At 39.2% G+C, this 57,671-nt stretch carries 36 protein-coding genes and 1 pseudogene (1 of these 37 running past the window's edge); 30 read left to right on the plus strand and 7 right to left on the minus strand.

Features of this window, described 5'->3' with window-relative positions; all coding sequences use genetic code 11:
- The first annotated feature begins 61 nt into the window (after nucleotides 1-61).
- The 20 genes from LC115_06645 (at nucleotide 62) to LC115_06740 (ending at nucleotide 31,778) form a co-directional block, all read left to right on the plus strand.
- Nucleotides 62-601: an Appr-1-p processing protein gene (locus tag LC115_06645; protein MCZ2356353.1), complete on the plus strand. Its 540-nt coding sequence runs from the start codon at nucleotides 62-64 to the stop codon at nucleotides 599-601.
- A 711-nt stretch (nucleotides 602-1,312) separates the two neighbouring features.
- Nucleotides 1,313-1,639 carry a helix-turn-helix domain-containing protein gene (locus LC115_06650; GenBank protein MCZ2356354.1) on the plus strand — a complete coding sequence of 109 codons (327 nt, stop codon included), beginning with the start codon at nucleotides 1,313-1,315 and terminating at the stop codon, nucleotides 1,637-1,639.
- A gap of 2 nt (nucleotides 1,640-1,641) precedes the next feature.
- On the plus strand, nucleotides 1,642-4,149 hold the full coding sequence (locus tag LC115_06655) for a DNA cytosine methyltransferase (GenBank protein MCZ2356355.1): 2,508 nt from the start codon (nucleotides 1,642-1,644) through the stop codon (nucleotides 4,147-4,149).
- Nucleotides 4,150-5,349, plus strand: a complete 1,200-nt coding sequence (locus LC115_06660) for a hypothetical protein (GenBank protein ID MCZ2356356.1) — start codon at nucleotides 4,150-4,152, stop codon at nucleotides 5,347-5,349.
- Between the two features lie 401 nt (nucleotides 5,350-5,750).
- Nucleotides 5,751-6,413 (plus strand): hypothetical protein, encoded by a 663-nt coding sequence (locus LC115_06665; GenBank protein MCZ2356357.1) that lies wholly within the window; start codon nucleotides 5,751-5,753, stop codon nucleotides 6,411-6,413.
- A gap of 81 nt (nucleotides 6,414-6,494) precedes the next feature.
- On the plus strand, nucleotides 6,495-8,165 hold the full coding sequence (locus LC115_06670) for a patatin-like phospholipase family protein (GenBank protein MCZ2356358.1): 1,671 nt from the start codon (nucleotides 6,495-6,497) through the stop codon (nucleotides 8,163-8,165).
- A gap of 176 nt (nucleotides 8,166-8,341) precedes the next feature.
- A complete protein-coding gene (locus LC115_06675; GenBank protein ID MCZ2356359.1) occupies nucleotides 8,342-8,959 on the plus strand; it encodes an OmpH family outer membrane protein in 618 nt (205 codons plus the stop codon).
- An 18-nt stretch (nucleotides 8,960-8,977) separates the two neighbouring features.
- Nucleotides 8,978-9,559, plus strand: coding sequence for an OmpH family outer membrane protein (locus LC115_06680; protein ID MCZ2356360.1), 582 nt, complete (start codon nucleotides 8,978-8,980; stop codon nucleotides 9,557-9,559).
- Complete coding sequence (gene murI, locus LC115_06685) at nucleotides 9,560-10,396, plus strand: glutamate racemase (GenBank protein MCZ2356361.1); 837 nt, start codon at nucleotides 9,560-9,562, stop codon at nucleotides 10,394-10,396.
- A gap of 178 nt (nucleotides 10,397-10,574) precedes the next feature.
- Nucleotides 10,575-12,722, plus strand: a complete 2,148-nt coding sequence (locus LC115_06690) for a S9 family peptidase (GenBank protein ID MCZ2356362.1) — start codon at nucleotides 10,575-10,577, stop codon at nucleotides 12,720-12,722.
- Nucleotides 12,723-13,014: 292 nt separating this feature from the next.
- The gene (locus tag LC115_06695) at nucleotides 13,015-16,713 is read left to right on the plus strand and encodes a carboxypeptidase-like regulatory domain-containing protein (protein MCZ2356363.1); all 3,699 of its coding nucleotides are present in this window, start codon (nucleotides 13,015-13,017) and stop codon (nucleotides 16,711-16,713) included.
- A gap of 12 nt (nucleotides 16,714-16,725) precedes the next feature.
- Nucleotides 16,726-20,775 (plus strand): hypothetical protein, encoded by a 4,050-nt coding sequence (locus tag LC115_06700; protein ID MCZ2356364.1) that lies wholly within the window; start codon nucleotides 16,726-16,728, stop codon nucleotides 20,773-20,775.
- 19 nt (nucleotides 20,776-20,794) lie between these two features.
- The gene (locus tag LC115_06705; GenBank protein MCZ2356365.1) at nucleotides 20,795-21,862 is read left to right on the plus strand and encodes a PorV/PorQ family protein; all 1,068 of its coding nucleotides are present in this window, start codon (nucleotides 20,795-20,797) and stop codon (nucleotides 21,860-21,862) included.
- A gap of 84 nt (nucleotides 21,863-21,946) precedes the next feature.
- Nucleotides 21,947-22,924, plus strand: a complete 978-nt coding sequence (locus LC115_06710; GenBank protein MCZ2356366.1) for a Gfo/Idh/MocA family oxidoreductase — start codon at nucleotides 21,947-21,949, stop codon at nucleotides 22,922-22,924.
- A complete protein-coding gene (locus LC115_06715) occupies nucleotides 22,924-23,778 on the plus strand; it encodes a hypothetical protein (protein MCZ2356367.1) in 855 nt (284 codons plus the stop codon). The genes LC115_06710 and LC115_06715 overlap by 1 nt, the downstream gene beginning before the upstream one ends.
- 2 nt (nucleotides 23,779-23,780) lie before the next feature.
- A complete protein-coding gene (locus tag LC115_06720; protein MCZ2356368.1) occupies nucleotides 23,781-25,187 on the plus strand; it encodes a sugar transferase in 1,407 nt (468 codons plus the stop codon).
- Nucleotides 25,188-25,195: 8 nt separating this feature from the next.
- Entirely contained in the window at nucleotides 25,196-27,151 is a 1,956-nt protein-coding gene (locus LC115_06725) for an OmpA family protein (protein ID MCZ2356369.1), read from the plus strand.
- Nucleotides 27,152-27,235: 84 nt separating this feature from the next.
- Nucleotides 27,236-28,093 (plus strand): Omp28 family outer membrane lipoprotein, encoded by an 858-nt coding sequence (locus LC115_06730; GenBank protein MCZ2356370.1) that lies wholly within the window; start codon nucleotides 27,236-27,238, stop codon nucleotides 28,091-28,093.
- A 23-nt stretch (nucleotides 28,094-28,116) separates the two neighbouring features.
- The gene (locus LC115_06735) at nucleotides 28,117-30,024 is read left to right on the plus strand and encodes a hypothetical protein (GenBank protein ID MCZ2356371.1); all 1,908 of its coding nucleotides are present in this window, start codon (nucleotides 28,117-28,119) and stop codon (nucleotides 30,022-30,024) included.
- Nucleotides 30,025-30,077: 53 nt separating this feature from the next.
- Nucleotides 30,078-31,778 carry a (2Fe-2S)-binding protein gene (locus LC115_06740; protein ID MCZ2356372.1) on the plus strand — a complete coding sequence of 567 codons (1,701 nt, stop codon included), beginning with the start codon at nucleotides 30,078-30,080 and terminating at the stop codon, nucleotides 31,776-31,778.
- A gap of 30 nt (nucleotides 31,779-31,808) precedes the next feature.
- Here LC115_06740 and LC115_06745 read toward each other — a convergent pair whose 3' ends face one another.
- The 4 genes from LC115_06745 to fumC form a co-directional block, all read right to left on the minus strand.
- Nucleotides 31,809-32,630: a DUF2490 domain-containing protein gene (locus LC115_06745; GenBank protein MCZ2356373.1), complete on the minus strand. Its 822-nt coding sequence runs from the start codon at nucleotides 32,628-32,630 to the stop codon at nucleotides 31,809-31,811.
- A 25-nt stretch (nucleotides 32,631-32,655) separates the two neighbouring features.
- A complete protein-coding gene (locus LC115_06750; GenBank protein MCZ2356374.1) occupies nucleotides 32,656-34,002 on the minus strand; it encodes a DUF5723 family protein in 1,347 nt (448 codons plus the stop codon).
- Between the two features lie 23 nt (nucleotides 34,003-34,025).
- On the minus strand, nucleotides 34,026-35,066 hold the full coding sequence (locus LC115_06755) for a hypothetical protein (GenBank protein MCZ2356375.1): 1,041 nt from the start codon (nucleotides 35,064-35,066) through the stop codon (nucleotides 34,026-34,028).
- 77 nt (nucleotides 35,067-35,143) lie between these two features.
- Entirely contained in the window at nucleotides 35,144-36,544 is a 1,401-nt protein-coding gene (gene fumC, locus LC115_06760) for a class II fumarate hydratase (GenBank protein ID MCZ2356376.1), read from the minus strand.
- A 247-nt stretch (nucleotides 36,545-36,791) separates the two neighbouring features.
- On the opposite strand from fumC, the gene LC115_06765 reads away from it, so the two are divergent.
- The 4 genes from LC115_06765 to LC115_06780 all read left to right on the plus strand — a co-directional run bounded on the left by LC115_06765 (nucleotide 36,792) and on the right by LC115_06780 (nucleotide 41,601).
- Entirely contained in the window at nucleotides 36,792-37,292 is a 501-nt protein-coding gene (locus LC115_06765; protein ID MCZ2356377.1) for a hypothetical protein, read from the plus strand.
- 94 nt (nucleotides 37,293-37,386) lie between these two features.
- Complete coding sequence (locus LC115_06770) at nucleotides 37,387-39,624, plus strand: TonB-dependent receptor (protein ID MCZ2356378.1); 2,238 nt, start codon at nucleotides 37,387-37,389, stop codon at nucleotides 39,622-39,624.
- 98 nt (nucleotides 39,625-39,722) lie between these two features.
- Entirely contained in the window at nucleotides 39,723-41,120 is a 1,398-nt protein-coding gene (locus LC115_06775) for a phosphoglucomutase/phosphomannomutase family protein (protein ID MCZ2356379.1), read from the plus strand.
- Between the two features lie 19 nt (nucleotides 41,121-41,139).
- Complete coding sequence (locus LC115_06780) at nucleotides 41,140-41,601, plus strand: hypothetical protein (GenBank protein MCZ2356380.1); 462 nt, start codon at nucleotides 41,140-41,142, stop codon at nucleotides 41,599-41,601.
- A gap of 30 nt (nucleotides 41,602-41,631) precedes the next feature.
- Here LC115_06780 and LC115_06785 read toward each other — a convergent pair whose 3' ends face one another.
- Complete coding sequence (locus LC115_06785) at nucleotides 41,632-42,018, minus strand: hypothetical protein (GenBank protein ID MCZ2356381.1); 387 nt, start codon at nucleotides 42,016-42,018, stop codon at nucleotides 41,632-41,634.
- 240 nt (nucleotides 42,019-42,258) lie between these two features.
- Between LC115_06785 and hutU the strand changes: the two genes are divergently transcribed.
- From hutU to LC115_06800, 3 genes are all read left to right on the plus strand, one after another.
- Nucleotides 42,259-43,932 carry a urocanate hydratase gene (gene hutU / locus LC115_06790; protein ID MCZ2356382.1) on the plus strand — a complete coding sequence of 558 codons (1,674 nt, stop codon included), beginning with the start codon at nucleotides 42,259-42,261 and terminating at the stop codon, nucleotides 43,930-43,932.
- Nucleotides 43,933-44,005: 73 nt separating this feature from the next.
- Nucleotides 44,006-44,800: a T9SS type A sorting domain-containing protein gene (locus LC115_06795; GenBank protein ID MCZ2356383.1), complete on the plus strand. Its 795-nt coding sequence runs from the start codon at nucleotides 44,006-44,008 to the stop codon at nucleotides 44,798-44,800.
- A 297-nt stretch (nucleotides 44,801-45,097) separates the two neighbouring features.
- Nucleotides 45,098-46,012 carry a sulfotransferase domain-containing protein gene (locus tag LC115_06800; GenBank protein MCZ2356384.1) on the plus strand — a complete coding sequence of 305 codons (915 nt, stop codon included), beginning with the start codon at nucleotides 45,098-45,100 and terminating at the stop codon, nucleotides 46,010-46,012.
- A 33-nt stretch (nucleotides 46,013-46,045) separates the two neighbouring features.
- Here LC115_06800 and LC115_06805 read toward each other — a convergent pair whose 3' ends face one another.
- Nucleotides 46,046-49,270, minus strand: a complete 3,225-nt coding sequence (locus LC115_06805) for a S8 family serine peptidase (protein ID MCZ2356385.1) — start codon at nucleotides 49,268-49,270, stop codon at nucleotides 46,046-46,048.
- 273 nt (nucleotides 49,271-49,543) lie between these two features.
- On the opposite strand from LC115_06805, the pseudogene LC115_06810 reads away from it, so the two are divergent.
- A pseudogene (locus tag LC115_06810) lies at nucleotides 49,544-52,918 on the plus strand (PKD domain-containing protein).
- A gap of 193 nt (nucleotides 52,919-53,111) precedes the next feature.
- On the opposite strand, the gene LC115_06815 reads toward LC115_06810, so the two are convergent.
- Nucleotides 53,112-53,558, minus strand: a complete 447-nt coding sequence (locus LC115_06815) for a carboxymuconolactone decarboxylase family protein (GenBank protein MCZ2356386.1) — start codon at nucleotides 53,556-53,558, stop codon at nucleotides 53,112-53,114.
- 125 nt (nucleotides 53,559-53,683) lie between these two features.
- Here LC115_06815 and LC115_06820 point away from each other — a divergent pair, with 125 nt between their 5' ends.
- Complete coding sequence (locus tag LC115_06820; protein MCZ2356387.1) at nucleotides 53,684-55,315, plus strand: acyl-CoA carboxylase subunit beta; 1,632 nt, start codon at nucleotides 53,684-53,686, stop codon at nucleotides 55,313-55,315.
- Nucleotides 55,316-55,319: 4 nt separating this feature from the next.
- Nucleotides 55,320-57,671, plus strand: partial view of a DNA polymerase I gene (polA, locus tag LC115_06825; protein ID MCZ2356388.1) — the 5' portion only. 471 nt of this gene lie beyond the right edge of the window; 2,352 of the gene's 2,823 nt are visible here — the first part of the coding sequence; the start codon lies at nucleotides 55,320-55,322; its stop codon lies off the right edge, out of view.

Here is a 57,671-nt window from a genome sequence, read left to right on the forward strand (position 1 = left end):
AACGGGAGAAAATTTGGGCTTTTTTAAAAATTTAGAGGTTATGCAACGCGCTCAAATAGAATTGACACCAATAAAATTCATAAAAGGAGACGCAACAAATCCAACAGACAACGGAACAAAAATCATTGTTCATATTTGCAATGACGTTGGCGGTTGGGGAAAAGGTTTTGTAATGGCAATTTCTAAAAGGTGGAAACAGCCAGAGACAAAATACAGAAGTTGGTATAAAAGCAAAGAATTAGAGAATACTGACATAGTTCAATTTGAACGGCTTGAAAGTAGAGATAAATACTCAAACGAAAAGAAATTTGAATTAGGAAACGTTCAGTTTGTTAAAGCAACTGACGACATTTGGGTTGCAAATATGCTTGCTCAAAGAGACATTCGCCCAGACAAAGACGGACTTCCTCCTATTCGTTACACTTTTGTTTCTGAGTGTTTAGAAAGAGTTAGACAATTTGCCAAACGACAAAATGCAAGTGTTCATATGCCAAGAATTGGTTGCGGACTTGCAGGTGGACAATGGACAGAAATTGAAGAAATCGTAAACGACAATTTAATTGCTCACGAAATTGAAACGACTGTTTATGACTTTGAATAACAACAGACAAGCAAGAAGCACTGTGCATAACAAGGGTTTGCCAAAAGCGGGGCTGAAGTTCTTCGATTGAGCATTTGTGCAAGGTTCAACATTAGTAATTCTATTGAACTTTTGTGCTAAAAATCCCCGCCTTCGGCAAGCCCCAAAACGTTGAGCGACATTACGCCTGCGGCGTAGTTTTGTTCTTCGTGTTTTGCTGCGCAAACACTCCCATCCAAAACAAATGTCGCTCAACGCAGCGCTTGACCTAATTTTGTCTAAGATACGCCTGGGCTTTGCGCCGGCTGCGGCTCGCACCGCTCGCCGTTCCGGCTAACGTCGCCCAACAAAATACTTGACAAAATTAGATCCCGAGAAAAAAAACACCGGAATCCCAAAATAAATTTTGGTATCCTCTTTTTTTTCTCGGAACTTCGTCAAGCGCTGCGTTGCCTGCAACCGTAGGGGGACAGTGCTAACATCAAAGTTTCGGGCTGACAAACGAGCGACAGACAAATTTTCGGCAAAGCCGTTTTGCTATTCTTCGCAAAATTAAAAGAGGTGTTTGCCACCGCACAAGCCGACACAAAACACCACATTTAATTTTGCCCGACCGTACCCAAGCCCACCCGACAATTTCCGACTTCACAAAAAAAATCTGAGAAAAAACTTGTCAGACTAAATTTCTTAGCTAACTTTGTCATTTATTGACAAGTTTAAATTTACAAGCAAATGAAAGCAATGTTTGGCGAATACATCAGAGAATTACGGACAGACAAGGGTTTGACCTTGACACAACTTGCATCGCAACTTGACCTTGACTCTGCGAATTTGAGCAAAATTGAAAACGGGAAACGTGAATTTGACGAAAAACGCTTAGACAAATTGGCGACCGCTTTTAACCTTGACATTGACAAGTTGAAAACCGAATACTTTGGCGACCAATTCGCAAAGAAAATGTATGAATACAACTGTTCAACAGAAACGCTAATTGTAGCCGAAGAAAAAGTAAACTACTTGAAAAGTGTAAACGTGAAACAAGCCGAAATAAAATTCTAACTATGAACAAACCTTTGACATACATAAGTTTATTCAGCAGTGCGGGAGTTGGCTGTTACGGCTTTAAACAAAACGGTTTTGAGTGTATTGCGACAAATGAGATTTTGACGAAACGCCTGAAAATTCAAGCGTTCAACAACAAGTGTAAATACGACACAGGTTATTTGGACGGAGATATTTCAACGAAAGAAATCAAAAACAAACTTTTTACTGAAATCAAAAAGTGGCAAACGGAACACAAAATTTCCGAGCCTGACATAATCGTGGCTACACCACCTTGTCAAGGAATGTCTGTTGCAAACCACAAGAAAAATCAAGAATTGACAAGAAATTCTTTGGTTGTAGAATCAATCAAAATCACAAAAGAAGTCAATCCTAAATTTTTCATTTTTGAAAATGTAAGAGCATTTTTAAATACAATTTGCACCGACATTGACGGAACAGAAAAAACGATTGAAGAAGCCATAAAAATAAATTTAGGCGGACACTACAACATACTTTTCAAAGTCGTAAATTTTAAAGATTATGGTTCACAATCAAGCAGAACAAGAACGCTTGTAATTGGTGTTCGCAAAGACTTGCAGAACATTAGTCCATTTGACATTTTTCCCGAAAAACAAAAACCAAAAACGCTACGCAAACTTTTTGCAGGTTTAGAAAACATAAATGAAATGGGAAAAATATCGAAAACCGATATTTTCCATTCATTTAGAGAATATGATGCAAAAATGTTGCGTTGGATTGAGAATTTGAAAGAAGGACAATCGGCTTTTCAAAACACAGAAAAAGATAGAATACCGCACCAAATAAAAGACGGAAAAATCGTTATCAACGAAAGTAAAAATGGCGACAAATATGCACGTTGGTATTGGGATAAAGAAGGTCCTTGTGTGCATACGAGAAACGATATTTTGTCAAGCCAAAATACTGTTCACCCAGCAGAAAACAGAGTTTTCAGTATTAGAGAACTAATGCTGATGATGAGTATTCCTACAACTTTTCAATGGACACATCAATCAACAGACAAGTTGAATAAAATGAGTTTGCTTGAAAAGAAAGTGTTTTTGAAAAAAGAAGAATTAAACATTAGACATTGCATTGGCGAAGCAGTTCCGACAGGCGTTTTCAGCAACATTGCAAAAAGAATAAACGAAGTTTTAAATCAAAAATTTCTTTCAACAACTGAAATAAACAACGTAATCAAAAAAGAAGAATTGAGCGAAACTGAAAATTTGCTTTCGTTTATCAATTCTGATTTTTCCAAGTTAGGACTTGAAAACATTTATCAAATTGCAGAATACGCAAATTCAAGTCGTCAAGAAAATTCTGCATTTTTCACACGAAAAGACATTGCATTTTCAGTTGTAAAAGATTTGCCCGAACTGAAAGGAAAAAAGAAAATCAGAATTTTAGAACCGTCTGTCGGCATTGGTAATTTCATTCCGTTGTTGGTTGAAAAATACGAAGATAAAGACGAAATAATTTTTGACCTTGTTGATATTGACAATAATTCTTTCGTTGTGCTGAAAAACATTTTAGCCAAATTGAAATTGCCTAAAAAGTTCAAGTTTAATTTCATCAACGCTGATTTTCTTACACACGCTTTCAAAGAAAAATACGATATTGTTGTAGGAAATCCGCCTTACAAAAAACTAACGAACAACCAAGAATTATTATCGCTTTACAAATTCAACGTAAAAAACAATGAAACAAATAATTTGTTTTCGTTCTTCATTGAAAAAGCAATTACGTTAGGAAACTTCGTTTCTTTAATTGTTCCGAAAAGCCTAATCAATTCGCCCGAATTTAATATCACAAGAGAAATTTTGAAAGAGCAAAACCTTTTGAAAATTTGCGATTATGGCGAGAAAGGTTTCAAAGGCGTAAAAATTGAAACAATTAGTTTGTTGCTTGAAACTTCAACTAAAAAACAAAGCGAAACTATTTTAATAGAAAGTTACATCACTGAAACAGTTGAAGAAAAACGGAAAAATTATTTGTTGTCTGACAAGTTCCCATATTGGTTAATTTACCGAAATAAAGAATTTGACGAAATTTCAGAGAAGATGAAATTTGATATTTTCAATAGTTTTAGAGATAGGCAAATTACAAAGCAAATTACGAAAGACAACGGAAAATACAGAGTTTTAAAATCACGCAATGTGGGTAATAACGAAGTCAAAGAATTGGAAAATTACGACTGTTATATTGACGATACAGAAAATTTGGCTGTCGCCAAATTTCTTAATCGTGATGATGTCGTAATGATTCCGAACCTTACTTATTATCCAAGAGCGAGTTTTTTGCCCAAAAACACCATTACGGACGGTTCGGTTGCTTTATTGACTTTGAAAAATGGTAGCCGACTTCCGACAGAAAAAGATTTGGAATATTACGGTTCAAAAGAATTTGAGAAGTTTTATCGTGTTGCCCGAAATTTCGGAACACGTTCACTAAACATTGATAATAATTCCGTTTTCTTCTTCGGGCTTTTAAAAAAATTAGAGTAAATGACAGAAATTGAAAAGTTGCTAAAAAGCAAAAATTACGACATCAGAGTTACAAATGATGCAAGGTTTATGGACCAAAAATGTACGCCAGACGTGGTTTGTATCATTGCGGATTGTGTTTTGAATTTGCGAGAAAGTGAACCGCAAAAAGAATTTATTGTGCAAGACATTTGGGATTCTCAATACTTCATCAAAAACGTAAAAGCAATTTTCAATAAGCCGTCAGCAACTAATCCAACAACAAGAAGCGAATACGATAAATTCATTCAGCAACCGCTACGACTTTTGGCCTATGCAGGAATTTTGGATATTGAAAAAAGAGGAACAACGAATTATTACAAAGTTGCAAATCTTACAGTTTTGGAATATGTTTCATTGAAAGATAGAAATGCTTACAATTTCTTGTATCAATACTTTGTAAAAGTAATGTCGGACAGCGGACAAATAAAGTTCTTTGAAGAATACAAAAGCAAGTATGAAAAAGGCAAATTGACAAAAACGGATTTTGAAGATTTGCAAAGACGTTTTATTAAATTCATCATCGGAAATACTGCAATCAATGGCGAAGTTGAAGTAAGACGTATTTTCCCGAAATTGCTAAATGTTTACGCTTGTGAAAACAATTTGCCGGGTTCAATCAAAGGACGAATGTCCGAAAATGAATTTTACTATACGGACTTAATGTATAATCGTAAAAATTGGCGTGATTTATCAAAAGATAAAACCGTTTCACGACAAGAAGCAAATGCAGACAGCGAACAAAATGTTGTTGTTGATACAGCGTTCAACGCTTATTTGGTGCAAAAAGCAATGAACCAAATTAGAAAAATGTATTCTGAAAGTGAAGTGAAAGACCAATGGGCAAATGGCGATGCTACGCAAGTTCATCACATTTTCCCGAAAAGCAAATTTCCGCAACTTGCTCACTATTTGGAAAATTTAATCAAATTGACAGCAACGCAACATTACACAAAAGCACACCCAAACAACAAGACAGATGCGATAAACTTAGATTATCAACTTGTTTGCTTACTTGCAAAATCGGACAGCATTGAAAAATCATTGAAGAAAAACGAATTATATTACCGAAAAGAATCTTTTGTTTATTGCATAAACACAGGACTTGAACAAGACTTGAAAGCGGATTTAACTTTCAGACAAATCAAAACAGAATTGGCGACAATTTATAACGACTTATAAAATCAAAAACTATGGCACAACTAATTTTTGGAACAAAACAACAAATTCAATTTGCATCAGACAATGAATTTTTTGAAGCACTTGGTTTTCTTTGTAAAAACAACGGCACAACTTCAATTCATTGAGAACACAACGAAAATCAAGGTGCTTGGGGAAGTGAAGGCAGAATACATTGTTATCAGAATATACCAAGTTTTCCTGCATATTTTAGCAACGCTTTTTCGGCAGGTGTAAACAACATCGTTCACAGAATTAACTGCAATGAATATATTGAATACATTGCGACAAATTACGGTTTCCAGTTTGGACAAAATCAAGATATAGATGTTATCAGAATTATAATTCCTGTCCAATATTTAGCTGATTTTGAAAGAGGTTTATCACTTTAAACTAAAAAAACGATGAGTTTTAGTCAAAATTCCAATGCAAAAAATAATGGTTTGGTTTTAAATGTTTTAGAAATTATTCCATCAAAAGGAAGTATTCAAATTTTCAAATCAGAAAACAAAACCCAATCAATCAAAGATTATCTAAATGAATATCCCGAATACTATTTTTATTCAGAGGGGGTGACCGTTTATGCTTGGAATATTGTTGATAATCCGCAATTGGCATTACCAAATGACTTTAACCCAGCAGCTATTACACACAAAGAAAACACCTTAGTATTCAACAAAATAATTGAAATTGGGATATACCAATGGTTTAAAGTTAACAAGAGTAATATTTACCAATTAAAGTATTCCTCTGTTTATGAAGTTCAGTTTAAGAAAAATATACTTTCATTTAATGGATTAAATATTATTCCCGTATTGAATTTCGGAGTACATCCATTTTATAGCAAACAAACAGATAAGCAAGTTATCGGTTTGTCTTTGAGATATGCAACCAAATTTGCATTTGATACCAATGAAACTGTATTTCAAAATCTAAAATTTGATACCAGAGGCTTAAAACGTAATCACAAAAATCATATCATAGCTTCAACAAATGCAATTGCAAAATTTCTTGGAGCAACTAATCAAACAGCTAACTTCAATGCACAACGCAACAAGTTACTTTAATATACAGAACATCAACTCCCGATCAAAATTTATCCTGCCAACCTCCAAAAATTATACTTTTTGTCGTGTACTGAATAAATTATGCCAGAAATAAATAACACATTCAAAATTGGTTTATGTATGGCAGGTGCAATTTCTGCGGGTGCTTATACTGCTGGAGCTATTGATTATTTGATTGAAGCACTTGAAGAATGGCAAAAACGAAAAGATAATAACGAATCTAATACGCCAAGGCATAACGTTGAAATTCCTATCATTGGCGGTGCATCTGCAGGTGGAATGACAGGGATAATAGCAGCCTCTGCGTTACAGGATGAGATTGAACCCGTAAAGGAGTTGTTAGGCGACATAATGAAACAACAACCAAGCAATAAATTTTATCACACTTGGGTAGATTTAACAGATGATAAAATGCTAAGTATCCTTTTAAATACTGATGATATTACCAAAAACGGATTACAATCAGTTTTAAATGCAGACTTTATTGATAAGGTTGCAGAAAGAGCGGTAAAGGTATCAAACGCATCTACTGTTGATAGAAAGTATATTGCCAACAATTTAAAAGTATTTGTAACGCTTTCCAATCTTGAGGGAATGGATTTTTCTATAGCATTCAGATCTAATTCATATAAGGATAAATATGTTGTGAGTAGCTATAATGATTATGCTTATTTCAAACTTTGCGCATCAGAAAATGACTACACTAATGACGGATGGATTCCACTGAACTTTAAGACTAATTTGAATGTTGATGTTGTAAAAAATGCAGCGATGGCTACAGGTGCATTTCCTGTAGGATTGAAAGCAAGAATACTAAGTCGCGGCATGAAATATATGAATGACCTTGAATGGTTTAAACACATTACAAGAGATGCAAACAATCCATTCAAGAAAGACCCATACAATACAGTGAATGTTGATGGAGGTATGATAAATAATGAGCCGTTTGATAAAATCAGAGAACTTCTTCTTGGTTCAATCACTCCCCAAAAATTGCAAGATGTTCAAGATTATGATAAGTTTGATAGCACAGTATTAATGATTGACCCATTCCCAAGTGAAACAGAGAAGTTTGACGATAGCACCAAGCTGACTACAATAATAGGAAACACACTTGGAGTATTGGTGGGGCAAGCACGTTTAAAGTCTTCTCTTTTGATAGATGCAATGGATTCAAAGAAAGCAGGGCAATTCTTAATTGCTCCTGTCAGATATGAAAAGAAAGCGGGGGGAGAGGAAATATCCATTGAAGGAAAGAAAGCTATAGCTTGCGGCTCCTTAGACGGCTTTGGCGGCTTTATCAGTAAGGAATTTAGAATTCATGATTACTTTTTAGGTAGAGCCAATTGCGAAAAATTTCTCCGTGACCATTTCACAGTTCCTCAAAGTACGGCAAATAAAATCTTTATGAACGGATATTCAGGAATTACAGACAAAACACAATTTACATCAAAAACTGATGGAGGGTTGCAGATAATACCAATTTTTACAGAAAGGCGACTTTCGCTTTATATGCCTAAATTTTCCAATGGAAAAGAATATCCTGCTGTTACTTTTAACGAAATTAGTTCTTACAGAAAAATGCTAAAAGCAAGGGTTGAAAAAGTTATACTTAATATTTCCAAGTACAGCAGAACGCAACGTATGCTGTTGTGGATTGGGGCTAAAGTAGTGCTAAACGCTAAAATCGCAGATGCGGTAATTGACTCGGTAATAGAATCACTGGAAGAACATAAACTCATCAGAAAATAAAATACCAGCTACCTAACAAAAAAAAATAGCAATAGGCGGCCTGAACCATAGCTTTCTGAACCACAACTTAAAATTATTATTTTCTCTTCGATAACAGAATTTCCTATAACTTTGCCGAAATTTCTGGAAAATTGGAACGGGATTTGTAATGTCAATTTCGTTTAACATAAGAAACCATGAAACTGTTTGTAAAAATATTATTCTGCCTATTCTGGCTTGTTCTCGGCCAAAATATCGCATCAGCACAAAAATTTGCCTACGTTGATACAAAGTATATCTTTGACAAAATGCCTGAATACAACGCAGTAGAAAAAGAAATAGAGCAACTATCTCTGCAATGGCAAAAGGACTTGGAAGATATGCAGAAAAAAATAGACAAAATGTACCGCGATTATCAAGCTGAAAAAGTTCTACTAACCCAAGATGTTCAGCGTCAGCGTGAAGATGCTATCATGAAAGAAGAACAAAAGGTGGTAGATTTCAAAAAGAAAAAATTTGGCTATGACGGAGAATTGTTTAAACAAAGAGAAGAAAAAATGAAGCCAATTCAAGATAAAATATTTTCTGCCATTGAGTTAGTAGCCAAAGAGAAGAAGTATAATTTTATTTTTGATAAATCCGGTGCCGTAGTAATGCTGTTTGTAGATCCAACTTTTGACGTAAGCGATGCCGTTGTTCAAAAACTCGGTTCTATAGCCGGCACAGGAGTGCCTTCTGCGCCATCTAAGCCAAACCAGCCTACCCCCACACCACAAAATAGATCGGGTAGCGGAATGCCAAACACCCCCAAATAATCAATATCTAATTAAATCATGTTATTTCGTTTTTTGACAGTATTTTTAGCTGTTTATTGCTATGCATTAAGTTCATTATTTGCGCAATCCCCCAAAATTGCTTACACAAATATTGAATACATCCTGACGTTTATGCCGGAGGCTAAACAAATGCAGCAACAATTAGACGTTTTTGAAAAAAAACTATCAGAACAGTTAAGTGTAAAGCAAAGCTATGCGCAAGGTAAATTAGAAGAATACTATAAATTAGTAGAAGAGAAAAAACTCACACATGAACAAGACGAAGCCAGAAAGAAAGAACTGCTAAAGTTAGAAGATGAAATCAAAAAGTTTACCAGCGATTCTGAAGCACAACTTTTAACCAAAAAAGAGGAACTCTTAAAACCAATTATTGACAAGCTACAAACTGCTATCAATACTGTGGCCAAAGAGGACGGCTATACAATCGTTTTAAACAGTTCCAACTCAACGGGAGTTTCCAATATTTTGTATGCTCCCGAAAGTGATAATATCACCGAAAAAATCATTAAGAAGTTGGGTTTGAATTTAGCTCCTCCGCCGTCGAATACTCCGAAGCCAAATACCCCGGGAGGTAAGTAATTGAGTTTTGATAATTCACACATACGCCCGATAGGCGTTTTTGACTCCGGCATTGGGGGGCTAACCGTAGTAAAAGCCCTACAGGAAAGGCTTCCCAATGAGCATTTTTTGTACTTTGGAGATACAGCACACCTGCCATACGGAGATAAATCCCCGGAACTAATTCGACAATATTGCAGCGTTATCACCGACTTTTTGCTGCTGAACCAAGTAAAATCAGTTGTTGTAGCCTGCAACACCGCCTCTGCGGTTGCTTTTGAACAAATCAAGAATCGCTGCCCCAGCGAAATACCGGTCATCGAAGTAATCACTCCGGCAGTAGATATGGCAGTTAAATATTCTAATTCCCGAAGAATAGGCGTAATCGGCACGAAAACGACTATTTTATCACATTTATATCTTAGAAAAATTTTGGAACGAGTGCCGGAAGCACTGGTCGTTGAAAAAGCTACTCCACTGCTTGTGCCAATGATAGAAGAAGGCTGGAACAATAACAAAATCAGCCGTGAAATTATCGAAGCCTATATGTCTGATACCGGCTTTATGCACGTAGATACCCTCATACTTGGTTGCACTCATTACCCGCTTGTAAAACAAGCTATCGAAAACTACTTTAAAACTAACGACCGAAAAGTTACTGTAATTGATTCTTCGTTAGCAATAGCTGAAACTCTTGCTGGCTTACTGGAACAAAACAACCTGAATAACAGCCATAAACACCCTGATATTCAAGATAAATTTTTTGTTTCCGATATTACCGAGAGCTTTAGGGATTCTGCTGCATTATTTTTTGGTGATGATGTTCAGCTAAAAAAGATAAATCTTGATTTTTCCTAAAACAAGAAAAACAGAACACGTAAGTAGCTCATTACAAGCTAAAAACAAAATGTTTATCGGGAAAATTATCTGCGAGAAATTATAGTTCTTGTAATTTTTTAATTATGTTTTTTCTTTTTTTCATAAATACACAAATTAAATTGATTTTTGTAGGGAAATTGCGTAAAAAGAGAGCATCATGTATTACATTCGGTTTATCAACAAAGGAGCAACATACTTATTAATATGTAGCTTTGCCGCTTGGTTTCTGATTTCCTGTATGAAAGAAAAGGATAACAACATACCTCCGGTTGCCCAAAAGTTGCCTAAGATATTAGAAAAACACGGCCATAAACGCACCGACCCCTATTTTTGGATGGCCGAAAGGGATTCTCCCGAAGTATTAAAATACTTAAAAGCGGAAAATGATTACACACAAGCTATGATGAAGCACACGGAAACAATACAAAATTCATTGTTTCTGGAGATGAAAAACCGCTTTAAAGAAGATGACAGTTCGGCTCCTGTTTTAGACGGAACACATTACTATTATAGCCGCTTTGAACCTCAAAAAGAGTATCCAATCATCGCCCGAAAAAAAGAATCGCTGCAAGCCGCCGAAGAAATCTTACTCAATGTACCGGAATTAGCCCAAAATCATTCCTACTTTCAATTAGGCGATTATGCGGTTTCCCCAAATGAAACCAAAATGGCTTACTGCATAGATACCTTGAGCCGCAGATTATATCAAATTCATTTTAAAGATTTAGAAAATAAAACTCATTACCAAGAAGTTATAGAAAACTGTGAAGCTGAAGTAATTTGGGCAAATGATAATAAAACTATTTTTTACATCAGAAAAGACCTAACAACCTTACGAACAAATAGAATTTATAGCCATATTTTAGGCACCAACCCCGCTGATGATAAGTTAGTCTATGAAGAAAAAGATGAAACATTCAGTTTAGGTATTGATAAAACTAAATCCCAAAAATTTATTCTGATAATAGCAAACAGCACAACTACCTCCGAATACCTTTTAATAGATGCCGATAACCCGAGCCACCAGCCCACTAGATTTTTACCACGAAGCAAAGATCATCTGTACCAAGTAGATCACATTAACCAGACGTTTTATATCATTACAAATCAAGACAGTGCCCAAAATTTTCAGCTAATGACTGTCTCTGACAAAAAATATCAAACTCGGTCAGCTTGGGAAATCCGCATCCCACATAGAAAAGAAGTTTTATTAGAAGGAATAGAGCTTTTTGATAATCACTTAGTTATTCAAGAACGTTTGGGGGGATTAACCCAAATACGCATTATCAATGAAAAGAACAAACAAGCGCGTAACGTAACTTTTACGGAGCCAGCATATTTTGTATTTATAGGAAGCAATCCCAATGCCAATAACCCAAACCTACGACTTGTTTATACCTCAATGACGACTCCAACCACTCATTTTGACTATAACTTAGAAACAAATACCCGAACGGTTATTAAAGAACAAACAGTTTTGGGAGGGTTCAGCAAAGAGAATTATATAACGGAGAGGATTTTTGCAGAAGCTAAAGACGGTACCAAGATTCCAATTTCATTGGTGTATCATAAAGGTTTTAAGCGAGATGGCTCTGCCCCTTGTTATTTATATGGTTATGGTTCTTATGGTTATTCGTTAGATGCAAGTTTCAGCAGCATCCGGATTAGCTTACTTGATAGGGGCTTTGTGTACGCTATTGCCCACGTTCGAGGCGGGCAAGAAATGGGACGCTATTGGTATGAAGACGGGAAACTTCAGCATAAAAAAAATACATTTACAGACTTTATCGCCTGCGCAGAGCATTTAATAGCTCAAAAATATACCAGTGCAACAAAACTCTGCGCAAGTGGAGGTAGTGCAGGCGGGTTACTCATGGGCGCTGTTGCTAATATGAAACCGGAAATATTTCTGGCCATAGTAGCCAATGTTCCCTTTGTAGATGTAGTAACTACGATGTTGGACGAATCTATACCACTTACAACCGGCGAATACGACGAATGGGGAAACCCCAACAACCCAAAAGACTATGAATACATCCTTTCATATTCACCCTACGATAACGTAGTACCCCAAAAATATCCCAATATGCTTGTAATCACAGGTTATCATGATTCTCAAGTACAATATTGGGAGCCTGCGAAATGGGTGGCTAAACTCCGCGCAACCAAAACAGATAATAACAAGTTGCTGTTTTATATCAACATGGATTCCGGCCACAGTGGTAGTTCCGGTAGATTTGAAAGCCTAAAAGAAGATGCCTTAGAATATGCTTTCTTACTTGATTTACTACATATTAGTAAGTAAATATCAAAACGATATTTTGAAATAAAAAAGATAAAATAGAGATAGAAATATCCCTGTGATATACGTTTACAGGAGAACCTTTCTTAGAAAAGTGCAGCATTTTTGTTCCAAAATTCGATAATTATCAAGATATACGGCACGAAACCATTCCTGAAAGCCGATACAAAAAATAAATATTTGTTAAGCTATGGATAAAAAAAAGTCTCAACCGATTAAATTTTTCTAAATTTGCGCGTTCAGACATAGTATGTGCCTGAATTTTTAGGAAAGTATAAAACAAGCTATTTTGCGCATGATACCAAACCTACGAGAAGGATTGCAGCATCTCCTCAAAAGAGTTGGCCTGTTGATATTAGCAATATCTCTTGCTAATCAGTTATTTGCCCAGTCAGATGCCGGTAAAATTAATGGTGTGATTATAGATAAATCCACCAACGAACCGCTCTCATTTGCTACCGTCAAGCTATTGAAAAATGGCGTGATGAAAGGCGGCCAGAATACGGATGAAAATGGAAAATTTTCGTTTTCACCCGTTGACCCAGGTAAGTATGACATTGTAGTGTCTTATTCCGGTAAAGAACAAAGACTTTCTGGAGTTACTGTAAATCCGGGAAAAACTTTACCTATCAAATTTGAATTTCAAGTAGAAGATGTGTCGTTAGATACTTTGGTTATTGTGGCCTACAAAGATCCTGTTTTTGATCCAGACCAAACAGAAAATTCAACGACCATTGATGCCGCAACAATCCGTAAGATGGGGTCTCGCGAAGTAACAACGATTGCTTCTACCACAGCGGGAGTTTATCAAAAAGATGACGGAAAAGGCTTAAATATGCGCGGCCAACGGGATAACTCAACTCAATATTTTGTTGATGGTCAGAGAGTTATTGGAGCTTTAGCGTTGCCTCAGTCTGCAATTTCGCAGCTTACGGTGATTACCGGAGGAACGCCAGCAGAATACGGAGACGTAACCGGTGGCGTTATCCAAATAACTACCGCAGCTCCCAGTGCTTATACTACCGGCGGCGGCGAATTCGTAACATCAGAAATAATTGATAAATACGGCTACAACTTGGGGGCTATCAACCTATCCGGCCCCATCATTAATAAAAAAGACTCATCAGGAATAGTAGAACGAACAGTCTTAGGATATTTTGTGGGAGCAGAAATGGAAACCCAAAAAGACCCAAGCCCGTCAGCAATTGGAATTAATAAACTAAAGGGAAATTCATTAGAGCAACTAAACCAGAATCCCTTACGTGCTTCACGTGACGGAAACTTCTTTATAAATAACGCGAACTTCATTACCTATGATGATGTAGAAACCGTAAAAGCAAAAGATAATGCCAGACAAACTGCCTATCGGTTTAATGGTCGGCTGGATTTTCAACCCAAAGATAACCTTATTTTAAAGGTAGGAGGAAGTACCCAAATACAAGAACAAAACCTTTGGTCAAATAGACTATCGCTTTTCGCGCCTAATGCCAATGAACGCCGTAATGAAAATACATATCGTGGATTTGCCAGAATACAGCAAAGTTTTAAAGGCGATACAAACTCTTTTGTGCACAACATATTTTATACCTTACAAGCTGATTTCACCCGTTTTACCAGAACTCGCCAGCAAGCCGAATTTGGTGATGATATTTTCCGCTATGGTTACATCGGAAAATATACAACATCTTACAGAGAACTATTTGACTATATTAAACCCGGAGACCAATATTTTAACCCGTCTTTATCTTCTGCTCCATACCTAAATACACTTGGTTATGAAGAAAGTGGTCTATCATTTGACCCCTCAAATACGGCAAACCCAATTCTGGCAAATTATAATAATTATATATTTAACTATCTGAATGCGCAAGGAATTAAGGTTAATAGCCAAAATGAGCTGTATGTTAAGTATCAGGGTTTACGTAATGGCGATAGTCCGGTAGCCAATTTTTCGCTATTTGATATGCCCGGTTCAATCTTCGGCGTTTACACCAAATCACGTTCAGATATGTATCGGGTTGTAGGCCAAGCTACAGCAGAAATCGGAAAAAAAGCTGTTCATAACATTAAACTTGGTTTTGAATTTGAACAAAGAAACGAGCGTTATTTTGGGGTAAGCGCAGCCGGTATGTGGTATCTGATGAGATTATTAGCAAATAAACATTTAACTGGCTTAGATTCAGCATCTTCTAATCCATTTTTTGTAGATGGAGTTTTTCAGGGATTGGTTAGTATGGATAGAGCTTCACATGAAGGCGACCAATCTACATTTGACCGCAACCTACGCCAACGTTTAGGAATGCCGGTAAATAGCTCCACTTGGATACAAACAGATGCCTTAGACCCAAGTACTTATAGCCTAAGCTTATTTAGTGCTGATGAGTTGCTAAATAATGGGAACTCACCTAATGTTTCTTATTATGGCTACGACTATACCGGAGGTAACTCAAACCGCGTAAACGCAAACGAATTTTTTACCAACAAAGATAAACGTCCATTGAACCCCTATGCACCTACTTATATTGCTGGTTATGTTCAAGATAAATTTGAAATAGGTAAAATCATGTTCAACTTTGGGGTACGTGTGGATAGATTCGATGCAAATCAAAAAGTACTGAAAGACAAGTATCTACTTTACCCTGCCTATAATGCAGCTGAAGCCTCCCGTCTGATGAATATTACTTTACCCGGAAATATTAACCCTGATTGGATTCCTTATGTTGATAATAAAGATAATCCCCGTGAAATTATTGGCTACCGAGATGGCGACCGTTGGTATGATAGAAATGGCACAGGAATACCGGCTCAGTTACTTGCCCAGTCCCTTGGAAAAGTCCAGCCATATCTAAGAGATAGCATATTTTCAATAGAATCCCTCAAAGATTATGTTCCACAGGTGAATTTTATGCCGCGTTTGTCATTTTCTTTCCCAATTACCGATATGGCGTTGTTTTATGCCCACTATGATGTGCTAACTCAGCGCCCCAGAAGCGCAAATATTGGCTCATTAGCAGATTATGAATTTGTAAAATACAATCCTACCGAGGCAATTAACAACCCAGCACTAAAACCGGAAAAAACAATTGATTATGAAGTAGGCTTTAAACAAGGGTTAAGCGATAAATTAGCAATTTCATTTTCAGCATATTACAGAGAAATGCGTAATATGATTCAGATTGTTCAGAATAACAATGCATACCCGATTTCATACCAGTCATTTGAAAATATTGACTTTGGGACAGTAAAAGGGTTTACATTTGACGTGGATATGCGTCGTTCGGCAATTTTACAAATGCACGCTTCTTATACCTTACAGTTTGCACAAGGTACAGGGTCGAGTTTTAACTCTTCCAGAAATGCCTTAAACTCTGCCGGTGGTAGCTATGGCGTTATCAGAACCACTTTGCCATTATCTTTTGACCAAAGACACACGCTTACTGGAAATATTGACGTGCGCTTCAATGACACTGAAAATAAAGGTCCTGGCTTTGGTAAAACAAATCCTTTTTACCCACTAAAAAATACAGGTATGAATATTACCTTCAATGTAGGTTCAGGAACACCGTATTCCAGAAATGCACTTCCAAACACTGCTGATGTTCAGTTTGGGATTAACTCTAACTCACAAATTGCCGGTACAGCATTTGGAAGCCGTTTGCCTTTCCAATTCAGGATGGATCTTCGTTTCGATAAAGACTTTGTTATAGGAAGACCCAAATCCGGATCTTATATCAATAGAAGATATGCTTTCAATGTTTATTTGTTAGTATTAAACGCTTTGAATACTAAGAATATACTTTCGGTATATGAATATTCTGGCCTTCCTAATGACAATGGCTTTTTAACAACAGGCCAAGGTCAGCAAACTATTGATAGACAGGCACAGCAATTTGGCGTTACCCCCTTTGTAGATCAATATACCATGAAAATGCGTAGCCCGGATAGCTATAGCTTACCCCGCCGTCTTCGCTTTGGAATAACTTTTAACTTTTAATTTATTTACGTAATGATAATCAGAAAATTATTTTACGGTTTATTTATACTGCTTTTTAGTAGCATTACTTTTAAAACTGTTGCTAGGGAACTGCCAAAAGTTCGTAAGACTCAGCAAACAACCCGTACTGCGGAGGCTTGTTTGCCTTCTTCTTCGTCCATTACATTAGATATTAATAATGTCCGAACCCTCATTCACAACGGGGGAGATATGTGGTGGGATTTAGTAGGTGCGCCCCGCTATGAAATTCCTAAAGTAGAAGACTTGGCGAGTAAACGCCACTCTTCATTTGCCGCATCATTATGGATTGGGGGGATAGATGCTACCGGCCAATTACGGGTAGCCGCCCAAACTTATCGCCAAGATGGTAACGATTTTTGGCCAGGTCCATTAGATTTAACAGGAGGAACTACCGAAAAAGCCTATTGCTCTAAGTGGAACAAACACTACAAAATAACCCGTGAAGAAGTTGATGCTTTTCGCGCTGAATATGCCCGCGTAGGCGCAGGCATAGATATGAGTAAGTATCCAAATGTGAGAGATTGGCCAGGTAATAATTATGATGCCGGCTTTGAATTAAAATTAGCCCCATTTAAAGATATTAACCAAGATATGCGCTATTCTCCCACAGACGGAGACTATCCCAAAATCAAAGGAGACCAAGCAATTTGGTGGGTTATTAATGATAAAGGAGATATTCACACCGCTACAGGAGGCCAGCAAATTGGCATCGAAATCCAAATGATGGCGTTCGCATTCTCCGCAACCAACGCTATCAATAATATGACTTTTTACTCCCAAAAAGTTGTTAATCGTTCTCCCATAACCTTAAACCAAACCTACATCGCCCAGTGGGCAGATATAGACCTTGGATTCTACAACGATGATTACGTAGGATGCGATACATTAAGAGGTCTTGGCTTTGCCTATAATGGAGATGCTGATGATAATGCAAACTCTGGCGGATATGGACTTAACCCACCAGCAATAGGAGTGGACTTTTTCCAAGGCCCAATAGCTGACCCCAATGACGGCATTGATAATGACAAAGACGGTTTAATAGATGAACTGGATATTAACGGAATAGATGACGACGACGACGGCCTCATTGACGAAGATGATGAGATCTATGAACGCTGGGCGATGTCCAAATTTGTATATTATAATAATGATTTTACTTTAACAGGTAATCCCCAAACCGCAGGTCATTATTATGGTTATATGACAGGATTTTGGAAAGATGGTTCTCCAATTGTAAAAGACTATAGCCAAGGATATAGCCCCGGAGGAAGTTACCCCAGAACGAACTATATGTTTCCAACTTATCCTGGTCCAGCATGTTCTTATGCTGCTCCTGCTACCGGAGATGTATGGACTGAAAAAACAGCCGGAAACCCTCCGGCAGATAGACGGTTACTACAATCTGCCGGCCCATTTACGCTGCGCCCCGGTGCCGTTAATGAAATCGTTACTGGCGTTGTTTGGGCACGAAAATATGTAGATGACCAATTTGGCTCCCTTTGTGAACTGCTATCTGCCGATGACGTTGCGCAAGCTCTCTTTGACGCTAAATTTCAACTCGTAGATGGGCCAACATCCCCCGATTTAGCCATAGAAGAATTTGATAGAGAACTTGTACTCTCTTGGGATAACTCTGTATCTTCCAATAACTATAATGAAACTTATGCCGGTGTAGATCCCGTTCTGTCTAAAATCTTCCAAGGAAACATAGAACGTGCTACTTTCCGCTTCCAAGGGTATCTTTTATTCCAATTAGCAAGCGAAAACGTATCCGCCCAAGAATTATATGACTCTGACCACGCCCGACTACTACTACAATGCGACATCAAAGACGGTGTATCTACAATTGTAAACCGGTCAATGACAACACTTTCCGGAGTTAGTGAACCGATTATCGTTGACCAAACAATGGTAAATGGAGCAAACAAAGGAATAATTCATTCGATAAGCGTAAAAGAGGATTTATTTGCCGAAGGCTCTGTTAAGCAATTAGTGAATTATAGACCGTATTACTATGGAATTATAGCTTATGCTTACAATGATACATCTTCTGACGGAAGAAAGTTTTTACAAGGCCGCTTAGGCTTTAAAGCTATGAAAGCTGTACCCCATAAAATTGAGTTTGAAAACTATGGCACCCATCTAAATGCTCAATATGGCACCGGAGTAAATATCTCTCGTACAAACGGATACGGAACAGGGGGAAATTATTTAGAATTTACGCCCGAAACAATAAACGATATTGTAACAAATGGCTTTGCAACCAACACCATCTACAAAGGTGGCTTTGCACCGGTTTCTGTTAAGGTTGTCAATCCAAAAGAGGTAAAAAAGAAACAATATCGTTTGGAAATCACCAGAGATGCCTTATTACGCACTGCTATCAGTAGTACGGGCGATACAACTTGGTACTATGCAGACTGGGTATTATACGAAAAAAATGGCTCTAATCTGGATACTGTATTCGTTTCTACTTATACCAAAAATAGTGTATCACGGGTTGCTATCCCAGAACCGTTAAATGGGACTGAAAAACTAATCAAAGATAAGCAAGGAAATTCGCATGGGATTGCAATCGCAATCAAGGATGCCCAAAATCCGGGAACAAACCCATTAGACCCACTTAATGGATTTGTGGACTCGAAAATGACCTTCTCAAATTCTGCAAAACAATGGCTGACCGGCCTTCCAGACGTTGACGGATTCCCAGCCTTCAATTGGATACGATCAGGCGGCTGCCCAAGAGACGGAGATAATAAAGAAGAACTTTGGGATTATTGTATCAATACAGGGATTAACTACAAAAACTATTGTTCTTATGATGAGCAGCAAGCTTTTGAAAAAGTACTGCAAGGTACATGGGCACCATATATCTTAACTCGCGGATTAGTGTACGGAAACGGTTCCGCATTTGACGGATCTAACGTATGCCCCAGAATTGGATTTCAAGAAAATTCTAACAATATATTTGCCAGCGTACGAAATGCTGTAACACTTTGTAAACTGCCTAACGTCGATGTAGTGATTACTACCGACAAAACGAAATGGTCCCGTTGTATAGTAGTAGAAACCTCCCCTTCAAAAGAGCTTGGTTCCGGTGCTCCAATTATGGCAGCAAAGTATAGAACTTCGTTAGATATAGATGGAAAGCCTATAACCCCTGCCGGCAGACGAGACGACTATGGATATAGTTATTTCCCGGGTTATGCTTACAATGTAGATACTGGGGAACGGCTGAACCTGTTTTTTGGAGAAAGCTCTTGGAACCGTGCCGATAATGGCGATGATATGTTATTTAACCCTTCGGCTGGCTTCGGTTCTGATGGATCTGCACCGGGAGGCCGTCATTATTTATATGTAACAAACCAACGCTATGACGGATGCGCCGATTATGCAAAAGATCTTTGTGTAGGAACGGCAAGTTTACCAACGGGCGTAACCAATGGTGTTGTCGTTTACAACTATCCTAATATGGGAGATACAGCACGCTTTGAAAACGTCTATCGCCACGTAGCGTGGGCATCTGTGCCACTTGTTAGCGCCTCAAGTTATGAGTATAAATCATACAACCAAATTCCGGCAGATGTTAAAATATCCTTGCGTGTAAATCACCAGTTTGAGACTATGGCCGGTACTAACCCAACATACGACTTCGACCTGAACTCCTATGCCGCTGAAGCAAATGTTAATGATGTTGCTAAAAAGGCAGTAACAGATTTGATAAAAGTAGTTCCTAATCCTTTTTATGGCCGCTCTGGTTCCGGACAAGGCCGTTATGAAACGAGCCAGTTAGATAACCGATGCAAGATAACTAACTTACCTTTTAAATGTAAGATTCAGATATTTACGCTTTCTGGAACTTTAGTGAGAACTTTTAACAAAGAGGCAGAAGATCCTGCATTAGAATGGGATTTTAAGAATAAAGATGGCGTAACAGTAGCCAGTGGTGTCTATATCATTTATGTAGATGCCGGCGATTTAGGAACTAAAGTTTTAAAATTATTTGCGATACTTCCGGAGTTAGATCTTCAATCATATTAATTTAATTGGTAGCAAGTTCATGAAAAATAAGATATTAATTTGGGTCTTTTGGATAGTAAGTTTTGGTTATACGTTAGCCGGAAATCCGGAGCGTTCTGGTCAGGCAGGAGCTACCCAATTGTTAATTAATCCGTATGCACGTTCTGGCGGTTTTCACGGCTTAAATGTCGCCAACGGAACTGGTGCTGAAGGTTATTACTATAACCCAGCTGCTTTTGCCCATGTGCGTAGAACAGAACTGTTATTTTCACATACCCGCTATTTGGTTGGTACTGATATTAACATCAACGCTTTTGGTTTCGGCCAGAAATTTCGTAAAGGTGGTGTAATCGGCTTATCAGTAGTCTCTTTTGACTTAGGTAAGTTTGAACGCACTACCATCGACAATCCAGACGGAGGATTGGGGTATTTTAGCCCTACTTTTTTAAACTTAGGTTTAACTTATGCAAATGCTTTTGCTGCGGATAGAATCTTCGTTGGATTTACCGTAAAACTTGTTCATGAGGCTATTCCGGATGCTTCAGCCAGTGGAGTAGCTTTTGATGCCGGTGTGCAATATAGAAGTGAAAACGGAAAATGGAAAGTAGGTACGGCTCTTCGAAATGTTGGCCCTGAAATGGGCTATAAAGGAGACGGGTTAAACACTCGTGCTGCATTAGGTGGCTCTCAATCAACGTATTCCAATAGTGTTTCAACCCGAGCTGCTACGTTTCAACTTCCGGCAACGCTCTCATTAAGCACTTCATACGACTTCGTTTTTGCAGAAGACCATACGATTACTCCGCTCGTAACATTTATATCAAATTCTTTTTCAAAAGACCAATTCGGTTTGGGATTAGAATATAGGTTTAAAACCTATTTGATGTTAAGAGGTGCTTATCTATATGAAAATGGAATAACTTCATCTGAAAACAGAACTACGGTTTATACGGGTTTAGCTGCCGGCATTTCTACTGAAATTCCGTTTAAGGCGAGCAAGTCGGCTGCCGAAGATGCACCTAAATCCTCTTTTGGAGTGGACTACAGCTACCGAGCTACAAATCCATTTCAGGGCGTTCATACTTTTGGAGTTCGTCTGAACTTCTAATAACCGATAAAAATGTATTATGTTTGGGTTTTTACAGCTATAAAGCTTTAAAAACCCAACTTTTTTTAATTTAGAATTTTCTATATGATAAAAATAGGGCTTTTAGGGGCAGGACATTTGGGGAAAATACATCTGAAATTGCTAAAAAATATTCCTGATTTTGAAATAGTTGGCTTTTATGATTCAGACTCAGATGTTGGAAAATCAGTTTCAGAAGAGTACTTAGTTCCTTATTTTTCTGATTACGATTCGTTACTTGCCCAAGTTGATGCCTTAGATATTGTTACACCCACGATTTCCCACTTTGAATATGCCAAAAAAGCTATTCGAGAGTTTAAGCATATTTTCATAGAGAAACCTTTGACCCAGACACCAGAAGAAGGGAAAAAGTTGGTTATGTTGACTCAGGAAGCAAATATAAAAGCACAAGTGGGTCATGTAGAGCGGTTTAATCCGGCTTTTTTAGCCATCAAAGACAAATGCACCAAGCCAATGTTTATTGAGGGACATCGCTTGGCACAATGGAACCCACGCGGTACTGATGTTTCGGTGGTATTGGATTTAATGATTCATGACATTGATTTGGTAATTAGTGTTGTAAAGTCTCCCGTTAAGCGTGTTTTAGCTACCGGAGTACCTATCATAAGCCCAACACCGGATATTGCTAATGCACGAATAGAGTTTACAAATGGATGTGTAGCAAACCTAACAGCCTCTCGCATTTCATTAAAAAATATGCGTAAAATGCGCCTGTTCCAAAAAGATGCTTACATCTCAGTTGATTTCTTAGAAAAAAAATCAGAAATAATAAACCTGATTTCACCAAGTACCGAGACAGCGGCTGACCAAATTCGCTTCGACTTTGAAGTAGGAAACCAGAAAAAATCGCTGCTCTATAACCAACCCACAATAGAATCAGTAAACTCAATTCAATTAGAATTAGAAGCATTTGCAGACAGCATAAAAAATGATACTGAGCCAACAGTAACCATAGAGCAAGCCTACCAAGCGTTACTAACAGCCCAAATGATTATTGATAAGATGCCGAGTTATTCCCTCTAATGCGAAATATTGTAGGCTGTTTTTTGTGTATTTGGATAGCTCTGGACGGCTGTACATTCATTGACCACTTCAATGAAAAGCCGGCCTACATTGAAGTGAATAACGCCTATTATTTTTTAAACGCTCAAAAGAATGACACTGCTTCCCTTGCACTTAAAGATATTTGGGTTTATCAATACCCAAATATTCAAGGGATATATGAGCTACCGGCAAAATTTCCGGTTTTAAATGCAGATTCTAAGATGTATATCTTTCAGGGTGGAGTTTTTGAAAACGGGCTTTCAGCAATTCGCAGACCATATCCTTTTTGGAAGAATGATACTACTTACCTAAACCTTAGTCCAGGGTTAGTGCAGCAATACAATCCTAAATTTCATTATTATTCGGATTCAGTGCTGGTATTCCCGATTGCAGAAGACTTTGAAGGAGTTGGCGTAAAACTACAACATAATGGGAGCACAATGGATACAGTTTCTTTGCAATTATCCTCTACGGATGTGTATAGAGGCCAAAAAAGTGCGACTATGACATTTGATTCTACCCATCATCAGTTTTTGCAGATTTCTACCCAGCCGCTTACGTTGCCCACAGATAGAGAGGTTTGGTTAGAAGTAACCTTAAAGGGAGATGTTTATCTGGAAGTTGGCTTAGAATATCGTGGAACTACGATAGAGCGAGTAACTCCTTTTGCCGCATACGGTTATCCAGAACGCTGGAACACCGTGTTTTTTAACCTATCTCCATTAGCGACAAAAAATCCAGGAACCACTAAATACTTAATTTTAAAAGCTACCGGAGACGGAAAGGAACGGTTTTTGCGTTTAGATAATATCCGGATGATTCATGCAAAATAGTTGTGAAAAGAAGATTTAGCCAGTTTTTATATTACGTCTGTTCAGATTTTTTACTCTCCTATGGAGTCTGGTTAGTATTCTATGTATTTCGCAAAAAATATGTCGAAATAGAGCCAATTATCTTTACATCACGGGAGTTTATTTTGCCACTCATTATCAGCACTTTCTGGATTATATTGTATGCTATTGCCGGATTATATAGAGAAAATCTAAGACGTTCTCGCTTACGTGAACAAATTGCGTTGTTTCAAGTAGCTGTATTTGGAGTATTGATAATTTTTTTCTCTACATTTATTGATGACCATATTGCTGACGTTCGGGATTATCGCTACATATTTGGGTTCTATTTACTATTACAGTTTTTGGTGTTAGGTTTGGGGCGCATTATTATTTCTACCTACTTCAAAATCAGGCTTAAACGTGGCCTATCGGGCTATAGAACCGCTATAATAGGATCTTCAGAAGCTGCACTTTCGATATTACGAGATACACAAGATACCCGTAAATCATTGGGATTTGATGTTTTAGGTTATGTTTCCTTAAACGGTTTAGATTATCAGAATGCACCTTTGTTTGGAAAATTAAAAAGATTGGGAGAATTCAAAAACCTCGCTCAAATAGTCTCAAAAAGAAAAATTGAAGAAGCAATTATTGCCATGGATATTCACGACCATAATGCACTGTTGAATGCTATTAACGTATGCAATAAATTGAGTCTGAAAATATACGTTGTTCCGGATATGTATGATTATTTGATAGGGAATGTTAAAATGTCAAACCTATTTGGTACTCCGCTTATTGAGGTTTCTTCCAAAATGATGACCGCTGAAGAGCTATTTATCAAAAGGGTAATGGATATTGTTGTTGCATCTATGGTTTTAATATTGCTTTCTCCGGTTTATTTAGCCATTGCAATATTCGTTCGGTTAGGTTCGCCAGGGTCAATTTTTTATCGTCAAGAGCGAATTGGCCTAAACGGTGAGCCATTCAAAATCATTAAATTCAGGACAATGTATGTTGATGCAGAAAGGCATGGCCCATCTTTAGCTTACAAAGACGACCCACGAATTACCCCGATAGGAAAAATTTTACGTAAAACCCGTTTAGATGAGTTTCCGCAGTTTTGGAACGTCTTAAAAGGAGAAATGAGTTTGGTAGGCCCAAGGCCGGAACGCCAGTTTTACATAGACCAAATCGTCCAACGTGCCCCGCACTACTTACAATTACAACGAGTAAAACCCGGAATTACATCTTGGGGACAAGTAAAATATGGATACGCCGAAAACGTTGACCAAATGATAGAACGCCTGAAATATGACATCTTATATATCGAAAACAGATCATTATCACTGGATTTCAAGATTTTAGCTTATACAGTAATCACCATCATCGAAGGGAGAGGTAAATAATTCAACTTATGAAACAGTTCATTTTCTTTTTTTTATCCTTAGTCGGATTTTTGTATTCAGGCTTAATTTATGCCCAAAAGCCGGAAGACTTTGGCATTAAATCCAAAAAGTCATTGAACTTTTACTTGCAAGGAGAAACCCAAAAGCGATATAGAGCTTATGAAAGCGCAGCAGTTCTATATGAAGAAGCAGTGAAAATAGAGCCTACTTTTGTGCAAGCCCGTTTTTCTCTGGCAGAATGTTACTTTATCTTAGAAAAAACGCCCAAAGTACGCGAAAACCTCTCAATAGCATTTCATTATGCGCGCAACCAAAATTGCGTAAACTGTGCCTATTATATGGCTGATACATACATCAAAGAAGCAAATTATGACTCAGCAGCCTATTGGTATAGCCAATTTTTAAACCAACAAACTCCGGGAACCCCGCAATACATATCAATTGCCAAAAGAAGCCTTCCCTCTTGTAAATACGCCGCCGGCGCTATGAAGCACCCGATTGAATACAATCCCAAAAATATGGGACTTGCCGTAAATTCCGGTGGCCACGACTACCTCCCAAACTTAACAGCCGATGACGAACTGATTTTCTTCACATCCCGAAGAAATACCAATATTGGCGGCTTCAACAGAGAATTAAAGGATTATGCTGAAGACTTTTATTACTCAATTCGTAAAGACGGAGTTTGGCAGGAAGCCGTTAATTTAGGCCCTCCGGTAAATACCGAACTGAATGAAGGTTCAGCGAGCATTAGCCCAGATGCACAAACTGTTTATTTTACGATTTGCAACGCCCCAGGAGGCTTCGGCAGTTGCGATTTGTATTGGGCAGAAATGGAAGGAACTACCTGGAAAAATCCACAAAACCTTGGCAATAAGGTAAATTCCGCCGCTTGGGAGTCTCATCCCTCAATCTCGAATGACGGTAAAACATTGTATTTTTCATCCTCCCGACCGGGCGGAAAAGGTGGAGCAGACATCTGGTATGTAACCAAAACCTCAGACGGATGGTCAGATCCAATAAATATCGGTGAACCCATTAACACCCCCGGCGACGAATACAGCCCTTTTATCCACGCTGACGGACAAACACTGTACTTTTCCTCCAACACACATCTGGGAATGGGCGGCTTCGACTTATTTTTTAGTAAAAAAATGCCCGGCGGCAAATGGTCAAGCCCAAGGAACTTAGGATACCCACTCAATACCAGTGCAGATGAACGATCTATGTTTATCAATGCTGCCGGAAACAAAGGTTATATCAACGCTAACCGCCCAGATAGCTACGGGCAAACAGATTTGTATGAATTTGACTTAGATACAACCATCCGCCCAGAAAAAGCCACATTCCTACGCGGTTACGTCTATGACTCTTTGACCAAAAAACCACTGTACGTCCAAGTAACATTGATTAACTTGGCCACAGGGGATACCGTCAGACAAGTTCATTCAAACAAAACAACCGGCAAGTTTTTATTATCATTACCGCTAAATCAAGATTATGCCGCTTTTGTAGAAACTCCCGGTTACCTTTTTTATAGTAAAACCTTTCACCTGACGGCCAAAGAAGAATCTCGATATTTTGAGTTAGAAATTCCCTTACAACCAATTCAAGTTGGGGCTACCATAGTTTTAAACAATATTTTCTTTGAGACAGCTAAATATGACCTCTTACCCGCTTCATTTATTGAGCTGGGTAAAGTAGTTACATTCATGCAGAAAAATGCTCGTATGCGCGTACAATTACGCGGACATACAGATGCCATTGGCACAGATGCTGATAACCTCAAACTAAGCCAAAACAGAGCTAATTCAGTTCGTGAATACCTGATTTCCAAAGGAATAGAAAATAACCGTTTAGAAAGTATCGGACTTGGTGAAACCGTTCCAGTGGCTGATAACAATACCGAAGAAGGAAGAGCACTTAATAGAAGAACGGAATTTAGAATCTTATCAATCCAGTAAAAACAAACCCTATAGTCCGAAAAAATTCAAGCATTGACATTGAAAAAATATGTGCCTAAATTTGTGTGTTTTTATCGCAGATTTATGAAAACCCACTATTGGCGAATTAGCTTGTTTCTTGTTTGGGGATATATCATCGCCGGTTGCGATATCATAGATTTTCCCTATAAAGAGGCCACCCAAAACACAAACGTATTTACTTGTACAGATAGTTCAGGATTTTCTACTACCCGAAAAGTGTTGATAGAAGACTACACCGGATTTAAGTGCGGAAATTGCCCCGAAGCTGCCGATGTCGCTAAAACCATACTACATGAATACCCAAACAAAGTGGTCGTTATAGGCGTTCATGCAGGTGCTTTTGCTAAACCCGATAATAATCATACAACTGATTTTAGAACACCTGTTGGCACTGAATGGGATAACTTCTTTGGAGTAGGCGCAGCCGGAAACCCAAACGGCATGGTAAACCGAATAAAATGGAACAACGAAATGATAGTTCCCTATACTTTGTGGAGAGCAGCTACAGAACAATATCTGGCTAATTTACCATACATAGCTGGAATACAACTCTGCAAGCAATATAACGAAACCGAAAATAAACTTAAAGTTAAGGTAGATGTTAAATACACCATAAAAAGAGATACAGCCGACTTTTTGGGTGTTTACTTAATAGAAGACAGCGTTGTAGCCTACCAAAAAGATTATCGCTTAATAAATGCTGACGTGCCGGACTATGTCCATGAACACGTTTTACGGGCTGCCCTAAACAGCACTTGGGGAAGGCCCGTTACGAATGATGCTTCGGCAGAAATTGGCAAGATTTATACAAACACCTTTGAAATTGCTATAGATCCGGCTTGGCGCAGAAACCACCTGAAAGTAGTAGCTTTTTTGAGAAATAACTCCACACAGGAAATTATTCAAGTGGAGCAATACTAACTAATTACTAAATCTTATGTACAATGCTACTGTTTTTAGTTTGGCTGCTTCAAATCACACCTCCGTGGCCGATTTATAGCACAGAGGCAGATACCCCTTTTCCGAAGGTTGCCCGAGTAAAGTTTTTGTTTTTTAAACAGTATCACGACATTGGCCGTGCCTTCCCGGAGTGGGCTCCGGTGGGGGGGAAAGATCACTGGGTTCAGTTAGAAGGTATAGTAGCCGTTACAGCCCCACCTAAGTCAGAATGCGCTCATGTGAGCCATGAAGATTTTCCATTATTTCATTACACCCACGACTTAACTGTGAATGTACGCCCATTTGTTACTCCAGATAATCGAAATACGAATGTATTGGCTAATAAGGTTTTACCTAAAAAGAGCGATGCTGAGCTAAGTAAACTGTGGCGGCAGATTTATATTCACCAAGCTGCGTTACGTAAGCCACGAATTTTAAAGAAACCTACAAAAGCAGCATATCATACGTCAAGGTTAGCGTATTTTCGTCAGGAGTTATCTACGATTTGGGGAGATACAATGCGTTCTAACACAATTCATACAGAATGGGAAAATGGTTTGGGAGCAGCTAATTCGGGTAATATCTGTTCGGCTAAAAATAGGGTAGGGGAGAGCTGTGGTTTTGCAACCGCCGGCCACCAACGCGGAGACCCTATCTGGAACTGGCCAACTATGGGAGACTGGGTGCATTTAGAAGGGCTGTGGATATGGGATCGAGGCCACCCGCCGGCAGGAGCAGAACTTCACCCCCTTTGCTGGATGGTATCCAGAAGACACCACCCAGAACTGATATACAAACCAAATACCCAGCCGAGCTCAATGACTGTTTCGGAAATATTTTCCCGAAAAAGATCTCTACAGCAACTCTTAGCTGCAACTCCGCATGATACCAGATTTTATGCAGATATATCAAATCAACTAATTGAAACGCAGGTAGAATGGGAAAAAATCCAGCGATTATCTACGCCATTATGGGCTACCCGAATAGACCTTTTTGGGAGTGGAGACGGAGGTGCACTGCATAACAACCGCTCCGATGTCCCGAGTTTCGTCCGAAAAGTTCCCATACACAACCAAAATTATGAATTTACAATTCCGCTGTTAAAAAAGCCCCAGAACCCTCAAAATGTGGTTTGTACTTTTTTAAAACAACCCGGAAATACGTTTACGGCTGAACCAACGTGGAAACTTGTAGGAAAAGATTCTATCCAAATATTTATCCCATGGAAAACAAGCCACCAACCTGATACAGCAGTTTTTGCACAAACCTGCTTATGCTATGAGAATCATGGGGATACTATTTCTAAATCATTTTCAGAACAAACACCACAATCATTTAAAATCACAATAGACTCTTTGATTATCAATAAAGTACCGGATAGCGGAAAAGGAGATTTAAGAATGTATGCAGCTATTGGGAATCAGCATTTTATGTTAAATGAGTTTGTTCCGGTTCAAAATATTTTGGAAGACGGTTTAGGAAAAACCTCAAAAGCACAATACTTCATTGGTCAAACAGTTGAAATACACCTTTACCCGGAAGATAGCGTTTGGATACATACAACCGGCTGGGACGGAGACGGAATAGACCGAATGTTTGGCCACTTGTATGATTCAAATACCAAACTTAGCAAAGAACTGCTACGCCAGTTTAAACAAAAAATCCTAAATCCGTTTAAAATTGGCTTAAATGGCTGCCGCGATGACCCGATGGGAAGGATAAATCGCTTTTTTACAGCTAAACAATTGATGGAAAGCTCAAAATACAGAATCAGATCAAAAGTAATTCCCAATGACGACCCTTGCCCTATTGGCAATAATCAGCAATATGAAGGTATGTTTGAGCTGATATTGCATATTGAACCCGTTAGTATTGATAGTTCAAAAATTTGGGGGGTGGGAATTCCGCAATAAAATATTTCTTGAAACCAAAAAAAAGCTAATTTTGGCCGTTAAAAGATAGCTATATGCCTAAGATTACCATTGATGGCGTTGAGTATGAATACGAAGGGAAGCACAAGTTGCTCACGTTTGCGTTAGAGCACGGCGTTGAAATCCCATATTTTTGTTATCATCCTGCAATGTCCACACCTACTAACTGCCGTTTGTGTTTAGTAGATATTGGCCTTCCTGCTGTAGATCCAGTTACCCGCCAGCCTATTTTATTAGAAGACGGTAGCACTAAAATCAACTTTATGCCTAAGCCGACTGCCTCTTGCAACCAAGAGTTGCTACCCGGTATGGTTGTAAAGACACATAGAACTTCCGAAAAAATCGCTAAGGTACAGAAAAGCGTACTGGAATTTATATTAATCAACCACCCGCTTGATTGCCCGATATGCGACCAAGCCGGCGAATGCCCACTACAAATTAACACCTATAAATTTGGCCCAGAGGGTTCCCGTTTTGAGTTGGAAAAAGTACACAAACCCAAGAGAATCCAATTAGGTCCAAGGGTTATGTTGGATGCAGAACGATGTATTAACTGTACCCGATGTGTCCGTTTTACGAGAGAAATATCAGGTTCTCACCAATTATCAATAATTTCCCGTGGAGATAGAAACTATCCTGCTGCTGCACCGGGACAATCTTTTGATGATCCTTATTCGATGAATACGATAGACCTTTGTCCGGTAGGTGCTCTAACCAGTACTGCCTTCCGGTTTAAGGCACGCGTTTGGGAAATGAATTATACACCCACTATTTGCACCGGATGTAGCCGAAACTGTGCTACTGACGCTTGGCTTCGGGATAACGAAGTATTGCGCTACGTTCCACGTGAAAATAAACAAGTTAATCAATACTGGATGTGTGATGAAGGCCGCCTCGATATAGCTAAGTACAATGAAAAAAGGATTTCCGGTGCAAAACTTTCCGGCGAAACTGATGTTCAGATAGAAAAAGCCTACGAGGAAATAGCCAGCTTAGTCAAGGTAAATGCAAATAAAATTCTATTTATCGGTTCTGCATCTGCCTCAGTAGAGACTAACTACGTACTTAAAAAATTTGCTTCAGAACTTGGAGTTCATCATGTTTATTTTGTTAGATATACAGAACCCGGCTGGGGCGATAATTTCCTAAGAAAAGACGAACGTTCTCCAAACGTACAAGGCGCACTCTTAGCCGGCTTGACAGAGACAACTTTACAAGAATTAAACGAAAAACTTGGGCAGGTTCAACTTGCTTATATCGTTGAAGATAATGTTGTAGCTGAGATGTTTTTGAAGGCTGGGAAAAAAACTATTGTGCATTCCTCAAATTATCATCCACAATTTGCTAATGCAGCAGTAATACTACCGGCAGCTACTCACCTTGAATCACAAGGTCTGTTTATCAATGAAGCAGGGGCTGTTCAGCAAACTATAATAGCCAAAAGAATCAAGCAAATGACTCCTGAAATGTGGATAGCCTTGCCTAAGAGCCGTTTAGATGCGGGAGGCGTTGCCGTGGATAACTGGAGAGATCAAGCCCATGTGATTGACTGCTTGCCCTCGTGGCTAATGTTGGATGCAGTTGCGCATATTCTGGGTAAAAATCTACACGCAAGTACATATCAAAAGATACTGTCAGAATTAAAAAATCGCCACGAAATACTGAAGACATTCTCTGCTGGCCAAAAGCGCAAAGAATCATTCAAAATGAGCCAATTTGAATTTGCTATCAGGTAATTACCTGATAGCAAATTAGCTGCAAATTTTTTATATAGAATTTGCCTTGGGCTTAGTTATCGTAAAGTTAAAAATCAGATTTAGCAGCCAAAAATGCCGTTGGTAAAATGTTTTTCCGGCAGGGGTTTGCTGAAACGAATTTAAGTAACCTAATTCTATTGTGAATTTCGGAGAAAAACGAAATTGAAAAGCAGTAAAAACCCTGCTTTGGTCAAATACGTTATAGACGATATTTTTCCCTGCATTAAAAAATATTTCAGTACCGGTACGTAGCCGTAGTTCTCGGTTGTGTTCCAATTTTAAGATAGGAATTAAGAACTGTAATCTATACCGAAAGCGGAAATTGCCAAAATGAAATCCCGAAGCTAACGCTGTTTTATCAGCATTAGTATTTTGAAAGAAACGGCTTTCTACTTGGTATCTTTGCTCAATATTAAAGTATTTGAGTGGCTGTTTGTTGGTAAATCCAAAATATGGCCTTAGCTCTGAGATAGATATGTAATTAGCTAAGTGTGGGCTATTTGCAGATTGTAGAAACCAAGCGCCACCCACCATAGCTCCCCACGTTGAGTTAGGGAACGTATAATTTACATTGGTACGGATATAGGTTTGGTATTGCCGCATAGGTTGCCAAAAAAAACGTTCTCCGGTTTCAAATTGTGCTCCCCATTGTTTGGGAAAAGAAACGGCAAACATATACGTATTCCACGTCAGTTGCTGGTCAGATACCTGTTTCTGACCAAAAGACACTATTCCTATTCCCCAAAATAGCAAAAGTATTTTGGGGAATAAAACGCTCAGAAATGATTTAGGAACATATTTTAGTAAAGAAAACTGACAAGATGTTCCCATAAAATATTGCTGAGTAATCTTTTATCTAAAATGATAGTGAAAAATTACTGGAAAAGTCTATCCCTGTTCCCAATTTTTTATAGAAGAAAGCTGTCAGGTTGTCAGATCCCAGCCCGAGTTTTAAGGTATGTGCTATTTTTAAGGAGAAGAAAGAGCCTAAGGCAAGTCCGTTAAAGCCGCCATAGGAGGCAGCAGCTCCGATAGCAAAAATATCGTGAAAGTCATGGTTGTAGCCAACAGATACAAACGGGCGGGTTGTAGTCCCCGGAAGGTTTGTGAGACCCTGAGCATAAGTGATATAAACAGCATTAGCTATGCGTTCACCGTGTTTTCCATTGTCTCGTGGGTCTTTTATTTCGGCTTGAATGATAAATCTGGTGGATAGCGGCATTACGTACGAGTTATCTCCGGTTCGTTGCGGTTTAAAGATATACTGGATGGAGTCTCGAGATTCTTCGATACGTGGGTCTCCTAATAAATTACCTACAATCAAGCCTTCGTAAGCAAAAGTTCCTTTTTTGGCAAATACTCGTGCATCTTTGGTGTATTTTACTTCTCCGATGTCTAAGACGCTGGCGGCAATTTCAAGGTTTTTACCTAAATAGACCGTTCCGCCTAGGTCTATTCCCAGCCCATTTCCGCTAAAAGCAAGGGGGGAGAATTTTTTTAGGCCTGCAGCCCGAACGTTATAGTCTAAATCGAGTGTTACTAAGCGGCCGCTGGTATCCGTAAAAATGGAGGCTTGGGATTTTTTTACATAAACAGAGGCAATTCCCTGAATGTATTTTACTCGAAACCCGCCTCGAAGCCCTATTTTATTTTCGCTACCGATTAGCGGGAAAGCTGACCCGAAACAAAATTCTCGTGTATAACTCACGTCCATACGTAGTGGCCCTAAGTCGGTTTTAACCCCTGCAAACTGTTTATTTCCCCGCCATGCTAATTTAAGAAAGTTGTCCGAGTACGTAAAAGAAGCTCCAAACTTATCTACTGCCGTGAAGGAAAAGTCAAAGTTTTTTCCCTTTTTTGTGCTAAATTGAAATCCTAAACCTAAAACTTGATAGTCTTGGCCAACACCAAAGAGGTTTTCTTTCTTTAAGCTGCGGATAAATCTATCAATATCGGCAGATTCTAGGACTTTTCGATCATTTATGCGCTTTAAATCTTCATAATTTAAGGCGGTGTTTCCGGCATATAAGTAATAATTTGCGCCAATTTGAACCTTTTTATTGCCATGAATATCCATTTTGGAGGGGAAGTATCTGGCTATGTTTAAATCGCCATGATTAGAATACATCGTTGCGGTATTGTATTGCGCAAATACCTGACCAGTAACGCATAACAAGCAGATTATTAGATATGTGATTCTCATAGTTTGATGATTTTTATGGTGTATTAGTTACTATTTATTTTTAGGTTAAGGTCGCCTACTATTTGTATGGATATATTGTCATTTTTGGTGATTTTTACATAAGGAAATGACGGGTTCATGGTACGGAAAACTGCCTTAGGATAGATGTATTTAGTTTTATTTATAGAGGCTATTTTTTTGCTGTCTAAGTTAAATAGAATTAGTGCTGAATCGGGTGAGGTAGCTGTGTAGGATACCGGACTTACATTGGCACTGGGAATAACTACTCTTTCGGTAAAAAAGGAATCTATCAGTATTTTATTTCCATCTAAGAGATAAATCTGCATATCTGTTTGTATTGGCATTCCGTTAAGTACATACATCTTGATTTTTCCGGTTAGCGCGTTAGATTTGATGATATCTCCTTCGGTGTTTACTGCTGCAGTATCTGCAAAGCTAATTTTATGGATAGGCGCAATGCGTACATAGTTAATAGAAAAGTTGTCTAAACTAAATGATACATCAAGGCCGGCATCATTCCGAATCACGATAGGTGAGTTAATAGCGTCATTACTAATATCTTGTGCCCATAAGTTTATTCGATTGGGGATAAGTTTTCCGGAAATATCTATTGCTTTAGTAGAAAATGTTTGGCCTTTAGGTAAATTTTGCGTAAGGTGGAATTTGAAAATAGTATCCGTATTGGTCGTGTCGGTTGCAAATATCTTTACTCCGGAATTTATCGTTAGCGGTAGGTTGTTTTTTACTTTGATAAAGTAGCTTCCGGTTAGCACTTTGAGGTCAATAAATGAATCTGATAAAGTATAGCGATACGGTCCTGCAATCGGAACATAATTCGCTGGTAGATTTGGGTAAGAACCGGGGGGCTGCAATCCCACATCAGCCGAGCTTAATGAACGGGCGAATGTAACCGACCTTGTTTCCAGAATTTCTTCAACAGTTAAGTCCGATTTTGCTAACGGACCCAAGAGATCTAAGTCCCATTCGGGGGTTTTAATATCTTCCGGCTTGAAATCGCAAGAAGCTACCAACAAGCCTAATATTATGAACAGCCAATTTTTCATATTAAAATAAGAATTTGGTATAACTACCAAATTTTGAGTTAGTTGTGAATAAATTAATTAAGTTGATTTTGCTATTTTTAGGATAATTTTCCGACCATATCTTCGGGTTTCACCCATTTGTCAAACTCTTCATTGGTTAGATACCCCAAGCTGAGTGCCGCTTCGCGTAATGTTTTACCTTCTTTATGAGCTTTTTTGGCAATTTCGGCAGCTTTATAGTACCCAATATGCGGGTTTAAAGCAGTAACTAACATTAGAGAGTTTTCTAAGTTTTTAGCAATAAAATCGTGGTTAGGTTCTATCCCGGCAGCACATTTATTGGCAAAAGAAATACAAGCATCTCCTATTAACCGAGCAGACATTAAGAAGTTATAGGCTATTAGTGGCTTAAATACATTCAGTTCAAAGTGCCCGTTCATACCTCCGATGTTTATAGCTACGTCATTGCCCATTACTTGTGCGCAAACCATTGTAAGAGCTTCTGGCTGTGTGGGATTTACTTTTCCGGGCATAATAGAAGAACCCGGCTCATTATCCGGAATCAAAATCTCCCCAATACCGCAGCGAGGCCCGGAAGAAAGCATCCGAATATCGTTAGCAATTTTCATTAAACTAACGGCCACTGTTTTGAGCGCTCCGTGAGCCTCTACCAAAGCATCATGGGCTGCTAATGCCTCAAATTTGTTTTCTGCTGTAATAAATGGCAGACCGGTAAGATTAGCAATTTCTGTAGCAACGGTCTCAGCATAGCCTGCCGGAGTGTTTATTCCCGTTCCAACAGCTGTACCCCCTAACGCTAATTCCGATAAATGCGCTAAACTATTTTGGATAGCCCGAATACCATGGTCTAATTGAGACACATAACCCGAAAATTCCTGCCCAAGTGTCAACGGAGTAGCATCCATAAAATGGGTACGACCTATTTTTACAATGGTTTTAAATGTGGTTGATTTCTCCGCCAAAATATCCCGCAAATGCCGAATCCCCGGCATGGTAACATTAACAAGAGCTTGATAAGCAGCTATATGCATAGCTGTAGGGTAGGTATCATTGGAACTCTGGGACTTATTTACATCGTCATTTGGGTTCAGGATTTTTTTTTCATCGGTTAATTTCCCGCCGGATAGTACATGAGCGCGGTTCGTAACCACTTCATTGACGTTCATATTAGACTGAGTTCCCGAACCAGTCTGCCAAACAACCAACGGAAACTGGTCATCTAACTTACCTGCCAATATTTCATCACAAACCTGCTCGATACAGTTAGATTTTTCAGCAGAAAGAACACCTAACTTAACGTTAGTACGTGCAGCAGCTTTCTTTAAAATTGCAAATGCCCGGATAATCTCGATAGGCATTCTGGTAGTGCTACTGCCAATCTGAAAATTTTCAATAGAACGCTGAGTTTGAGCACCCCAATATTTGTCAGCAGGCACTTGAACCTGCCCCATAGTATCACTTTCAATACGAAATTCCATATTACATTGAAAAAACACTCAAAAATATACTATATTAAAGTTCGAGAGAATTATTTCTACTGTTTTTCTGAAAAATAAAAACCAACAGCACAGGAGTCCAAAAAATCCAACCTTTTTTATCCCTAAAAGGGAACTATTCTGTTATGTTTTTTTGTTCAAAATATACTTGATTTTTTACTATCTTTGCACATTGAAGGGCTGGATTTTATCAGAATCAAAAAGGTTTATCTCATAGCAAGTTATTGAAATGTTAAAGCATATTTCGGTATTTTCTTTGGTAATGTGGGTACTTCTGAATGCTGTTGGTATTCAGGTGTTTCACCATATTTGCAAAGGAAAAGAAGGTGCTTTAATCTCTTTTTATGAAAGAAAAGAACCTTGCCACCCTAACGGAAAGACGGATACCGTGCCCTCCTGCTGTGAGTCTGCGGCAGAATCTTGCGATATTTCTCAACAAAGCCAAAAGAAAAGACCTTGTTGTAGCAAGAAAAACCAAGTTCATCATCATACAGAATCCTCTAAATCCCAAAATACTTTCCCTTGTTGTAAAGATGAGCTGGTTTTATATCAAGCACCGGTTCACAAGGTAGAAAATTTTTCTTTTAAACTTCTTCTTAATTATTCTCTTGAAGTAGCTGTTCGTTTTGTGCTCCCTGTGGTTAAGCACAGCCAAACCAAATACGATTATACCCAAGAGATAATTCCCAAACCCCCTAACTGGATAGCGAATAGAGTGTTAAGATTGTGAATTTAGAAATTTAATCCCGTAACTAACTGTTATTTTGATAGTTAGTATTCTGTTTTTTTATTCTAAATTCATTTATTTTTTGAACACATTAGCTATGAAGTTATTTTTCATATTATTTATATTATTTTCATTTTATTTTGGAGCGGCAGCTCAAAAAATATCGGGTTTCGTTTATGAGCGTAACGAGTCCGGTTCAAGCACACCGATAATAGGTGCGCGTGTATTCTGGCCACATTCATTACAAGGCGTTTATACAGATTCTGTGGGTAGATTTTTATTAGAAAACCTAAAAAAAGAACCGGAATTGGTGATTTCTGCCTTAGGCTATTATGCAGATACGATTCAATTAGGTACTAAAACGTCATTACAAGTCTTTTTACGCCCTCAAATCACTGATTCAGTAGTGATTACGGAACATAGAGGCGGCTCTTTTTTATCTATTGACCCGATAAATAAAGAAGTTATCACCAAAAAAGAGATTGTTAAAGCAGCTTGTTGTAATCTATCGGAAGCTTTTGAAAACAACGCTTCTGCCGATGTTTCTTACACAGATGCAGTATCCGGTGCTAAACAAATCCAGATGTTGGGTTTGGCCGGAACTTATACCCAAATTTTAACAGAGAATATTCCGTCTATTCGTGGTTTAGGAAGGATTTTTGGTCTAAACTACATTCCCGGGTCATGGATACAAAGTATTAATGTTACAAAAGGTATCGGTTCGGTTATCAACGGTTACGAATCCATAGCGGGGCAGATTAACACCGGCCTCTTAGACCCAAAAACTGCGGATAAACTCGAACTTAATCTCTACATGAACCACTATGGCCGCTCTGAAGCTAATGTAGCTTTAAGGCACAAAGTAACCTCCCGAAGCAACGGCCTGCTGATGCTGCACGGCAGCACGTTTCCCACTCGAATTGACCGAAATGGAGACGGCTTTTTAGATAGCCCACTCTCTACCCAACTTAGCGGATTATGGCGTTTTAACTACGAAAGTGGAACCGGTTACGAAAGCAAATGGGGCGTTCAAGGAATCTATGAAGACAAATTAGGAGGCCAAATCCGATATTCACCGGAGCAAGATAGAGGCACAACACAACAATATGGCTTCGGGTCATGGACAAACCGCTATGAAGCCTTTGGAAAAAACGGCTTCGTCTTTGAGAATAGCCCCTACCACGCAAGTATTGGCTCCATAGTGCATTACTCCCGGCATCGCCAGTCAGCATACTTCGGTCTAAATCAATACCTTGCTGCGGAAGATAATCTAAACATCAACCTGATAGGCCAGCTAAACAGTCCCTCTGAGCAACACTCCCTTTCGGGAGGTGTAAGTCTCCTGTATGATGATGTTACCGAAGATTGGCGAGCACCAGTTCCTGTGCTATTTAAGCGTAAAGAATTTGTTCCGGGAATTTTTGCCGAATATGTTTGGAAACCGGTAGAACAATTTACCGGAATCGTTGGCGTTCGGTATGACCAACATTCACTTTTTGGCTCACTTTTTACCCCAAGAGTAAATGTTCGTTGGCGGCCATTTACCAAAACAAATATCCGAATGTCATTTGGGCGAGGTTATAGAGCAGTGTATCCTTTTGCAGAAAACTTTGGGTTCTTGGTTTCTAACCGTAACTTTATTTTCCCCAATAAACAGCTGTTACCGGATATTGCTTGGAACACCGGCATAACCGCCAGCCATGAGTTTTTTATTTTTAAACGACCGGCTTCCGTTACCGCAGATGTTTACCATACGTGGTTTAGCCAACAAGTTGTATTTGATTCAGATGCCAGAACCAACGAAATTGACATCTATCAATTATCCGGAAAAAGTTATGCTACAACGACCCAAGTAGAGTTTCAATATTCATTTTTAAAAAACTGGGAATTTAAAGTTGCCGGAAAGTGGTACGAAACAAAGCAGCAAAATTCACGGGGGCTGCTATTTCGGGTAATGGTTCCCCAATATCGTTCCTTAGTGAACCTTGCGTATGACAGCCCTAAGTGGCGATGGAGCTTTACGTGGCACTATTTTGGGCAGCAACGGCTGCCGGAGATGTCTATAAACAACAATGCCGGTCAGAATCTTTCACCTACATACAGTACCTTTATGACCCAAGTAACTCGTGTATGGAGAAAATGGGAATTTTATGTGGGCGGAGAAAACTTGCTGGATTTCAGGCAGTTAAATCCAATTTATGGTTGGGAACAACCCTTTGCTCCCGGATTTGATGCCGGTATGGCTTGGGGGCCTGTTTTGGGCAGAGTTATCTATGCCGGCCTTCGCTGGAAACTACAACAACCGTCAGAAGACCACCATCCGGGAGAGCATTAATGCTCTCCCGGCAAATACGATTCAGCCGATTCCCACAAAATTGGCCATCCAAGATACCTTTTAATAAGCTAAAAATTGTACCTTTGTGGCCAAAAGATATGTCAAAAATACAATTTGGTACAGATGGCTGGCGAGCAGTGATAGCCCGTGATTTTACTTTTGATAACTTAAATCGGGTAACGTATGCAACCGGAAAATGGTTATTTCAATTTTCTGAAAAGCCTACAGTTATGTTGGGCTATGATTGCCGGTTTAATGGCCGTTTGTTTGCGCAAGCAGTAGCTAACCAGTTAGCGCAGATGGGTATCCGCGTATTTTTGACACCCGGATTTTCCAGCACCCCGATGGTTTCCTTGGCTACGGCTCAACGCCAAACAACAGCAGGCATCATCATCACGGCATCCCATAACCCACCGGAATATTCGGGATACAAAGTAAAAGGAAACTATGGCGGCCCAGCTACACCGGCTATGATTACCGAAATCGAAAACTTAATTCCAGAAGCACCCCAGCCCGTAGAAGATAAATTCGATGAACTCCTAACCCAACGAAAAATCGAATATTATGACGCAGAAGCATTGTATATCAATCATTTAAGGCAATCTTTTGATATTGATGCTATCCGAAATGCAAATATAAGCATTGGTTATGATGCTATGTACGGTGCCGGCCAGAACGCCGTTCGGAAGCTGCTACCCAAAGCAACACTGCTTCACTGCGACTATAATCCGTCTTTTATGGGGCAAGCTCCAGAACCAATCGAAAAAAATCTGCAGCCCTTTGAAACCCTTATCAGAGAACAAAAACTAAGTGTGGGCTTAGCTACTGACGGAGATGCAGACCGAATCGGCCTATATGACGAAAACGCACAATTCGTTGATTCTCATCATATTATATTAATTCTGATTCATTATTTACATAAATATAAAAAAGAAACAGGAAAAGTAGCTTGCTCTTTTTCTTGTACTTCAAAAATTCAAAAAATTTGCCAAGACTATGGCCTGCCTTTAGAGGTAACCAAAATCGGATTTAAACATATTTGTGAAATTATGATTCAAGAAAAAGTGTTGGTTGGTGGTGAGGAATCCGGTGGCATTTCAGTTTTAGGGCACGTTCCGGAACGAGATGGGATTTATATCGGCCTGATGATCATGGAGTTTATGGCAAAAACAGGCAAGAAGCTGACAGAACTCATCCAAGAATTATATGAAGTTATCGGTTCTTTTTCAGTGCAACGGCAAGATTTACATTTGGCAGAAACCCTAAAACAAGCCATCATGGTTTGCTGCCGCGAAAATTCTTACCCAAAATTTGGAGATTATCACGTTACCCAAGTAGATACTTTAGACGGATATAAATTCTGGCTTTCAGACTCTACTTGGGTGATGATTCGCCCTTCCGGAACAGAACCCGTATTACGCATTTATGCCGAAGGTGCAACCAAACAACAAGCAAACGACATCTTAGAAAAAACAATTGCAACTATTTTGGCCTGATTTTTGATAAAATGATGGTATGAACCGCATATTCATCATATTGTTGGTGATCAATTTAACGTTTAAGCTAAATTCCGATGCCCAAAACGTTACCGTAGAACCCAAAGTAAATCAACTATTAAATGATTTAATTCGGGGATTACAGGTTCAGAATATTGAAGAATCTGAAAAAATCGTTTTGGGCTGCGTACATAGCAGCTTAAAAACGGAAGACGGAAAACGCCTAATTCGAGACGTATTTGAATACAGTTTTCAAAAAGCGCATGAAGTAGCTGCACTATATCAATATCCGGTCTTGGTAGCTCGTATGCGAGAAAAAGGACAAACAACAGTTGGGCACGAGCCAAATACAGAACAAGGGCGTATCGTTGAATATTATCTATCTAAAAAATCAAAAGACAACGGATTACCTGCTCCGGTACAAGTGTTTTTTCCTGCATCAGGCGGAAACCCGACAATCTACTACCTTGGCGGGCTATAAATTACTTGTATTATTCTAACAAATTGATAATTAAGTTAATTTAGAAATAATAAAGATAACTAACGCTGTAAAAAGATTCATTCCGACCACCACCGAAACAAACACCGGCCAAGGCTTTCGAGGCAAACGAAAGTAAATCCATGTCCCCTCAGAAACAATAGAAATAACGATTAGAAATACCGCTTTTATCCACATCGGAAGTTCTTCGCTTAATAAAGGTATTAATACAAGACCTATCGCTAAAGACAGTGTATTGATAAAAATTCCTTGATATATCCCTGATTTAAAGGACGACGTAAAATTAAACCTATAGAGAATAATCCCCTCAATAATCCCCACAAGAATAATCCCAATGATAGGAATCATTAAAAGGCCAAATAAAAAAAGAGGGCCAACCGCATCAGCTAAGGTGTTCATTATCTAATAGTTATATTTTTTATTGAGAATGATTAACAAGAGCTTTATCTCAAATACTTGTCGTTATTCACCTCTCAGCAAAAGTAGGGTGATTTTTGTAAGATTCAAAAAGGATTACAAAATGCTAAAAAGAGTACGATACAATACTGAAAATCATCACAACTAATTATGCAATAAGCGCAGCAGAAAAAGACAATTTTGGGTAATAATTTTCTTAAAATGTGTTATTTTTGCCGTATTATGCTGACACAACCGACGAAAATAAATATTCCGCGCACCCCCACGGGAACAGACCTTACCTGCAAAGGTTGGATACAAGAAGCTGCCTACCGAATGTTACTCAACAATTTAGATCCAAACGTTGCAGAGTGTCCGGAAGACCTTATCGTTTATGGCGGAACCGGAAAGGCAGCACGAAATTTTGAATCTCTACAGTTGATTCTCAAAGCATTAAAAGACTTAGAAAACGACGAAACCCTGCTTATACAATCCGGAAAACCGGTAGGCATCTTGCCAACACACCCGGAGGCACCACGTGTGTTAATCTCCAATTCGATGTTAGTACCCAAATGGGCTACTTGGGATCATTTTAGAGACCTCGAAAAACAAGGCCTGATGATGTACGGACAAATGACTGCCGGTAGTTGGATTTATATTGGCTCACAAGGTATTGTGCAAGGGACTTACGAAACCTTTTCTGCCTTAGCAAATAAACATTTTGGAGGAACTTTAAAAGGCAAATTGAATGTAACCGCCGGATTAGGAGGCATGGGCGGCGCACAACCCCTCGCAATCACGATGAATGAAGGCGTTTGCCTCGCCGCCGAAGTAGAAGCATGGAGAATCGAAAAAAGAATCCAAACAAAATATCTGGATTTTATGGTTAATGACCTTGATGAAGCTATTGACCGCGCTATTGAAGCTAAAAATAACAACCAAGCAATTTCCATCGGTGTTTCATGTAATGCAGTTACGTTACTCCGCAGACTTCTAGAGCGAAACATAACCCCGGATACCCTTACCGACCAGACTTCCGCCCATGATGCACTTATCGGATATTATCCGGAAAATATAACCGTAACCGAAGCTAAACAACTAAGGCAGAGTAACTCCGAAGAGTATATCAAGCTATCTTTACAAACGATGGCGGAGCATGTGCGCCTGATGCTTGCACTGCAAAAACGCGGTGCGATAACTTTTGACTACGGAAATAACCTTCGTGGGCAAGCACTTACACAAGGTGTTTCTGATGCCTTTGACTTTCCGGGCTTTGTACCGGCTTATGTCCGCCCGCTATTTTGCGAGGGAAAAGGCCCTTTTCGCTGGGCAGCCCTCTCCGGAGACCCGAATGACATCTATGAAACCGATAAGGTTATCTTAGAATTATTTCCCGAAAACAAACCATTAGCACGCTGGATAAAGATGGCGCAAGAACGTATTGCATTTCAAGGATTACCGGCAAGGATTTGCTGGCTTGGACAAGGAGAGCGCGCCAAAGCCGGCTTAGCCTTCAACAAATTGGTAGCCGAAAAACGGGTCAAAGCACCTATTGTCATCGGAAGAGACCATTTAGATACCGGTTCAGTAGCCTCACCTAACCGTGAAACGGAAGCTATGCTTGACGGTTCTGATGCCGTAGCCGACTGGCCAATCCTGAATGCCTTAGTAAACACAGCCAGTGGTGCCAGTTGGGTATCTCTACACCACGGAGGCGGAGTAGGAATAGGCTATTCCATTCATGCAGGCCAAGTTATAGTAGCAGACGGAACACCCGAAGCCGCCAAAAGGCTTCAACGAGTGCTCCATAATGACCCCGCTATGGGAGTCCTCAGACACTTAGATGCCGGCTATGATATCGCCAAAGATACCGCCCATAAGCATAACCTCAACTTAGCAGATAGATTAAATAGATGAAAAATAATTTTCATCCAATTTGGCTAAGTTATTATAAAAATGTACTTTTGTCGCAACATATTTCTAAATCATTATGAAACGATTAGTTTTTACATTATCTGTGTTTGCTTTATTGGCAACTCAATCTAAGGCACAGGTTATTTGCAGTCCGGATCCCAATGCTTGCGTTCCCAGCGATACCACTGCTGCCTGTATTGTTCCGTATCCTGTATTGGAATTGCTTGTGAACGAAAATGTTCCTGCAAATAAACAAGAGTTACGTTTTGTGATTGCTCAAACCGCTAATGGTGGGCCACTTGGGCAAGTTACCGTTAAGAAAGTAAAAATTTCAGACATTGTAAATATTCCAGCCGGCCTAACTTGGCAGCCAGCAGCTGCAGATTCTACCTATAACGATGATAACGTAAAAAATACTCAAGGAAAAGATATTGGACCTTATGGCTGTGTAAAATTAACAGGAACCCCTACCACCCTAAATGCTGTTACTGACTCCGTAGCTATTCGCCTGAATGTTACCGTTCAGTCTGCACTTGGCCCTATAACTCAACCCCAAGATTTCAAATACCGGATAGCAATTGTAAGCACATTAGGCATTGACCATGAAGTTGTGAGTAACTTAAAACTCAATGTATTCCCTAATCCGGCTCAAGAAATAACCAAAGTTCGTTTTAGTCTAACAAAACCACAATCCATAAGCATCCGCATATATGATATGCACGGCCGTGTAGTAAGCACCCAAACCAAAGGTATGACCCCTGCCGGAGAATATGAAGAAACATTAGACATATCCAGCCTTCCATCAGGGTTATACAACGTAGCTATTCAAGTAGGAGAATACCAAACTTCACGGAAGTTAGTCAAAAACTAAGAATTTCCTAAAATAACACTGATTTTAGTATTTAGGATTCATCTAACACGTAACTGAATTAGTTTTTTTGAATTTCTAAAAAATCAGGATTTCTCAATATAGATACTTCAAAAGCCGGAACATATTCCGGCTTTTGAAGTATTATAAAGTAATAGGTTGGGGTTCAGAAAGTATGATGAAAAGATTTGGTAATAAGAAATAACTTTATTGTCTATACCAGAAGTCAAACTAATTATTGGGCATAATATCCAAATATTAGCATAAGGTTAATGTTAAATTTATTGAATTTTGCTGCCCATGAAAATTACGCAACAATATCCTTTTTTGATTGTGGCTGGAACGACTAAGGCTGCAACGACTTCTGTTTTTCGTTATTTAGCAGACCATCCTCAGGTTGCGGCAGCCTCCTATAAAGAAACCCGTTTTTTTTTATCTCCTGAGTATCCGCTACTGGCTCCTGCCAGAATTGCTACGCACCCAATAGCAGTTTATGAGGGTTATTTTTCTCCCAAAGGTGAACAAGTATGTATGGAATCTACGCCGGATTATTTACATGACTTAACTACTCCTGAACGTATTAGCCGGGAAATACCGAATATCAAGATATTGCTGTTGCTCAGAAACCCTGTTTCTCGCTTGCAATCTTGGTATAAATTTGCACAGCAAACCGGCTATTTGCCACAATCAGTTACTTTTGAAGGGTACGTTTCGAACCTATTTGCAATTGAAAAACCAACTCAGCAGTATGAACTTGCGCTACAGCAAGGAAAATATGTAGATTACATAAAACATTGGCTGCGCTTTTTCCCTAAAGAATCTATTAAAATCTGCTGGTATGAAGAACTTAGTGATTATCCAGGAAAAGTTATGCAGTCGGTTGCTTCATTTGGAGGTATTGACCCAGATTTTTACCAAAGCTATCGTTTCCAAGCTGAAAATGTAACGATGGAGATACGTAGGCCGGGCATTCACAAATTATATCATGAGTTTCGGTATAAACTCCGGCATTATACACTCAAAATACCGATTATCCATACGTTTTTCAAGTTTTTACGAAAAACAGTAGAACCTCTTTATCTGAGTATTAATGCTAAAAAGAAAACGGAAGTATCTCTTAATGAAGAGATAGGGCAAAAATTAGCGGCATATTATCGTCCATCCGTTATAGAACTCGCAGAACTGACCGGCCAAACTCCTCCGTGGAATTTTTAAGAAAAAACCAACCGAAAATGAAGCTACCTTAGGTTATTCGATAGCGATTTTTTGCCTGATGATTCCCTGCTGAGTGCTGATTTCTAAGACATACAAGCCTGCCGGAAGTTCCGGTAAGTCAATTACTGTTGAAATATGGTTTGGTTTTAAATGCCAAGTTTGAATGGTTGAGCCGGATAAATATTTCAATGAGGCATTCAATTCCGGTGTGAGGTCTGGTATTTCAATCCAGAGTTTATTTTTGGCCGGATTTGGGTATATTTTAAATTCTTGCAAAGAGGCATTTTCTAATCCAACCATTCCAATTTTGATGGTAACGTATGTTGTATCAGAGCAGGCTTCATTTTTGGCAATCAGCCGAGCGGTGTATGTACCCGGCTGTTGATAAGTATGTTTGACTTCTTTGCCATTAGTTCCGTAGCCATCACCAAAATTCCAATTCCAAGTAGTGCTGTTGGTGGAGGCATCTTTAAAGTAGATAGTATCTAAGGTAGTAGCATTGGTTTGGCTTACCTGAATGTGTGCCGTAACGTTTGGTACTATCGTTACAACTGTTTGAGCCGATGTAATACAGCCAAAAGAATCCTGAACATTAACGATATAAACGCCTGAGCTACCGGTTGTTATGATTGGAGTTGTTTGGTTATTTGACCAAAGGTAAGAAACCGCAGCGGGCGTAGTAACGTTTAGGGTAACTTTGCCACAACCGAATACTTCGTTGGGTAAATTTATATTGAGCCGTTGCTGCTCAAATAAACATCTTTTCAATGCGCGGGCACGAGATATATTTTGAATTAAGCTATTTTGGCTATTAGCTCCAATTATTGCAAATGTAACTATTTGAGAATCACCGGGTAGGATAAATAATGGTCCGGCGGAAACAAACTGTACTATATCTGCTCCGGGGTAGTTAGTAAAGGCATTACCGGAGGCTGTTCCTTGGGTGATTGCGGCTAATTTATCGCTGCGTCTATCAAAGCGAAATGTGGAGGCAGCGGCACCATAGCAGTTAAAACCAATATTTTGCTCTAATAGCGCTATTCCGCAATAAGCAGTGCTTGTGGTGTCTGTGGTTGAGCAGAATCCAACTCGATTTACGGAGTCCACCTCGGCACGGTTTTGAGCAGAATTTTCCCCAATATCCCAATCTGCAAAAATACCGAAGTATAAACTATCGATAGGGTAAAAATTTTGGTTTTTGATAACATAATGTATCATAACCAAACTATCTTCCGGTGCTCTTAGGAAAGTAAGTGCCCGTTGGTCAATCTGAATATTTAGTTTATTAGAATCTGCGTTAGCATCATTAAAGTGGGCTATCCCGTCCATGTCAGATAAGCCGGGCTTTAGGGCAGTTGCCCGAGAGATTCCCTGAAAATCAGCATCCGAACCATTGGAATTTCGGATATTGTTCAGCAATTTATTGCTTTTGGGATAACCAATAACCAACCCACCCTCATAAAGTAATGAAGAACTTCCCATAAAAGCAAATCCAAGTCCGGTATTTTTATTTCGGTAATCATGATAGCCGATATTTCCGCGACTATTGATAGTTGTAGCAACTGAACCGCCATACAAGTTTACATAAGTTGGGTTAATGGTGATTTCTAATAATTCTTGGTCAGTATAAGGGCCGTCATTATAGCTAAGTAGAATAGTAGCAACATAGTTTTGGGGTGCAGAGGGAGAAATAGCAATTTTAAATGGAATTAAGTTTGATTTGATTTGGTTTGTGCCAATGCCTCCAAGTATAGTTACGCCGGAGATTATAGATACAATACTTGGATCTAAGGAGGTAATGGTTACTTTCAGATTTGAAGTGGGAGACAAGTAGTTACGAAATACTCCTGTTAGATTCATAGTATCTCCGGGTTCCGGTATGGTATTAATCTGGTCTGATACAGAGTAGGTTTGCAACCTAATTGCGGGGGAGGTTACAAATAAGGCACGTTGCATGTCCACCCTTCCGAAGCCAAGTTTTCTGGAATAGCTTGGATTCAAAGTATCTATTTTTACGGATGTAACCCGAAGATGCTCGCCTGCCTGTACTGCGGAGTAGTTTGGATAATATGAACGAATGATAGCCGCTACTCCGGCAGCTACCGGTGAAGAATAAGAAGTATAGCAGCCATCAAATTTATAACCATTGAGATAATCTGTGGTTCTTGCTGAACCGGGTGCGCAAACATCAACCTTAGAGTTAAATGAAGAAACGCCACATTTGATGTCGTTATCATCGGTAGCTGTTACCGAAATTACATTGTCATAGCTTGCTGGGAAGTATTTGGCTTCATTATTAGCATTACCGGCAGCGGCAATGACTAAGGCGTTTTTGTTAAAAGTTGCGTAATTAACAGCATCTTGCCCCAATTGGCTTTGTACTGTTCCACCCCAAGAACAATTGATAACACTGGCTCCGTGGTCGGCAGCATAAACAATTCCGGTATAACCTTGTGAAATGCCGGGGCTATAATCGGAGCACGCTTTAATGGGTAACAGCTTACACTTGAATCCAACTCCGGAAATACCAATTCCGTTATCCGTAGTGGCAGAAACGATGCCGGATACCCAAGTTCCGTGGGGCAAAACCGGATTAGGCAGAGAACTGATAGCTGTGTTATTATCATTTTCTCCCATATCCCAACCTCGAAAGTTATCTGTGTAGCCGTCCCCATCGTTATCAACTCCGTCAATAGGGTCATTCCAGTTGTATTTTATATTATCAATCAAATCCGGATGATCCCATTGGATAGCTGCATCTACAACGGCAATGACTGTGTTGGTATCCCCTTTGGAAATATCCCAACCTAACTGAGCTTGAATAACCGAAAGATTAGATTGAGAGCCAAAAGTAGGGTCATTGGGGGAATACATTACTTCGTAAATATATTTCGGCTCACAATAAGCAATGCAATGCTGTTTTTCAAAAAGTTGAATACCTTCATATAAAGATCGGTTCGCGGTATATGTTAGTTCATAAATCAATGAAATATCAACTAAGGGATCACCAAAACTGGATTTTAAGGCTGCGGGAGGCTGATGAAACGGAAAAACCTTAGCAATTTTAGTTACAGATAGCTCATTAAAAATCAACTGTAACTCCTTAATTTGAATTGAATTTGTTTGGCATTGAGAGTGCCATTCTGGCTTTATCTTAATAATCAATTTATTAGGTTCAGCAGAAGTTTGACCTAATAACGCCTGAGAGCATATTACCCAAATCCAAATAATGCTGCCAAATCCCCAAAAACGTTTCATACAGTCCAAAAATACAACTTTTTGATTTACAAGGCCACAAAAATAGTAGCATTTGGAATAGTAATTTTTTTAGCAGTGGCTTAGAAAGGATATTATGAACAATAAGTTTTAAGTATAGCTTAGATTCATTTTTTTTAGTTGTGTAATTGAGTGCCTATAAGTATAACCAAATAGAGCCTCAACCCCAAATTAAGGCAGTTGTTTTTTTGATTTATGGATACGCAGCATATTCAAATCCTGTAACTTTGTAATCTTAATAAAAAATATATCATTATGGAACGAATGCGACACTGGTTTTTAGTATTAATACTATGCATATCGAATGTATGGGTATTTGGGCAGATAAGCTCATTACCGTATTCTCAAAATTTTGAGGCCAATTTTACAACGGGTTTAAATGCCACTTTCTTAAGCAACTGGGTTGGAAATGAAGTGAGAGGCTTGGACTCTATTCGGATTTGTCAATATTCCAAGAAAGTAGCGGGCGGCATTCGTTCTTTATCAGCGTTACCAACATCAACATTTACGCCGGTGATTACTATTTCTGCAAATTTATCGGCCTATTCTAATGTTCAGTTTAAATTTTGGGCTTCTACAGACACCAATTTTAGCCCTGCTGGTTCTAACAGAAATTGTGTAGTAAAGATTAGCACTTCTATAGATGGTGGCACTACCTACACAACTCCTACACAGATTGGAGATAGTGCTGCATTTGCCAATGCTTCGGGGATTCCTTTTCAGCAGTTTATATACGGTCTTCCGATTACCGCTAATAACCAAGCTAATGTACGCATCAAGATAGAAATATCCCGTGGAAATGGAACAGGATCAGCAGCCCGCTTCGTTATGGATAATGCTACCTTAGAGGAAGCTGGCGGTGATATTATCCCCCCAACAACCAATTATGCGAAACCAAAATCTACGACACAAGTAAAAGTCGCTTTTAGTGAAGCCGTTGGCATTTCTGCTGAAAATACAGCCAATTATACTGGGCTTTCTGTAACCAACGCCGTGCGAAATGTATCATTAGACACAGTTACCTTATCTCTCTCAACACCATTATCTTATGTAAATACCAACACCTTAACGGTAAGCAATATTGCGGATTTAGCCGGCAATACTATGGTAAACCCACAAGTATTTACCTTAAAAGCCGATAACGCATTAAGCCGAATACAGATTACCGAAATTATGTATAATGACCCATCTTCCTCAGACTCATTGGAGTTTATTGAAATCTTTAATACCTCATCTCAAACAGCATACCTTAACGGATGCGCTATTTCAGATGCATTTATAAATACTTTCCAACTTGCAGATTCAATACCGGCAAATAGCTCTCTTGTTTTATGTAAAACCTTGTCTATATTTAATAGCTTTTTTGGAACCATTCCGGGCAAAGTAATTCAGTGGAATAGCGGCGTTCTGTTAAATACCGGAGAACCCATAACCATGATAGACAACTATGATAATGCGGTGTTTACAGTTACTTACAGCAATGCTTTACCTTGGGATACCTTAGCTAATGGCAAAGGTAGTTCTTTAAATCGCTGTGATTTTAACTCTCCTACGAATAGTCCCACAAGTTGGACTGGGGATATTTCAAAATTAACAAAATACGGTTCTGTTAATGGACGTTTTGTTTACGCAACCCCCGGTGCTACTTGTATGCAAAGTTCAAGTTGCAGTTCTATCGGTAATTATACCAGTGATGATACGTTGTCCATTTATTATGCAGGTTCAGCAACCAACGGCTATCTCGCCGGCCATAATACCTTTCAAGACAAGGCCAAAGTGGATAAATTTACATTAGCTTCGTCATACACCATCGGGAGTGTTACGTTTGGTGTAGGTGTTGCTAAATCCAACTCTCCCGCATCTAAGTACGTTACACTAAAAATTTGGGATTCTACAGGACCAGGAGGCGTTCCAGGCGGAGTCCTGTTCCAGCAAAATGTTACTTATCAAACGTTGATGGCAGACGTAGCTCAAAATAGAGCAACTTTGGTAGTTCTACCAACCCCATTAACGGTTTCTGGAAATATTTATGTGGGTGTAGAATATACCTATGCTGCCGGAGATACGATAGCACTATACACCAATAGATTTGGAAACACACCTGCCCCCGGCACCGCATGGGAGCAATGGAGCACTAACGCATGGTATCCCTATTCTGATACGGCTAACTCATGGGGCGTAAATATTTCTCACTATATATTCATAAATCCAGTGTATCCAACGGCAAACTTCTCGGTATCAGGAACTACTGCGTGTGCCGGAGGGACATTAACATTTACCAATAGTTCAACCCAAGCAAGTACCTATTCATGGTCATTTCCCGGCGGCACACCCTCAACTTCAACAGCAGCAAATCCGGCTATAAAATACAACACAGCAGGAACTTATCCCGTTACGTTAATAGCTTATGGTACCTGTGGTAATGACACCTTGATAAAGACAAGTTATATCACTGTTAACTCTGTTGCAACGCCGTCTATTTCCGGTAGTGCTACTGTTTGCCCTAGTTCAACGTTGAGCTTAACAGCTTCATCAGCTACGCCGGGAGCTACGTATAGCTGGACAGGGCCAAATTCATTCACTTCAACATCTGCGACTATATCCATTCCCAATGCATCTACTTCAAATTCAGGGCAGTACAGCGTAATAGCCATTGCAGGTGGCTGTACTTCTACGGTTGCTAACCAGACTGTTACGGTACAAGCGACTTCAACACCGTCTATTTCCGGTAATTCACCTGTTTGCCTTGGTTCAACATTGAGCTTAACAGCTTCATCAGCTACGCCGGGAGCTACGTATAGCTGGACAGGACCAAATTCATTCACTTCAACGTCTGCAACCATATCTATTCCCAATGTATCTGCTTCAAATGCCGGCTCATATAGCGTAATAGCTATTGCAGGTGGTTGTACTTCTGCCGTTGCTAATCAAACTGTTACAGTAAATACAACTTCAACGCCCTCTATTTCCGGTAGTGCTATTGTGTGTGCCGGTTCAACATTGAGTTTAACAGCTTCATCAGCTACGCCGGGAGCTATGTATAGCTGGACGGGGCCAAATTCATTCACTTCGTTTTCTGCAACCATATCTATTCCCAATGTATCTGCTTCAAATTCAGGGCAGTACAGCGTAATAGCTATCGCAGGTGGTTGTACTTCTGCCGTTGCTAATCAAACTGTTACGGTAAATCCAGCTCCTACGGCATCATTCACAACTACCGCAGATACCTTTTATCTACCAAATGTAACTGTAGATTTCACCAACACATCTCCCGGTTCAGGAAATAGTTACACTTGGTCATTTGGAGATGGCAATACTTCAAACAACGAAAATCCCCAAGCAACTTATACAGCCGAAGGTAACTACACAGTTACCCTCACTGTTACAGATGCTAACACCTGTTCTGGCACAGCAACCAAAACAATAGTTGTACTCCAAGCAACTGCTAATGAGGCATTAGTAAACTCACTTCATCCGTCAATCTATCCTAACCCAACTTGGGAAAGCACTACATTATCTTGGAATCAAACCCAAGAGGGGAAGACACAAATACAATTAGTAGATGCGTTTGGCCGAATTGTTTGGCATCAAGAAGGTATATTTTTAGCCGGTGAAAAAACAGTTAAAATACCAACAGAAAATATTGCCGGTGGTATTTACTGGGTCAAGATAAATAACGTCTCCGGAACTTGGGTAGGCCAACTTCAGGTAAAGCACTAAAAGTTATTTGAACTATACAAACGAGAAGAGGCTGCCCTTTCCGGGCAGCCTCTTCTCGTTTGTATAGTTATTAACAGATGAAACTATGCTAAATGCAACTTATTTACTCAGAAGATGTATAAGTTTGGCTTGTGGCTACGTTTATCCTGTTCCAAAAGTTTATCTGATTAATCACAATAATAATCTGGGCGACTTGATTATCAGTGAAGTATCGTTGTACATTTTGGAAAGTAACATCCTTAACGCCGTGCTCATGGAGTTTAGTTATTTCTTCTGTTAAAGCAAGTACAGCTTTTTCTGCGTCTGTAAAATGTGGGCTTTCTTCCCAAGCAGATAGCGCATAAATCCGTTGTTCCGTTTCGCCTGATTTTCTGGTATCTTCGGTGTGCATCTCGAGGCAATAGGCACATTTGTTAATTTGTGAAGCCCGTATCTTGATGAGTTCCCGAAGTTGATGGCTTATATCAGTTGTAGCTATATATTTCTCCATCTCAATCAGGATTTCGTAAGACTTAGGCTCAAGAGAGCTAATGGTGATTCGTTTTTTCATAAAAAAAGTATTAAAATGATTTAATTTAGTACACAACAAAAATATAGTTTTTGGAGATTGGGGAATAAATTCTTGATAGTAATATTAAGTAATGGTAGAGTTTTGTAGGTTTGCAAGTAAAAGTAATGAAAGAAGAAACAACCATTAATATACCGGAGCAGCATCAACGCTGGTTAGAAGAGTTAACAAAAAATCAGGATATTGTTTTTGCTGGAGGGGGCGAAAAATCTGTACGGACACACAAAGAAAAAGGGAAACTAACAGCCCGTGAACGTATTCAAATGCTGGTAGATGACCCGAATGACTTAGTAGAGTTAGGCACATTTGCAGCATTTAATATGTATCCCGAAGAAGGTGGATGTGCTTCCGGCGGAGTTATTGTCGTTATCGCAAAAGTAAGTGGAAAACGTTGCATTATCGTAGCTAATGACGCAACAGTAAAGGCCGGAGCTTGGTTTCCCATGACCGGAAAAAAAACCTTGCGTGCGCAGGAAATCAGCATAGAAAATTATCTGCCAATTATTTATTTGGTAGATAGTGCCGGAGTTTACCTACCCATGCAGTCAGAAATATTTGCCGATAAAGACCATTTTGGCCGTACTTTCCGAAATAATGCCGTCATAAGTAGTATGGGAATCCCACAAATAGCTGCGATAATGGGATCTTGTGTAGCAGGAGGCGCATACCTGCCCATCATGAGCGACGAAGCCCTGATTGTAGAAGGAACAGGTTCGGTATTTCTGGCAGGATCTTTTTTGGTAAAATCTGCTATCGGAGAAAATATTGATAACGAAACACTTGGCGGAGCTACGACCCATAGCGAAATCTCCGGCGTTACGGACTATAAAGTTAAAGATGATACCGAATGTTTACATACGATTCGTAGCTTGGTTGCAAAACAAGGTAATTTTCCTACGGCTAACTTTAACCGAATTGCTGCCATAGAACCGGAATATTCGCCGGAGCAAATCTTCCATATTTTGCCACCAGACAGGCAAAAACCTTATGATATGCGCGAACTACTCAAGTGCATCGTGGATGCCGGCTCTATGGATGAATACAAAGCAGGATATGGAAAAACCATTATCACAACCTATGCCCGAATTGACGGCTGGTCTGTAGGGATAGTAGCTAACCAGCGGCTAATCGTCAAAAATAAAAAAGGCGAAATGCAAATTGGCGGAGTCGTTTATTCTGATTCCGCAGATAAAGCCGCCAGATTTGTTATGAACTGCAACCAAAAGAGAATCCCCTTGATTTTCTTTCAAGATGTAACCGGTTTTATGGTTGGTAGCAAAAGTGAACACGGCGGAATCATAAAAGACGGAGCAAAATTAGTCAGTGCTATGGCTAACTCAGTAGTGCCGAAGTTTACCTTTATTGTAGGAAATTCTTATGGAGCTGGAAACTATGCTATGTGCGGCAAGGCTTATGACCCTCGCCTGATTTTTGCTTGGCCAACAGCACAAATCGCCGTAATGGGAGGTGCACAAGCCGCTAATACTTTACTGCAAATACAGGTTTCAGCACTCAAAAGAAACGGACAAACAATAGATCCCGAAAAAGAAAAAAGACTATTAGAAGAAATCACAGCCCGTTATAACTCCCAGATGTCGCCTTACTATGCCGCCGCAAGACTCTGGGTAGATAACATCATAGACCCACGCAGCACCCGAAAAACCATCTCTATCGGAATAGATGTAGCTAACCATAATGCGGTGATTCGGCCCTACAACGTAGGTGTTATTCAAACATAACCAAATGAAAACCAAATTGTTGTTAATAGATGCTTATGCACTGCTGTATCGTTCACATTTTGCGTTCTCAAAAAACCCCCGAACTACCAGTACCGGAATAAACACATCGTCTATTTTTGGGTTTACAAACTCCTTGTTAGAGGTTGTGTTTAGATATGAGCCTCAATACTTGGGTGTCGCCTTTGATACGGGAGAACCTTCTGTTAGGCATGAAGCCTTTTTTGCCTATAAAGCACACCGCCAAGCTATGCCGGAAGAATTAGCTGCCGCTATTCCGTATTGCCATGAACTATTAGAAGCCCTAAAAATCCCCATCCTAAGCATGGCAGGCTACGAAGCCGATGATGTTATCGGAACTATTGCAACTCAGGCTGCACACCAAAACATAACCGTTTTGATGTTTACTCCAGATAAAGACTATGCCCAATTAGTAAATGACCACATCTTTTGGCTAAGACCGGGCAACAAAGACCGTCCGGAAGAATTATTAGACAGAGATGCTGTTAAGGAAAAACTGGGAATATCTCCAGAACAAGTTGCTGATTGGTTGGGATTAAGAGGTGATGCTTCGGATAACATCCCCGGAGTTCCCAAAATAGGCGAAAAGACTGCCCTTGAACTCTTACAGCAGTTCCAAAACCTCGAAGAAATTATCCAAAACACCCATAGAATTACTAAAAAAAGTGTCAGAGAAACCCTTGAAACAAATGCAGATTTAGGTATTTTATCTAAAAAGTTAGCAACAATTCTTATAGATGTACCCGTAACTTTGGATTTACCGGCTTTGGCTATCTGCGACCCAGACTGGCAACGCCTAAAAGCTATTTTAACCCAATTAGAATTTAAAACGCTATCTGCCCGATTAACAGGTAAATATGCTAACTTCGTAAAGACAATAACTTCTTCCCATACCAATAACCCTAACCCAACATTATTTTCTGCGCTACCTTTTCCGGCTATACAAAACGGAACTTCATCACCTCAACAAGAACTGTTTTCTAATACAGAAAAAAATATTCTGAATTACCCACACCAATACTTTTTGTGCAGCACAGAATCTGAATGTGAAAAGTTGGTGGAGCAGGCTTTGCAGCAACCTTTATTTTGCTTTGATACCGAAACGACTTCCTTGAATATTGCTGAGGCAGAGCTTGTAGCCCTCACCATTTCATTTGAAGCGGGAAAAGCCTATTGTATTCTGTTTCCGGCTGATGATAGCCAAACACGAAAAAAAATAGAACTATTTAGAAAGATATTCACAAACCCAAATTGCCTGAAAATAGCTCAAAATATCAGCTACGATATGCACATTTTGCAGAAATATGGAATTAATGTTTGCCAACCCTTTTATGATACTATGCTGGCACATTATATCTTAGATTCTGATAGTAAGCATAATATGGATTTTCTTTCGCAGAAATATTTAAGTTATATCCCCGTTTCAATAGAATCACTTATTGGGAAAAAAGGAAAAAAACAACTTTCGATGCGTCATGTAGAGACCCATAAGTTGGTAGAATATGCCTGCGAAGATGCTGACGTTACGTTGCAGTTGTATCATAAGTTTGAAGAGCAGTTTAATCTTCCGGAGTTACACGCGCCAAAATATATTTTAGAAAATATCGAATTGCCGTTAGTGCCTGTTTTAAATGACATGGAAAGCACCGGAATAAAAATAGACATTTCTTTTTTGCAGGCGTATTCTGCTGAACTCGCTGCGGAATCTTCTGTGCTTGAACAAACAATCTATGAATTGGCAGGTGAGCAATTTAACATCAGTTCACCCAAACAGCTTGGGGTGGTTTTATTTGAAAAATTAGGTATTGCCAGCGGCAAAAAAACGCCGACAGGGCAGTATTCTACTGACGAAGAGGTGATGCAGCAACTCTTAGGGTCTCACCCAATTGTAGAGAAACTCTTAGATTACAGAGAGTTAATCAAGTTACGCTCTACATACGTAGATGCTTTACCGATGTTAGTAAACTCCCGCACAGGAAGGGTTCATACTACTTACAATCAGGCTGTTACATCAACAGGGAGGTTAAGCTCCCAAAATCCCAACCTCCAAAATATTCCTATTCGCACCCTTCGGGGAAAAGAAATCCGAAAAGCATTTATTGCCGAGAAAGGCTGCAAACTCATGGCAGCAGATTATTCCCAAATTGAACTGCGCATCATGGCGGCACTAAGTCAAGATTCTAACATGATAGTAGCTTTTGCAAAACACGCCGATATTCATACAGAAACAGCAGCCAAAGTATTTGGAGTACCGCCTGAGCAAGTAAATGCAGAAATGCGCCGAAAAGCCAAAACAATTAACTTTGGAATCATCTACGGAATTACCCCCTTTGGTTTA

The organism is Bacteroidia bacterium (assembly GCA_026932145.1).
Taxonomy (GTDB): Bacteria; Bacteroidota; Bacteroidia; order J057; family JAIXKT01; genus JAIXKT01.

Excerpts from the sequence above, each read along its gene's own strand:
- LC115_06650 (MCZ2356354.1), top strand. The coding sequence starts at position 1,313 with ATGAAAGCAATGTTTGGCGAATACATCAGAGAATTACGGACAGACAAG.
- LC115_06655 (MCZ2356355.1), top strand. The coding sequence starts at position 1,642 with ATGAACAAACCTTTGACATACATAAGTTTATTCAGCAGTGCGGGAGTT.
- LC115_06660 (MCZ2356356.1), top strand. The coding sequence starts at position 4,150 with ATGACAGAAATTGAAAAGTTGCTAAAAAGCAAAAATTACGACATCAGA.
- LC115_06665 (MCZ2356357.1), top strand. The coding sequence starts at position 5,751 with ATGAGTTTTAGTCAAAATTCCAATGCAAAAAATAATGGTTTGGTTTTA.
- LC115_06670 (MCZ2356358.1), top strand. The coding sequence starts at position 6,495 with ATGCCAGAAATAAATAACACATTCAAAATTGGTTTATGTATGGCAGGT.
- LC115_06675 (MCZ2356359.1), top strand. The coding sequence starts at position 8,342 with ATGAAACTGTTTGTAAAAATATTATTCTGCCTATTCTGGCTTGTTCTC.
- LC115_06680 (MCZ2356360.1), top strand. The coding sequence starts at position 8,978 with ATGTTATTTCGTTTTTTGACAGTATTTTTAGCTGTTTATTGCTATGCA.
- LC115_06690 (MCZ2356362.1), top strand. The coding sequence starts at position 10,575 with ATGTATTACATTCGGTTTATCAACAAAGGAGCAACATACTTATTAATA.
- LC115_06695 (MCZ2356363.1), top strand. The coding sequence starts at position 13,015 with ATGATACCAAACCTACGAGAAGGATTGCAGCATCTCCTCAAAAGAGTT.
- LC115_06700 (MCZ2356364.1), top strand. The coding sequence starts at position 16,726 with ATGATAATCAGAAAATTATTTTACGGTTTATTTATACTGCTTTTTAGT.
- LC115_06705 (MCZ2356365.1), top strand. The coding sequence starts at position 20,795 with ATGAAAAATAAGATATTAATTTGGGTCTTTTGGATAGTAAGTTTTGGT.
- LC115_06710 (MCZ2356366.1), top strand. The coding sequence starts at position 21,947 with ATGATAAAAATAGGGCTTTTAGGGGCAGGACATTTGGGGAAAATACAT.
- LC115_06715 (MCZ2356367.1), top strand. The coding sequence starts at position 22,924 with ATGCGAAATATTGTAGGCTGTTTTTTGTGTATTTGGATAGCTCTGGAC.
- LC115_06725 (MCZ2356369.1), top strand. The coding sequence starts at position 25,196 with ATGAAACAGTTCATTTTCTTTTTTTTATCCTTAGTCGGATTTTTGTAT.
- LC115_06730 (MCZ2356370.1), top strand. The coding sequence starts at position 27,236 with ATGAAAACCCACTATTGGCGAATTAGCTTGTTTCTTGTTTGGGGATAT.
- LC115_06735 (MCZ2356371.1), top strand. The coding sequence starts at position 28,117 with ATGCTACTGTTTTTAGTTTGGCTGCTTCAAATCACACCTCCGTGGCCG.
- LC115_06740 (MCZ2356372.1), top strand. The coding sequence starts at position 30,078 with ATGCCTAAGATTACCATTGATGGCGTTGAGTATGAATACGAAGGGAAG.
- LC115_06745 (MCZ2356373.1), bottom strand. The coding sequence starts at position 32,630 with ATGGGAACATCTTGTCAGTTTTCTTTACTAAAATATGTTCCTAAATCA.
- LC115_06750 (MCZ2356374.1), bottom strand. The coding sequence starts at position 34,002 with ATGAGAATCACATATCTAATAATCTGCTTGTTATGCGTTACTGGTCAG.
- LC115_06755 (MCZ2356375.1), bottom strand. The coding sequence starts at position 35,066 with ATGAAAAATTGGCTGTTCATAATATTAGGCTTGTTGGTAGCTTCTTGC.
- fumC (MCZ2356376.1), bottom strand. The coding sequence starts at position 36,544 with ATGGAATTTCGTATTGAAAGTGATACTATGGGGCAGGTTCAAGTGCCT.
- LC115_06765 (MCZ2356377.1), top strand. The coding sequence starts at position 36,792 with ATGTTAAAGCATATTTCGGTATTTTCTTTGGTAATGTGGGTACTTCTG.
- LC115_06770 (MCZ2356378.1), top strand. The coding sequence starts at position 37,387 with ATGAAGTTATTTTTCATATTATTTATATTATTTTCATTTTATTTTGGA.
- LC115_06775 (MCZ2356379.1), top strand. The coding sequence starts at position 39,723 with ATGTCAAAAATACAATTTGGTACAGATGGCTGGCGAGCAGTGATAGCC.
- LC115_06780 (MCZ2356380.1), top strand. The coding sequence starts at position 41,140 with ATGAACCGCATATTCATCATATTGTTGGTGATCAATTTAACGTTTAAG.
- LC115_06785 (MCZ2356381.1), bottom strand. The coding sequence starts at position 42,018 with ATGAACACCTTAGCTGATGCGGTTGGCCCTCTTTTTTTATTTGGCCTT.
- hutU (MCZ2356382.1), top strand. The coding sequence starts at position 42,259 with ATGCTGACACAACCGACGAAAATAAATATTCCGCGCACCCCCACGGGA.
- LC115_06795 (MCZ2356383.1), top strand. The coding sequence starts at position 44,006 with ATGAAACGATTAGTTTTTACATTATCTGTGTTTGCTTTATTGGCAACT.
- LC115_06800 (MCZ2356384.1), top strand. The coding sequence starts at position 45,098 with ATGAAAATTACGCAACAATATCCTTTTTTGATTGTGGCTGGAACGACT.
- LC115_06805 (MCZ2356385.1), bottom strand. The coding sequence starts at position 49,270 with ATGAAACGTTTTTGGGGATTTGGCAGCATTATTTGGATTTGGGTAATA.
- LC115_06815 (MCZ2356386.1), bottom strand. The coding sequence starts at position 53,558 with ATGAAAAAACGAATCACCATTAGCTCTCTTGAGCCTAAGTCTTACGAA.
- LC115_06820 (MCZ2356387.1), top strand. The coding sequence starts at position 53,684 with ATGAAAGAAGAAACAACCATTAATATACCGGAGCAGCATCAACGCTGG.